57 protein-coding genes and 4 pseudogenes are annotated in these 55,310 nt (G+C 69.7%); 17 read left to right on the top strand and 44 right to left on the bottom strand.

The window, feature by feature from the left end:
- Positions 1–73 precede the first annotated feature (73 nt).
- A pseudogene (locus tag AB0395_RS29125) lies at positions 74–1,096 on the top strand (MFS transporter); the annotation flags it as partial.
- Between the two features lie 124 nt (positions 1,097–1,220).
- Here the strand turns inward: AB0395_RS29125 and AB0395_RS29120 are convergent.
- The 6 genes and pseudogenes from AB0395_RS29120 to AB0395_RS29095 all read right to left on the bottom strand — a co-directional run.
- Positions 1,221–1,319 (bottom strand): annotated as a pseudogene (locus tag AB0395_RS29120) (DNA-formamidopyrimidine glycosylase); the annotation flags it as partial.
- Between the two features lie 84 nt (positions 1,320–1,403).
- Positions 1,404–2,336 (bottom strand): hypothetical protein, encoded by a 933-nt coding sequence (locus tag AB0395_RS29115; protein WP_366286394.1) that lies wholly within the window; start codon positions 2,334–2,336, stop codon positions 1,404–1,406.
- Between the two features lie 330 nt (positions 2,337–2,666).
- Positions 2,667–3,761 carry a thiopeptide maturation pyridine synthase gene (locus AB0395_RS29110; protein ID WP_366286392.1) on the bottom strand — a complete coding sequence of 365 codons (1,095 nt, stop codon included), beginning with the start codon at positions 3,759–3,761 and terminating at the stop codon, positions 2,667–2,669.
- Positions 3,698–4,711 carry a lantibiotic dehydratase C-terminal domain-containing protein gene (locus AB0395_RS29105; protein WP_366286389.1) on the bottom strand — a complete coding sequence of 338 codons (1,014 nt, stop codon included), beginning with the start codon at positions 4,709–4,711 and terminating at the stop codon, positions 3,698–3,700. Before AB0395_RS29105 ends, AB0395_RS29110 begins: the two co-directional genes overlap by 64 nt.
- Complete coding sequence (locus AB0395_RS29100) at positions 4,704–7,247, bottom strand: lantibiotic dehydratase (RefSeq protein WP_366286386.1); 2,544 nt, start codon at positions 7,245–7,247, stop codon at positions 4,704–4,706. Before AB0395_RS29100 ends, AB0395_RS29105 begins: the two co-directional genes overlap by 8 nt.
- A gap of 115 nt (positions 7,248–7,362) precedes the next feature.
- Entirely contained in the window at positions 7,363–7,527 is a 165-nt protein-coding gene (locus tag AB0395_RS29095; protein WP_366286383.1) for a hypothetical protein, read from the bottom strand.
- Positions 7,528–7,635: 108 nt separating this feature from the next.
- On the opposite strand from AB0395_RS29095, the pseudogene AB0395_RS29090 reads away from it, so the two are divergent.
- The 8 genes and pseudogenes from AB0395_RS29090 to AB0395_RS29055 form a co-directional block, all read left to right on the top strand.
- Positions 7,636–7,770 (top strand): annotated as a pseudogene (locus AB0395_RS29090) (LuxR C-terminal-related transcriptional regulator); the annotation flags it as partial.
- Positions 7,771–7,855: 85 nt separating this feature from the next.
- Entirely contained in the window at positions 7,856–8,266 is a 411-nt protein-coding gene (locus tag AB0395_RS29085; protein ID WP_366286381.1) for a VOC family protein, read from the top strand.
- A gap of 57 nt (positions 8,267–8,323) precedes the next feature.
- A complete protein-coding gene (locus AB0395_RS29080) occupies positions 8,324–8,788 on the top strand; it encodes a helix-turn-helix transcriptional regulator (protein WP_366286378.1) in 465 nt (154 codons plus the stop codon).
- A 125-nt stretch (positions 8,789–8,913) separates the two neighbouring features.
- Complete coding sequence (locus AB0395_RS29075; protein WP_366286375.1) at positions 8,914–9,366, top strand: pyridoxamine 5'-phosphate oxidase family protein; 453 nt, start codon at positions 8,914–8,916, stop codon at positions 9,364–9,366.
- A 133-nt stretch (positions 9,367–9,499) separates the two neighbouring features.
- Positions 9,500–9,967 (top strand): DUF1801 domain-containing protein, encoded by a 468-nt coding sequence (locus AB0395_RS29070; RefSeq protein ID WP_366286372.1) that lies wholly within the window; start codon positions 9,500–9,502, stop codon positions 9,965–9,967.
- 69 nt (positions 9,968–10,036) lie between these two features.
- Complete coding sequence (locus tag AB0395_RS29065) at positions 10,037–10,315, top strand: hypothetical protein (RefSeq protein ID WP_366286369.1); 279 nt, start codon at positions 10,037–10,039, stop codon at positions 10,313–10,315.
- Positions 10,316–10,571: 256 nt separating this feature from the next.
- Positions 10,572–10,931 carry a hypothetical protein gene (locus tag AB0395_RS29060; RefSeq protein ID WP_366286367.1) on the top strand — a complete coding sequence of 120 codons (360 nt, stop codon included), beginning with the start codon at positions 10,572–10,574 and terminating at the stop codon, positions 10,929–10,931.
- Positions 10,932–11,429: 498 nt separating this feature from the next.
- Entirely contained in the window at positions 11,430–11,888 is a 459-nt protein-coding gene (locus tag AB0395_RS29055; RefSeq protein ID WP_366286364.1) for a nuclear transport factor 2 family protein, read from the top strand.
- Between the two features lie 92 nt (positions 11,889–11,980).
- Here the strand turns inward: AB0395_RS29055 and AB0395_RS29050 are convergent, their stop codons facing one another.
- Positions 11,981–13,600 (bottom strand): ADP-ribosyltransferase domain-containing protein, encoded by a 1,620-nt coding sequence (locus AB0395_RS29050; protein WP_366286361.1) that lies wholly within the window; start codon positions 13,598–13,600, stop codon positions 11,981–11,983.
- A 317-nt stretch (positions 13,601–13,917) separates the two neighbouring features.
- On the opposite strand from AB0395_RS29050, the gene AB0395_RS29045 reads away from it, so the two are divergent.
- Positions 13,918–14,586 (top strand): macro domain-containing protein, encoded by a 669-nt coding sequence (locus AB0395_RS29045; RefSeq protein ID WP_366286358.1) that lies wholly within the window; start codon positions 13,918–13,920, stop codon positions 14,584–14,586.
- Between the two features lie 179 nt (positions 14,587–14,765).
- On the opposite strand, the gene AB0395_RS29040 is transcribed toward AB0395_RS29045, so the two are convergent.
- The 6 genes from AB0395_RS29040 to AB0395_RS29015 form a co-directional block, all read right to left on the bottom strand.
- Complete coding sequence (locus AB0395_RS29040) at positions 14,766–15,116, bottom strand: cupin domain-containing protein (RefSeq protein ID WP_366286355.1); 351 nt, start codon at positions 15,114–15,116, stop codon at positions 14,766–14,768.
- Between the two features lie 75 nt (positions 15,117–15,191).
- Positions 15,192–15,644, bottom strand: a complete 453-nt coding sequence (locus AB0395_RS29035) for a hypothetical protein (RefSeq protein ID WP_366286352.1) — start codon at positions 15,642–15,644, stop codon at positions 15,192–15,194.
- A 215-nt stretch (positions 15,645–15,859) separates the two neighbouring features.
- Positions 15,860–17,299: an aldehyde dehydrogenase (NADP(+)) gene (locus AB0395_RS29030; RefSeq protein WP_366286350.1), complete on the bottom strand. Its 1,440-nt coding sequence runs from the start codon at positions 17,297–17,299 to the stop codon at positions 15,860–15,862.
- 14 nt (positions 17,300–17,313) lie between these two features.
- Entirely contained in the window at positions 17,314–18,117 is an 804-nt protein-coding gene (locus AB0395_RS29025; protein ID WP_366286347.1) for an NAD(P)-dependent oxidoreductase, read from the bottom strand.
- Between the two features lie 234 nt (positions 18,118–18,351).
- Entirely contained in the window at positions 18,352–19,020 is a 669-nt protein-coding gene (locus AB0395_RS29020) for a cation transporter (RefSeq protein WP_366286344.1), read from the bottom strand.
- The gene (locus AB0395_RS29015) at positions 19,017–19,355 is read right to left on the bottom strand and encodes a metalloregulator ArsR/SmtB family transcription factor (RefSeq protein WP_366286342.1); all 339 of its coding nucleotides are present in this window, start codon (positions 19,353–19,355) and stop codon (positions 19,017–19,019) included. The genes AB0395_RS29020 and AB0395_RS29015 overlap by 4 nt, the downstream gene beginning before the upstream one ends.
- A 293-nt stretch (positions 19,356–19,648) precedes the next feature.
- Here AB0395_RS29015 and AB0395_RS29010 point away from each other — a divergent pair.
- The 6 genes and pseudogenes from AB0395_RS29010 to AB0395_RS28985 all read left to right on the top strand — a co-directional run.
- Positions 19,649–19,807 (top strand): annotated as a pseudogene (locus AB0395_RS29010) (DNA-binding response regulator); the annotation flags it as partial.
- A gap of 165 nt (positions 19,808–19,972) precedes the next feature.
- Entirely contained in the window at positions 19,973–20,818 is an 846-nt protein-coding gene (locus AB0395_RS29005; RefSeq protein WP_366286339.1) for a class I SAM-dependent methyltransferase, read from the top strand.
- A 186-nt stretch (positions 20,819–21,004) separates the two neighbouring features.
- Positions 21,005–21,133 carry a hypothetical protein gene (locus AB0395_RS29000; RefSeq protein WP_366286336.1) on the top strand — a complete coding sequence of 43 codons (129 nt, stop codon included), beginning with the start codon at positions 21,005–21,007 and terminating at the stop codon, positions 21,131–21,133.
- An 80-nt stretch (positions 21,134–21,213) separates the two neighbouring features.
- The gene (locus tag AB0395_RS28995; RefSeq protein WP_366286334.1) at positions 21,214–22,116 is read left to right on the top strand and encodes a SagB/ThcOx family dehydrogenase; all 903 of its coding nucleotides are present in this window, start codon (positions 21,214–21,216) and stop codon (positions 22,114–22,116) included.
- A 41-nt stretch (positions 22,117–22,157) separates the two neighbouring features.
- Positions 22,158–23,189 carry a TOMM precursor leader peptide-binding protein gene (locus AB0395_RS28990; RefSeq protein ID WP_366286331.1) on the top strand — a complete coding sequence of 344 codons (1,032 nt, stop codon included), beginning with the start codon at positions 22,158–22,160 and terminating at the stop codon, positions 23,187–23,189.
- Complete coding sequence (locus tag AB0395_RS28985; protein WP_366286329.1) at positions 23,182–24,543, top strand: YcaO-like family protein; 1,362 nt, start codon at positions 23,182–23,184, stop codon at positions 24,541–24,543. The genes AB0395_RS28990 and AB0395_RS28985 overlap by 8 nt, the downstream gene beginning before the upstream one ends.
- A 341-nt stretch (positions 24,544–24,884) precedes the next feature.
- Here AB0395_RS28985 and AB0395_RS28980 read toward each other — a convergent pair whose 3' ends face one another.
- The 20 genes from AB0395_RS28980 to AB0395_RS28885 all read right to left on the bottom strand — a co-directional run bounded on the left by AB0395_RS28980 (position 24,885) and on the right by AB0395_RS28885 (position 44,946).
- Positions 24,885–25,565 carry a DUF4097 family beta strand repeat-containing protein gene (locus tag AB0395_RS28980; RefSeq protein WP_366286426.1) on the bottom strand — a complete coding sequence of 227 codons (681 nt, stop codon included), beginning with the start codon at positions 25,563–25,565 and terminating at the stop codon, positions 24,885–24,887.
- Positions 25,566–25,864: 299 nt separating this feature from the next.
- The gene (locus tag AB0395_RS28975; protein ID WP_366286326.1) at positions 25,865–26,722 is read right to left on the bottom strand and encodes an SGNH/GDSL hydrolase family protein; all 858 of its coding nucleotides are present in this window, start codon (positions 26,720–26,722) and stop codon (positions 25,865–25,867) included.
- A 188-nt stretch (positions 26,723–26,910) separates the two neighbouring features.
- Positions 26,911–28,020 (bottom strand): alpha/beta hydrolase-fold protein, encoded by a 1,110-nt coding sequence (locus AB0395_RS28970; protein ID WP_366286423.1) that lies wholly within the window; start codon positions 28,018–28,020, stop codon positions 26,911–26,913.
- A gap of 195 nt (positions 28,021–28,215) precedes the next feature.
- Positions 28,216–28,866: a hypothetical protein gene (locus AB0395_RS28965; protein WP_366286323.1), complete on the bottom strand. Its 651-nt coding sequence runs from the start codon at positions 28,864–28,866 to the stop codon at positions 28,216–28,218.
- Between the two features lie 207 nt (positions 28,867–29,073).
- Positions 29,074–29,826: a helical backbone metal receptor gene (locus AB0395_RS28960; protein ID WP_366286321.1), complete on the bottom strand. Its 753-nt coding sequence runs from the start codon at positions 29,824–29,826 to the stop codon at positions 29,074–29,076.
- Between the two features lie 21 nt (positions 29,827–29,847).
- Positions 29,848–30,525, bottom strand: a complete 678-nt coding sequence (locus AB0395_RS28955; protein WP_366286319.1) for a hypothetical protein — start codon at positions 30,523–30,525, stop codon at positions 29,848–29,850.
- A 226-nt stretch (positions 30,526–30,751) separates the two neighbouring features.
- The gene (locus tag AB0395_RS28950; protein WP_366286316.1) at positions 30,752–32,095 is read right to left on the bottom strand and encodes a UDP-glucose/GDP-mannose dehydrogenase family protein; all 1,344 of its coding nucleotides are present in this window, start codon (positions 32,093–32,095) and stop codon (positions 30,752–30,754) included.
- Positions 32,096–32,127: 32 nt separating this feature from the next.
- Positions 32,128–32,649, bottom strand: coding sequence for a DUF1772 domain-containing protein (locus tag AB0395_RS28945; RefSeq protein ID WP_366286315.1), 522 nt, complete (start codon positions 32,647–32,649; stop codon positions 32,128–32,130).
- Positions 32,650–32,661: 12 nt separating this feature from the next.
- Positions 32,662–33,774 carry a Glu/Leu/Phe/Val dehydrogenase dimerization domain-containing protein gene (locus tag AB0395_RS28940; protein WP_366286312.1) on the bottom strand — a complete coding sequence of 371 codons (1,113 nt, stop codon included), beginning with the start codon at positions 33,772–33,774 and terminating at the stop codon, positions 32,662–32,664.
- Between the two features lie 12 nt (positions 33,775–33,786).
- Positions 33,787–35,055 carry a beta-ketoacyl synthase N-terminal-like domain-containing protein gene (locus AB0395_RS28935; RefSeq protein ID WP_366286309.1) on the bottom strand — a complete coding sequence of 423 codons (1,269 nt, stop codon included), beginning with the start codon at positions 35,053–35,055 and terminating at the stop codon, positions 33,787–33,789.
- Positions 35,056–36,324 carry a beta-ketoacyl-[acyl-carrier-protein] synthase family protein gene (locus AB0395_RS28930; protein WP_366286306.1) on the bottom strand — a complete coding sequence of 423 codons (1,269 nt, stop codon included), beginning with the start codon at positions 36,322–36,324 and terminating at the stop codon, positions 35,056–35,058.
- Positions 36,321–37,166 (bottom strand): cupin domain-containing protein, encoded by an 846-nt coding sequence (locus AB0395_RS28925; RefSeq protein ID WP_366286304.1) that lies wholly within the window; start codon positions 37,164–37,166, stop codon positions 36,321–36,323. Before AB0395_RS28925 ends, AB0395_RS28930 begins: the two co-directional genes overlap by 4 nt.
- Positions 37,167–37,174: 8 nt before the next feature.
- Positions 37,175–37,429 carry an acyl carrier protein gene (locus AB0395_RS28920; RefSeq protein WP_366286301.1) on the bottom strand — a complete coding sequence of 85 codons (255 nt, stop codon included), beginning with the start codon at positions 37,427–37,429 and terminating at the stop codon, positions 37,175–37,177.
- Between the two features lie 95 nt (positions 37,430–37,524).
- On the bottom strand, positions 37,525–39,171 hold the full coding sequence (locus AB0395_RS28915) for a tryptophan 7-halogenase (protein WP_366286299.1): 1,647 nt from the start codon (positions 39,169–39,171) through the stop codon (positions 37,525–37,527).
- Positions 39,172–39,276: 105 nt separating this feature from the next.
- The gene (locus tag AB0395_RS28910) at positions 39,277–39,771 is read right to left on the bottom strand and encodes a hypothetical protein (protein ID WP_366286298.1); all 495 of its coding nucleotides are present in this window, start codon (positions 39,769–39,771) and stop codon (positions 39,277–39,279) included.
- Complete coding sequence (locus AB0395_RS28905; protein WP_366286296.1) at positions 39,768–41,135, bottom strand: acetyl-CoA carboxylase biotin carboxylase subunit; 1,368 nt, start codon at positions 41,133–41,135, stop codon at positions 39,768–39,770. The genes AB0395_RS28910 and AB0395_RS28905 overlap by 4 nt, the downstream gene beginning before the upstream one ends.
- A gap of 18 nt (positions 41,136–41,153) precedes the next feature.
- Entirely contained in the window at positions 41,154–41,684 is a 531-nt protein-coding gene (accB, locus tag AB0395_RS28900) for an acetyl-CoA carboxylase biotin carboxyl carrier protein (RefSeq protein ID WP_366286293.1), read from the bottom strand.
- Positions 41,671–43,371: an acetyl-CoA carboxylase carboxyltransferase subunit alpha gene (locus AB0395_RS28895; protein WP_366286290.1), complete on the bottom strand. Its 1,701-nt coding sequence runs from the start codon at positions 43,369–43,371 to the stop codon at positions 41,671–41,673. The genes accB and AB0395_RS28895 overlap by 14 nt, the downstream gene beginning before the upstream one ends.
- Positions 43,368–43,709, bottom strand: a complete 342-nt coding sequence (locus tag AB0395_RS28890) for a TcmI family type II polyketide cyclase (RefSeq protein ID WP_366286288.1) — start codon at positions 43,707–43,709, stop codon at positions 43,368–43,370. Before AB0395_RS28890 ends, AB0395_RS28895 begins: the two co-directional genes overlap by 4 nt.
- Positions 43,710–43,767: 58 nt before the next feature.
- Complete coding sequence (locus AB0395_RS28885; RefSeq protein WP_366286285.1) at positions 43,768–44,946, bottom strand: glycosyltransferase; 1,179 nt, start codon at positions 44,944–44,946, stop codon at positions 43,768–43,770.
- Between the two features lie 181 nt (positions 44,947–45,127).
- Here AB0395_RS28885 and AB0395_RS28880 point away from each other — a divergent pair, with 181 nt between their 5' ends.
- On the top strand, positions 45,128–45,628 hold the full coding sequence (locus AB0395_RS28880) for a flavin reductase family protein (RefSeq protein WP_366286282.1): 501 nt from the start codon (positions 45,128–45,130) through the stop codon (positions 45,626–45,628).
- A 54-nt stretch (positions 45,629–45,682) separates the two neighbouring features.
- Here AB0395_RS28880 and AB0395_RS28875 read toward each other — a convergent pair whose 3' ends face one another.
- From AB0395_RS28875 to AB0395_RS28825, 11 genes are all read right to left on the bottom strand, one after another.
- Positions 45,683–47,104 (bottom strand): cation:proton antiporter, encoded by a 1,422-nt coding sequence (locus tag AB0395_RS28875; RefSeq protein ID WP_366286280.1) that lies wholly within the window; start codon positions 47,102–47,104, stop codon positions 45,683–45,685.
- A complete protein-coding gene (locus AB0395_RS28870; protein ID WP_366286278.1) occupies positions 47,097–48,383 on the bottom strand; it encodes an FAD-dependent oxidoreductase in 1,287 nt (428 codons plus the stop codon). The genes AB0395_RS28875 and AB0395_RS28870 overlap by 8 nt, the downstream gene beginning before the upstream one ends.
- The gene (locus tag AB0395_RS28865) at positions 48,380–49,636 is read right to left on the bottom strand and encodes an MFS transporter (protein ID WP_366286275.1); all 1,257 of its coding nucleotides are present in this window, start codon (positions 49,634–49,636) and stop codon (positions 48,380–48,382) included. The genes AB0395_RS28870 and AB0395_RS28865 overlap by 4 nt, the downstream gene beginning before the upstream one ends.
- Positions 49,629–50,642 (bottom strand): NAD-dependent epimerase/dehydratase family protein, encoded by a 1,014-nt coding sequence (locus AB0395_RS28860; RefSeq protein WP_366286272.1) that lies wholly within the window; start codon positions 50,640–50,642, stop codon positions 49,629–49,631. Before AB0395_RS28860 ends, AB0395_RS28865 begins: the two co-directional genes overlap by 8 nt.
- On the bottom strand, positions 50,639–50,956 hold the full coding sequence (locus AB0395_RS28855) for an antibiotic biosynthesis monooxygenase (protein ID WP_366286270.1): 318 nt from the start codon (positions 50,954–50,956) through the stop codon (positions 50,639–50,641). The genes AB0395_RS28860 and AB0395_RS28855 overlap by 4 nt, the downstream gene beginning before the upstream one ends.
- Positions 50,953–51,267 carry an antibiotic biosynthesis monooxygenase family protein gene (locus AB0395_RS28850; RefSeq protein WP_366286268.1) on the bottom strand — a complete coding sequence of 105 codons (315 nt, stop codon included), beginning with the start codon at positions 51,265–51,267 and terminating at the stop codon, positions 50,953–50,955. The genes AB0395_RS28855 and AB0395_RS28850 overlap by 4 nt, the downstream gene beginning before the upstream one ends.
- Positions 51,267–52,004 carry a 3-oxoacyl-ACP reductase family protein gene (locus tag AB0395_RS28845; RefSeq protein ID WP_366286266.1) on the bottom strand — a complete coding sequence of 246 codons (738 nt, stop codon included), beginning with the start codon at positions 52,002–52,004 and terminating at the stop codon, positions 51,267–51,269. Before AB0395_RS28845 ends, AB0395_RS28850 begins: the two co-directional genes overlap by 1 nt.
- Positions 52,005–52,119: 115 nt before the next feature.
- Positions 52,120–53,052, bottom strand: coding sequence for an amidohydrolase family protein (locus tag AB0395_RS28840; protein WP_366286264.1), 933 nt, complete (start codon positions 53,050–53,052; stop codon positions 52,120–52,122).
- 6 nt (positions 53,053–53,058) lie between these two features.
- Positions 53,059–53,814, bottom strand: a complete 756-nt coding sequence (locus AB0395_RS28835) for an SDR family oxidoreductase (RefSeq protein WP_366286261.1) — start codon at positions 53,812–53,814, stop codon at positions 53,059–53,061.
- Complete coding sequence (locus AB0395_RS28830; protein ID WP_366286258.1) at positions 53,811–54,185, bottom strand: TcmI family type II polyketide cyclase; 375 nt, start codon at positions 54,183–54,185, stop codon at positions 53,811–53,813. Before AB0395_RS28830 ends, AB0395_RS28835 begins: the two co-directional genes overlap by 4 nt.
- A gap of 149 nt (positions 54,186–54,334) precedes the next feature.
- Positions 54,335–55,198 carry an acyltransferase domain-containing protein gene (locus AB0395_RS28825; RefSeq protein WP_366286420.1) on the bottom strand — a complete coding sequence of 288 codons (864 nt, stop codon included), beginning with the start codon at positions 55,196–55,198 and terminating at the stop codon, positions 54,335–54,337.
- Positions 55,199–55,310: the final 112 nt, after the last annotated feature.

Raw genomic sequence — 55,310 nt, 5'->3', positions numbered from 1 at the left:
GCTTAGTCCACCTAAACCAAGCCTTCGATCTTCGCCATTGTTCCCGCCGGTGGTCGGCAGAAGGCTGGCTGGCATGACCATGACTGATGTTTCCGCTGCCCCCCGGGCGCGCTGGCTCGCCGTGTCCTCGGTCGCGGTGGGCACCTTCACCATCGTGACCAGCGAGATGCTGCCCGTTGGCCTGCTGACCTCGATCGCCGCCACCCTCGGCGTCTCCGACGGAACGGCCGGGCTGATGATGTCGGCGCCCGGATTGGTCGCCGCCGTCTCCGCGCCCGTGCTGGCGATCACCACCCGGCGGCTCGACCGGCGCGTCACGCTGCTGGGGCTGATAGCGCTGCTGGCGGTGGCCAACCTGGCGGGCGCGTTCGCGCCGAACTACCCCGTCATGCTGGCCGCCCGGTTACTGACCGGGGTAAGTATCGGCGGGTTCTGGGCCTTCGCCGCCGGACTCGGCCTGCGGCTGGTGCCCGAAAAGTCCGTCGGGCGGGCCACGTCGATCATCTTGGCCGGGGTGTCGGTGGCATCGGTACTGGGGGTGCCCGTGGGGACGTTCATCTCGTCGTTCGCGGGGTGGCGGATCGCGTTCATCGCCATGGGGGTGCTGGCCCTGGCCCTCCTCGTGCTGCTGGCCATCACCCTGCCGCCCCTACCCGGCGAATCCCGAGCTCCCGTGTCCGAGCCGTTGCCCCACGAGGCCCCGGCCCGCACATCGGAAGGGAGGGTCGCGTCGCTCTCCGGCCCGCTCAAGATCGTCCTCGTCCTGACCGCCTTGATCGTGTCCGGCCACTTCGCGGCCTACACCTACGTCCGGCCGTTCCTGGAGCAGGTCTCGCACGCCGGTCCCGCCCTCGTCAGCACCGCCCTGCTCCTGTACGGCGCCGCGGGCGTGGCCGGCAACTTCGTGGCAGGCGCATGGGCGGCCAGGAACCCCAAGCCGGTCCTGGTCACGCTGGCCGTGTTGATGGCACTCTCCACGGCGGCGCTGCCCCTGATCGGCCTGCCCTTGATCGTGCTCGTGGTGTGGGGCCTGGGCTACGGCGGCGTGGGGGTGACGCTGCAACTCTGGATCATGCGGTCGGGCGGCGGCGAAATGGGTACGGCGCTTTTCGTCGGTGCCTTCAACGTTTCCATCGCGCTCGGCTCGTTCGTCGGCGGTCGAGTCGTGGACGGCGTGTCGATCTCCGCGGTGATGTGGGTGGGAGCGGCGCTCGCCGTGGTCAGCGCGGCCGTCGCCGGTATCTCGGGCAGGAGCAGGACGACCGGTTCGCCGGAGGATCGCCCCTGATCGGGGTACCGCAGCGGGAGCAGGGCAGATCGCGAGTCAGCCGCCCCACCAGCCGTGATTCATGCGATTCCCACGCTGACGGCGCGGGTCCGATTCCCGGGCAGCCGGCCTGTCGTCAGGTGGTGCAGTGTCTCTGGGCGTCGGTGCGGACCTTCCTGCCGGTGAACTCCTCCAGGATGGCGAGGTTCTCCGGGGCGTAGTTGGTCGTGGTGATCTTGTCGGCGTTGGGGCCGCCCAGCTTGCCCGTGTAGGGCGCCGACTTCTCCAGCCAGTAGGCCGTGCGCAGGAACTGGGTCAGGACCAGTTCGCGCAACTTCGGCTCGTTCTTGATCTTTGCCCAGTAGTCAGGGTGGCGGTCCTTGGCCACGCGCAGGTAGAGCAGCAGGTAGCGCAGGTTGGTCGCGGCGATGTCGCGTGCGTTACTGGCCCCGATGCCTTTGATGTACTCCTGGACCACCGTCACCGCGGGCAGGCCTGTCAGGCCCGCGTTCAACTCCGCCAGCACGCCTTGGAGGTGATACTCGCCCTGGGTCCGGTCGCGCAGGTAGATGCCGTCCATGGAGTCGCTGAGCCGGTCCTTGATCAGGGGCAGGATCTCCTTGCGGGGGAAGCCGTCATACAACGGCACCGTCGTGTCCTGCCGGGAGGCGTTGATCCAGGCCGCGATATGCACGTTCCACCTGGTCCGCGACGGGTCGAGATCCCACATGTGGGTCTCCTCGTGGATCGCCACCATCATCGACTCGGCGAACGCCTCGAAGCTGTTCCGCTGCACGAACTGGGTCCAGTACTGGTCCCTGGCCTGGGCGATGGCCAGCGCCTCGCCGCTGGGCCACCGCCGCCGGTACATCGCCTGGAGGGTCTGCATCCAGTTCGAGGAACTGAACCTCGCCTTGAGGTCGCTCACGTCCGCGCTGGGCTGCGACGGTTCGTCGTAGCAGTAGGGGGCGGCGGAGTCCGTGACAGGGCTCGCGGCGGCGGTGGTCACCGCCAGTGGCGGCAGCGCGAGGAGCGCGGTCACGAGAGACAGAGCGCGTGTTCGACTCACAGGAACCTCATTCCCGAGCGAACGCGCCACCGGCAAGCAGGGCACGGGCAGCCGCCGCTCTTTCGTCGTCACGCTGGATCGTACTGATCGCCGATTTCCGACGCCCAATCCCATTTCGGCATAACGTCGGGAAACCCCCGAGATGCTGCAGGCAGCCACTCCCCCGCCGTCACGTCCACTCTGACGCGGTACACGGTGCTTTACCGAAGGTCCGCGGAAAGCCTCGGCCTTCAGGACTCTGTTGGCCGAGGGGAAGACGCCCGGCGCCCCAGCCTGGTTGCGGCAGATCCCTGCGCTTCAGGTGCTCAGGACTCCGTGACCGTCCAGCGGTCAGCCGGGGGCGGGAAGCCGGACCCCCCGGGCGAACGCGCGGGCGCTCTCCAGCGGGGACACCTCGAACTCCTCCTCGACCGCGCGGGCCACCAGATGACAGAACAGGTAGCGTTGAAGCGGGGAGACGCCCAGCCTCGCCAGGTGCGCATACAGAACGTTCAGCCCGAGCCGATGGGCGCGGAACCAGTCGCTCTCGAGAATCTCGGCGTTGTGCCGCGGATCCGCCTTGAGGACTTCCAGGAAGTCCACCCTGTGCAGGTGCCTGTAGTCGGTGCGGGGGGCGAAGTCCAGGTCGATGTCGCCCCCCGCGATCAGCGGGCGGGCGACCCGCTTCAGGTGCTCGGCGAAGGCCAGCCAGTCACGCACGTGCGGTTCGGTCCTGCCGTGATCGACCGCGTCGATCTGGGTGAGCATGATCTCCCTGAGCCGGTCGGCCGCCTCCCGGTATTTCGCGTCGAACGACGCTCGGACGGCGTCGCGGTCCACGCAGTAGGCCTGGAAGGAGTCGGCGTGTGAGCGGTAGGACATGTACCCCCTGCTGATCGGCGGGACGCTGACGTGCGCGTAGGCGAACATCAGCTCGAGTGCGACCTGGAAGCGCTCCACCTGGCCGCGCCGTACCCGCTCCAGGGTCACGAAGGCCTGCCGGGTGCTTTCCGCGTGGAAGTGATCGAGCAGGTCGGTGAGCCTGCGGCCACCGAGGATGTGCAATCGGTCCTCGTAGGGCTCGGTCTGGAGGGTGTTGTCGGGATACCAGGGCTGGAGCGGACCGTGGTCGTTCTCCCTCACCGCCAGTTGCCGGTGCGCCTCCAGCAGGGCGTTCTCGTCCAGGATGGTGGTGGAGGGGTGTTCTCCCAGATATCCGGTCAGTGCCTCGATGGCGACGGGCAGCACCTCATCCGCCCACGCCTCCTGGGTGGCACGCAGGTTGAGGCGCAGATGCGGTCCCCTGCGCCAGTGCCGCAGGATGTAGGGTTCCTCGACGACGTCGCCCAGCCTGGCGAGCAGCGGCCTGACGCCGTCGAGGATCAGTCCGTCCTTGTCCTCGTCGTAGTAGCGGATCTGAATACTGTGCCAGGGGGCACGGGGCATGGTTGGTCCGCCCTTTCGGTGAGGATGGCTCCGACGAGATAGCGCAGCTGTACCTCCTCGGCGGTGGTGATGCCGAGGCGGTTGCACATGAGGTGGACGCATCGCAGCAGCACGCCCAGGACGTCATCGGCTCGGGGACCGTGGAAGGAGGTCGCCGTCCGCTTCGGACGGAACAGACCGGCCGTCCGAAGGGCGACGAGCCGCTCGCGCAGCGCGCCGATCGAATGAGACCACGCGGTCAGCGGATCGTCCCACGGTGCCTCCCCGGTGGCGGGACACCAGCAGCGCAGGGCCTGGGCCGTCAGACGCTCGCGCTGCCCGGCCAGCACCGCCGCCAGGCTCTCGCGCTCGCGCGGGGTGTCCCATCGCTCGCGCCGTTCGGCCAGCAGCAGGCCGGCGCGGTTCAGGTCAGGCTCCCACGCCGCGAGCGTGAGCATCAGCAACGCCGTGCCGAACCCCAGCAACCGCCCGCGCGCAGGACGCGGGCCAAGGGTCGCCAGCGCGATCCTGGAGGCGGCGGTGAAGTGCTCCTCGGCGGCCCGCATCGCCTCCTGGCCGCCGAACACGTCGAGCTCGGGCCGGTAGGGCACGGCCTCGACGCAGTCGTGTCCGCGCACCCGGCGATCGTAGGTGTCCTCCATCAGCTCCGCGCTGGCGAACCGCTCGGCCAGCAGGGCGTAGCGCTCCTCGTCCAGCGGCACCGCCGACGGATGCGCCGTCAGATGCGCCTCGAGAGCGGCCCTCGCGCGCCGCTCGACCTGGGCGCCGGAGGAGGCGGGCAACAGCCGCAACCGGATGTGCGGGCCGCCTTCCCAGTACCTCAGGAAGAAGAAGCCCTCGATCTGCCGCTCCTCCTCCAGGGTCCGCACCAGCCCGCCGATGGCGTGGGTGATCAGCAGGTCGTCGTCGCCCCTGTGGAAGGCGTGCAGGGAGACCCAGCGCTCAGACATCGGCGGCTCCACTGAGCTCGATCACGTACTCGGTGACGTGGTGGCCGTGCGGGCCGAGGTCGGTGGCCGCGGCGAAAGCGGGAAGCACCTCCTGAAAGACGGTGACCGCACCCGAGCCGCCGAGCTGCCTGCCGAACAGCGCGACCAGCGCCGGGTCGGCGAGATCCAGGTAGGTGGGCTTGGCCAGCCGCGCCGCACGCCATGGATCACTCAGGAAGGCGCCGGGCTCGTGGGAGAAGACGAAGCATCGCGACGGGATCGCGTGTTCGGCGAACCAGCCGGCCAGCGTGAGCAGATACCCCGCCTCTGTGTCGCCAGGCCCGCGTCGGGGGACGGCGGCGGTCGCGGCGTACCAGGAGGCGCGCGCCACGACCACGTGCCCGACCGAAACCCTCGCCACGGCGGTGACGCCCTCGGGCGGGGCGTCCGGCAGGTCGGCGAAGAACACCCAGGTCGGAAGCGTCGCGCTCGGCAGGTCACCGAACAGGTGCAGCAGCAGTCGCGCGGTCTTCGGCAGCAACGCCGCCGCCATCATCCCGGTGTAGATCGGCCGGACCTCCCGGCCCGTGGCGGCCTCCACCAGGACCAGCCGATCGGTGTCCCGCTCATGCCGGACGGCCAGGCCGCCGAGGGGGATCTGGAAGGCGGAGGACAGGGAACCGATCGAGCCGGGATAGGTGATCTCGTACGGCACGGCGACCGAGCGCAGGTTGAGGTTGCTGCCGAAGTGACCGGCGAGCTCGGCCAGGAGGATCCCGCCGTCCGCCCGATGGCCTCCGGCACCGTCTCCCAGCAGACGCCGGGTACGGCCGAGCATCGCCCCGTAGCCACCCGCCACGCCGTTCAGCACCAGACGGACCGGATCGGCCTCCTGGAGTATCTGAACCAGGCAGGCCAGCGACCGCACGGGCTCGACGAATCCCGGCCATCCGGTGCTCAGCTTGGCCAGCGACGCCGGATCGATGTCGATCGTTCCGTTGGGGCCGGGCGCGTGGCCGCGCAGCGCCGCCCTCGCCCCGTCCCGGACCCGCCGCAGCTCCCGCGTTCGCGGCAGGGCATCGGAGTCGGAGCTCGCCCTGTGGTTGAGCAGCGCGTCGAGCTCGGCCTCTGCGCCGTGTCCCCGCAGGTCTGCGATCAGGCGGTGGAAACGGCCGAAGGGAACCTGCTCGCCCCGGCCGAACCGGTCGGCGAAAACGCTCCCGGCGATCAGCCTGGCCACGGTGTGGTGCTGGAACGGCGCGAGGAAGTCGCGGATCACGTGCAGGTCCGCCAGCGCCGCCCGCCAGCGCTCCGCCCCGAGCCGCACCGCGGGCGTTTCGAACACCGCGTTCTCATAGAACACGTTCTTGTCCGGCAGTGCGATCGGCTGCCCGCCCGCCGAGGTGACCAGCGCGGCCAGGTCACCGAGGGCGGAACGGACCCCCCGCACGAGCGCGTCACGCTCGGCCACGCCTTCGGTCGAGGGGTAACGTGCCAGCGCCCGCCCGGCCTCCCGCAGCGCCAGGGACGCCTCGTGTCCCGCGAACCTATCGGCCAGCTCGTCCAGCGGGCCGGGGGCCTGGTCGGCGACGGGGAGCAGTCTCTCCAGCAGCCCGATCTCGATCAGCCGCTCCAGCACCTCCCGTCGCGCGAACACCCGCCGTATCTCGCCGAAGCCGTGCGGGCCCTCGCGCAGGTCATCGAGCAGCTCCGCCAGCGACTCGGTGACGGCGACGCCGTGATAGGCGCCCTCGTCCTCGCCGAGGACCCACCACCGGCCCTCGTCCTCGAACCGGCTGACGCTCACCCGGACCCCGAACCCGTCGGCCACCCGGTCGTCGACCTCGCCCAGGGCGAGAAGAAGACGTCTCAGCAGCCACACGTTCGGCTCGACCGCCCCGCGCCACGACCACGGGGACGGGCCCCACGCGGCGGCCTCGCCGTACGGGTCCCAGCGGGCCAGGCCCGACATCATGAAGGTCGCGTAGGGGCTGGTCTTGGCCGCCACCCTGGCCAGGTATTTGGTGAGTCGCAGCTCGACCTGGCGCGGTGGCGGAGTACCCGGCGGCGTGTTCAGCCACCGGCGCGCCGCCGCTGACAGCGCCGGGCTGGCCAGCAGAAGTCCCTGGCCGAAAGCGGATTCCGCGGTCCACCGCCTCAGCGCCTCGTGACGTTTTCGCGCTTCCCCGTTCAGCAATCCGGGCAGCTCGGCCGTCAACCGATCGTGATCGTCCAGCATGTCCAGCCACGCCTCGATCGCATGACCCAGATCCCCGTCCAGCGCGGCCACCACCTCGGCTGACCATGCCGGCGGACGGCGCGCGTTGTGGAGCGCTCTGCGCAGTGCCACCAGCCGGGGCTTCGACGCCCCCGCGTCCATCGCCCCGCCGAGCCTCTCGGCCAGGGCACGGCCCCGCAGGCTCAGCCGGGAGCGAATCTCCAGAACGCGCCGGACGACCTCCCAGGAGTCCAGGCAGCGCAGTTCCTCCAGCGTCTCCACCGGCAACGCGGCCACCCTGACGACCACGCCGTCACCGGCGCCCAACGATTCCCCCACACCGCGAGAAGTCATGACCGCCTTTCCCCGGGCCACCACCGAAGGCTCTTGGCATCGAGTTCTCCGGCGCGCGGCGGTAGCGCCCGCGCGCCGGACAACCTGGCACGCCGACCTCTCAGACCAGCCAGCTCTTACCTGAGGAACAGCCGGAAGCCCCGACTTCGGTGTTGCCGAGGCCGAATCCCATCGCCTCGATCAGCGCGTCACCACCGGGAAGGTCCACGGTCGCGATGTCGAGCGTGTCGAGGTCGAACGCGTGAGGAACTCTTTCAGTCGCCATACATCCTCCTAAGTCCCTGTTCCGGACTCATTGAACGTTTCACAGATCACCTGTTTATGGAATGGCTCGTTCGCTTGACGCCAAAGGTGGATTCCCTCTCCGCCATACCTGGGCCGCCGGTCTTTCGACCCTCTGCCCAGCCTCACCCCACGGGAGCGGGAGGTGCTGGGGTTGATGGCCGAGGGGCACTCCAACGCGGGGCTCGCCCAGCGGCTCGTCCTCAGCGACGGCGCGGTGAGGCGGTCGTGGAGATCCTGGGTGAACAGGTGGCCGGACCGGTCAGGATCCGAGAAGCACCGGTCACCGAGCCGCAGGTAACGTGACGGCCATGGACCTCACCATTCACACGAGCTTCCTTCCGCATGACGACCCGGACGCCGCCCTGGCCTTCTACCGCGACACCCTCGGCTTCGAGGTGCGCAGCGACGTCGGACAGGGCAAGATGCGCTGGATCACGGTCGGCCCCGTCGGCCAGCCCGGCACGTCCATCCTCCTGGCGCCGCCCGCCGCCGACCCCGGCATCACCGAGGACGAACGCCGTACCATCACCGAGATGATGGCCAAGGGCACCTACGGCTGGATCCTGCTGGCCACCCGGGACCTCAACGGCACCTTCGAGAAGCTGCAGGCCGGCGACGCCGAGGTCGTCCAGGAGCCGACGGAGCAGCCGTACGGCATCCGTGACTGCGCCTTCCGCGACCCCGCGGGCAACCTGGTCCGCATCCAGGAGCTTCGCTGAGCCGTTCGGCAATCGACAGCCCAGGTGTTCGCGAACATCGATGAAAGGAGTTCTCTCATGTGTCATCCCGCATGGGGGCGCGCGCTTACCACGGCACATCGCCTGAACGACCTCGCGCGACTGCGCCGCGTCCGCGATCGGATCGACCGGGAGTACGCGCAGCCGCTGAACGTCGAGGCGCTCGCCCGCAGCGCGAACATGTCGGCCGGGCACCTCAGCCGCCAGTTCCGGCTTGCCTATGGCGAGTCACCGTACGCCTATCTGATGACACGTCGCATCGAGCGCGCGATGGCGCTGCTGCGCCGTGGCGACCTCAGCGTCACCGAGGTCTGCTTCGCGGTCGGCTGCTCGTCGCTGGGTACCTTCAGCACCCGCTTCACCGAGTTGGTCGGCATGCCGCCCAGCGTCTACCAGCGTCGCGTGGCGGACGCCGCGGCGGGGATGCCGTCGTGCGTGGCGAAACAGGTGACGAGACCGGTCAGGAATCGAGAAGCGCCGGTCACCGAGCCACAACTAGCGTGAACGCCATGACATCCATCGAAAAGTACGTCGAGTTCACCGCCGCGTCGGGTCTTTCACCGACCCGGACAGGTTCGCGTGCGAGGCCGCGTCGCTGACGACCACGCCCTGACGTGACGGGAGGAACCATGGCAGGCGTGCCGCCGCGTGAGCTCGAGGAGAGGCTGCGGGACACTCGCGCGAGACTGGAGAGCGACGTCGATCTCTGGGTCGCGACGCCGGGCTCCCCGGGCGTCCACCTCATCCCGCTCTCCTACCTCTGGGACGGGACCGCGTTCCTCATCTCGACGCCACGCGCCTCGGTCACCGGCCGCAACCTGCTGGCGGACGGACGGGTACGGCTCGCCCTCGGGCCGACGCGCGACGTCGTCGTCGTCGACGGCACCGCCGAGCCGGTGGACCTCGCCGACCTCGCCCCGGAGACGGGCGACGCGTTCGCTGCCAGGACCGGTTTCGATCCGCGCGAGCTCGACGAGCCCTACCAGTACTTCCTGATCAGGCCACGGCGCGTCCAGGCCTGGCGGGAGGCGAACGAGTTGCGGGGACGCGACCTCATGCGCGACGGCCGCTGGCTCGGCTGAGCGTCGCACGGGAACACTCCCGCTCCATCCGGCGAGCGGTGCGGATACCGATCAGTTTTTGAGAAGCCTTCACCAGGGCGAATCTCTAACGTGAAATCACCCCAATCAACCCTTTTAAGAGAGGAAAACTGCCATGAAGGACACGCAGACGTCCACCGATGCGGCCGCGGAGAAGTACGACGGATTCACGGACGAGGAGCGGAGCGCGATGAAGGAGCGCGCCCGGGAGCTGAAGGCGTCCGCGCGACGCGGCCCGCGCGCGGCCAAGGCGGACACGGAGAGCGAGGTGCTCGCGAAGATCGCCGAGATGGAGGAGGCGGACCGCGTCCTCGCCGAGCGGCTCCATGACATCGTCAAAACCAACGCGCCGACCCTCTCGCCGAAGCTCTGGTACGGGATGCCGGCGTATGCCAGGGACGGCAAGATCGTCTGCTTCTTCCAGAGCGCACAGAAGTTCAAGGCGAGGTACGCCACGCTTGGCTTCAATGACCCGGCGAACCTCGACGAAGGCACCATGTGGCCGACCGCCTTCGCTCTGACGGAGTTGACCGCCGATAACGAGGCACGGATCGGCGCGCTCATCAAGAAGGCCGCGGGCTGAGGGCGGCCCCTTCTCACGGGCACGGCTTCTCACGGGCACGGCTTCTCACGGGCACGGCTTCTCACGGGCATGTCACTCACCTACCACTCGCGGGCACGCCACTGCCCCGGCACAGCCTCGGCACCGCAGAGCCCGACCGCGTCCGCCGGCGACACCTTCCCCGTCACCATCGGCAGCGCCCTCGGCGATGCCGTGATCGGCAAGAAGCCAGAACGTGTGGTCACCTGGGGCTGGTCCAACGACCTCGCCGCACAGTTCGCGGTGCTGGACGTGCTGCTGCCCGCCGACGTCGTCGGCGCGCCGTATCTGCTCTGGCTGCTGATCAGGTCCGGCATGCGGCGCGGTTGAGCGGAACGGCACCGGGCTCTTCGACTCTCCGGCGACGTTGCGGCCACGGGGAAGAGCTGGCCGAAGCGGACGGAACGTGAGCTTGCAGAGCGATGGGCACTCGGTCCGCCGAGCACCCTGTGGACACGGCGCCCCAACGTGACAGGCGCCCAGGGGAACCCGTACGGCAGGCGATAAACAAAAGGTATGCCCATCACGCTGGATTAAGCATTTCGCCCCCTATTTACATGGCCCACGCTCACAGATAATCCGGACCATGGAATCAGAAGCCGAAAAACCAAGGATCCGGAGTGGCCTCGTCCTGGTCTTCCTGGGCCTGTCCTGGCTGCTTGGAACCCCATACCTGTTTCTGCAGACGGCCTCAGAAGGGTTACGAACCTCAGAATCCGCCGACAGCGGCTACACCGTGCAATTCCTCATCGCCACAGCCGCGGTCGGTGTCATCACGCCCATGCTCGCGGCCATCGTGGCCGGGATCACCCGGAGGAAGGTGACCGCCCTGCTGTTCGGGATCGGGGCGGTCCTCTGCCTGCTCGTCGCCGCGGCGAGCTTCACCGTCGGAACCGAAACAGCCGTCCCCCTCCCGCCTTCGGAGCCGCCGCTTTCCGGCCGTTGAGTCAGGCGCGGCGCCGGAGGCGACGAGCGGATCTCCCCGCGACCATCCTGTCAGGCTCACGCTCCGAAACGAGAGCGGGCCGGCACGATCCGCCGTATGTCATGGGGGGCGACCACCGAGCCACGCCGGGGCGTCGAGGATCTCCGGGGCGGATCTCGGCACACCGGGGTCGATCGGAGCTATCCGTCCAGTACGCGCATGAGGTAGAAATGTCCGGCGGAGAAGGGCAGCTGTCATACCGCCCCCCGGCCAGCGAGCCTTCCCGCCGTATTCACCCGATTCACCGTAGATCCAACGGTCATGAAAATGACCACGACTCCCGTCCAGCGGTCGGTAGAGTGCAGAAATGTCCATTCCCGGGGGTCGAGAGCGATCAGTGATCAGCGCTCTGACCAGCCCGTTTTCCCTTCGGACCTTATCCGGTCCACCCCGGAGAGAGCCCAGCGCACGATCCGGTTCCGATGTTCGTCCCCATGCGCCCGGCGCGGAGGAGTATAGATGAGCGAGCAGAGCACCCTGGTGGACCGCACCGCGATCATCGAGGTCGTCGATGCGATCTTCGACACGGTGGACGCCAAGGAATGGGACGCCGTCGAGCGGCTCTTCCAGGCGAAGGTCCAGGTCGACTTCACCAGCCTGGCCGGTGGCGAGCCCGCCCAGGTCACCCGCGCCCAGCTCGTCGACGGATGGCGGAACGGTCTGCATCCGCAGAAGCAGAGCTTTCACCTGGTGGGCCACTACCGTGTCGAGATCAGCGGCGACATCGCCACTGCGCATGTGAAGGGGTACGCCTACAACCTCCTGGCGCCCGAACTCGGCGGTGCCATGTGGGAGGTCTGGGGCAACTACGTCATCCCCTTCGAGCGCACCGCTGAGGGATGGAAGGCCGGCGGCATGACCTTCAACGCCCTGCACACTCGTGGAGACGGCTCCGTCCGTACGCACGTGCTGAGCTGACGAACGCGGACACGAGGCGAAGATCGCCTTCTGCCGGAGAACACGGCAGAAGGCTTTCGCCGTATCTCAGGCTCTGACCATGTCGCGGGTGCTCACGCCACCTGGCGCTGCTCGGCCAGTTCGGTCAGCTTCACGGTGTACAGGCCACCCCGCTCGACCTTCACATCGGTCACTTCGAGCTGCGTGCCGGGGGCGAGGATGAACTCCTCCTCGCCGGTGAACGCGGAGAAACTACGGATGCCGACGGCCCGTGCGGGGAGCACCTCGAAGAGCGTCCGCTTGCCGCGGCGCCCGAGGAAGGCCTGGGCCACGCTGAGTTTCGACGTACACGAGGACACGCCCCACCACGTCACGGTCCGGCCGAGCGGGTACTGCGCCCGCAGATCCAGCGAAACCCCGCGCCAGAGCGGCTCCTTGCGGGCCGGCAGACGCGACACGGCCGCGAACAGGAGTCGCAGATACGGGAGGTACGGGACGATCTGGCTGCGGTCCGGGTTGCGCAGGGTGGCGTTGATCTGCCGGTAGAACGCCGACTCGCAGGTGTAGAGGTAGAGGGCCGCGACCTCGTCGGCGGACAGGGCACCGACCGCGGCGCCCACCTGCTGCTCGCCGAACCGGTGCGACTGCTCCACATGCCGGTCGAGACCCGACAACAGCGCGGCCACCGGGGCGACGGCCTCGCGGAAGTCCATGAGCGGGGTGTCGAAAACGCCGGTGATCGCGGGAAGTACCAGTCCCTCGTCCTTGACGCTGGCGAGCCGTTCAAGGTAGAGCTTGTGCAACTCCATCGTGGAGGCGATGAACGCCCCCATACGATCGGCCGTGCCGGCGTCCGCCCCGGTGGCCTGCGCCGCCGTGAGGTCGTTCCATCCCTTGCTGGGCAGCCAGTCGATCTCTTCGGCTCCAAGCGCCCTGAGGGCCGTGTTCACCGCGGCGAAGTGCTCCCCGTCGCAGAAGATGTCACCCTGTGCCGCGGGGTTGGGGTGGTCGATGTGCCAGACCGTCACCTCGGGGTACTTCTCCTGGATCCGGAGCACGACCTCTTTCAGGCTGCGGGCGTGCGCCCCCCACCACGCGAACACCACACCCCGATCGTTCTCTTCGGCGTTCTGCTTGGCCTTCAGGATCTCCTCGACGAGCCTCTCGACGACCGGTCGCCAGAACGCGGTGTGCCGGTCGGTGGCCATCGCCCCGTCGCCGCTGGCGGTGAGTGCCGCGTTCAGAAGCAACACGCCCTGCGTGAGCATCGCCTGGAACCACTCCGGCGGCTGCACGGTGTCGTGCTTCTTCAGGAGGGCGCGGATGTCGGCGATCGGCGTCTTCTTGGGGATGCCGTGCTTCCACATCGCCGCCGCCTTGATGATGCAGCGGATGGTGATGACCTTGCCGAACTGGCTGTCGCTCCAGTCGTGGAAGGTGTTGTCGAACATGGCGATGCCGGTGGCGCTCTCGGCCCGCGGGTACGGGTTCTGGCCGAAGACGACGACCTTCCACTTGTGCGGCGGGTTGGGCTTGAGCGCCTGGAAGGTCAGTTCCCTGACGGGCACGATCTGCGGGCTACGGCCCGGGCCGATGAACGTGTCCGCGGCGGGCTGCGCCTCGATGACCGGCTGCAGGAGCGGCAGCCACGCCTCTCCGCCGCCTTTGAAGAGTTCCGCGAGGGCCAGCGGGTCGTTCGGGCCGGGCGGGGTTGAGGCGCGGGTTTCGCTCATCGTGGGCTCCCGGATTGGCGGGCCGTGCCGGTGACGGCACGGGTGATCGGGCGGGGGAATCGTGTCGCGCGAAGGCCCCGGATACGGTGTCGGAGAACCAGAAAGCCCACCCGGTGGAGCGGATGGGCTTTCCTGCCGCGGACGTCAGGGTGCTTCGAGGCCTGATCCACGGAAGGTTCACGGCAGGCTAACCCCGGGTCCGTACGTTGGCAAACGACGAGATCACTCCCAGATCTCAGGCCAAGATCTCTTTTGTCGGTACGGCCCGCTATCTTCGTGGACGTCGGAAACACCCCTTCCCGCGACCGGAGTGAACCATGACCGTCGAGCGTGTGAAGCCGCTGCTCAAGGTAGTGCTGGCGGACATCAACGCGGAGGTGGTGCACGCATGGAGGGCGGCGTTCGCCGACACTCCTGAGATCGAGATCCGCAAGGGGTCGATCCTCGACCAGGATGTCGACGCCTGGGTCAACCCGACCAACTCCCGCGGGCGGATGGACGGCGGGGTCGATGCGGTCATCAAACGCCATCTCGGGGCCGGGATCCAGTTGCGCGTCCAGCGGGCGATCCGCGACCGGTTCGGGGGATCGCTGCCGGTGGGAAGTGCCGTGTGCGTGTCCTCCGGGGCGACCAACCCGAAGTTCCTGATCTCGACGCCGACGATGGTGCAGTCGGTGCAGAACGTGAGCGAGACGCTCAACGTGGCTCTGGCGTGTGCCGCCGCGTTCCAGGCCATCCACATGCAGAACGAGAAGGAGCCGGGCAGCATCGCGTCGGTGGCGCTGGTCGGCATGGGTGCGGCGACGGGCCGGGTGCACCCGCGGGTGTGCGCCAACCTGATGTGGACCGGCTACACCCTGTTCAACGACTACTCCTTCCGGGACTACGACGACCTGCGGCAGACGATCCGCGAGCAGCTCGACGACATCGACAGCTGCCCCGAGGAGGAGCGGGTGCGGATCAAGCCGCCGGTCTCCCGCGGTTGACGACGTGAACACGCCCCGTCAGGACACCCCGGTCGGACCGAGCCGGCCGGGCCGCGTGTTTCCGGCTCCCGTGTTTCCGCGGCTCCCCTGACAGCGCCGGAACCCGGACTCCGCGGAGCGGATTCACCGGTCATGCCGGTTGTTCTCTCCCTCACCGGCGATCGTCGCGGCGAGACCCGCTACCGGTCGTGCCGGGGCGAACGATCGAGGGCGACGGTGAGAAGCACGACGGCCGCCTCGACCGCCTCCAGGTCGTGCCGGGCCTCGGGCACGATCAGCAGGTCACCGGCCGAGCCGTCCCACGAGTCGTCACCCGCGCTCAGCCGGACCCGCCCGTGCAGGACGTGCACGGTGGCCTCACCGGGATTCTCATGCTCACCGAGCCGCTGTCCGGCGTCGAGTGCGATCAACGTCTGACGGAGTGAATGTTCGTGCCCGCCGTACACGGTGTGTGCGCTGCGCCCGCTCGACGCGGTGCGTGCATGTTCGAGCTGCTGGGAGACCAGCGCTGTCAACGACAACTTGTTCATTGTGTTCCCTTTGAACGGTGAGGCTGGGACGAGGGGCGTCCGGTCGGAATGCCCCGGCGACCGGCCGGGCTTTTGTCAGATGCTGCCCCGGTCGTTCAGTTTCATGGCCATCTCCCGGGCAAACTGGCCAAGTCGCTCCTTGGGATAGGCGCCGCACAGCTCGTCCAGCAGCGCGGTCACGACGGACAGCTCCGCCCTGTCCAGCAGGGCGAGCCGTTCTCCGGTGCCGTTCTTCTCGATCCAGGTGCGAAGGACGGCCTCGTACTCGTCGCGGGCGATCGGCTTGCCGTTGGTGTCGCGCACCCTGGTGGTGACCGGCTGAGCCCTGTCCACGTCGTACAGCCCGGCCCTGCGCCCGGCCCGCAGGTACCGGGCCGCCTCCACCATGGCCTTCTCGCGCTCCTCGTCGGCCAGTTCCTCCCACGTCGGCAGGAGCATCTCCTCATGGGCGAGTTGCTGGCGTGCCGCGGCGAGCTTCTCCGCGTGCTCACGCTCGGCGTCATCGGCGTACTGGAAGACGATGGGCATGCTGGTCCTCTCCGCAAGGGGAAGCCGGGCGCCGGTCCTGGCGTGGGCAGGGTGGCGCGGTTTCCCGTTCAGCATTTCAGAGGATGAGAGCGGCGGGCACCGAAGCACGGTGCCAGCCGGCGGCCGACCCTGGAGAAAGAGGCGCGGGTAGCGGTGGGACACCCGGGCGGCGAGATGGACAACGTCGACGTGGCCGGCCCGCGCCAGACGACCGCTCAGCCGTGTAGGTGTCCGTCAACCCGCCGGGGCACGCCGAGGGGGTTGTCGTCCCGCAGTTCCTGAGGGAGCAGTACGGCGGGCCAGTCCTGGTAGGCCACCGGGGCCAGCCATCGCCTGATGGAGGCCGCACCGACCGAGGTGTGGGCGGGGGCGGTCGACGAGGGCCACGGGCCGCCGTGGTGCATGGCCCAGCAGACCGCGACCCCGGTCGGCCAGCCGTTCCAGATCAATCTGCCGGCGAGCCGGTCGAGGACTTCGAGGAGGTCGCGAGCCTCCTCGGGGTCTGTGGCGTGGATGGTCGCGGTCAACGATCCCGGCAACCGCCGCAGTACCGCGGGAAGGTCCGACGGATCTTGATATTTCACGACTATCGCGGCAGGGCCGAAACACTCCTCCGCCAGCTCCGGCAGCCCCTCGGTGAACGCCTCCAGGTCGGCGGCGAAGACACGCGGCGCCACCGCGTCCTGACCGGTCCCGGAAGCGCCGTTCGCGAGCACGGTCACCCCCTCGCCCGTCCCTGCCCGTTCCACCAGCCGCTCGATGCCGCGCAGGTAGCCGTCGCGGATCCTCGTGGTGAGCATCACACCGCCGGTGGTCGCGGCGACCGCAGCGCCGATGGCCCGCTCGTATCTCCCGCCGCCGAGCGGCTCCCCGGGCTCACCCGGCACGAAGAGCAGGCCGGGGTTGGTGCAGAACTGGCCGACGCCGAGTGTCAGCGAGGCCGCGAACCCGGCGGCCACCGTGGAGGGGTCGGCCGAGGGCAGCACGACGACCGGATTGACACTGCCCAGTTCGCCGTAGAACGGAATCGGATCCGGCCGCTCGTCGATCAGCTTCTGGATGGCCCTGCCACCCGCCTCCGAGCCGGTGAAGCCGACCGCCCTCACCAGCGGGTGCTGGACGAGCGGGGCACCGGTGTCGAAGCCGTGCACGAGGCCGAGCAGATCGGGGTCAGGCAGGGCCCGCCGGACGACCGCGGCGGTCAGGTCCGAGGTGCGCGGATGGCCCTCGTGGGCCTTGACCACCACCGGGCAGCCCGCCGCGAGCGCCGAGACGGTGTCGCCGCCCGCCACGGAGAACGCGAACGGGAAGTTACTGGCGGAGAACACCGCGACGACCCCGACGGGGTGGTTCATCCGGCGCACGTCCGGCCGGGGAGGAGTCGCCCGGGGGTCGGCGTGGTCGATCACCGCCTCGACGTGGCCGCCGTCCCTGAGCACGTCGGCGAAGAGCCGGAACTGCGACGCCGTACGGGCGATCTCGCCACGCAGGCGCACCTCACCGAGATGGGTCTCGGCGTCGGCGACAGGCCAGAGCTCGTCGGCATGCGCCAACAACGCGTCGGCGACGTCCGCCAGCACCCGCGCCCGTTCCTGGGCCGGGGTCGCGCGCCATGCCGCCCCCGCGGTCGCCGCCCGTTCCACCACTGGGTTCACGGTCTGGGCCATGGTCACCGCTTCCGCGTCGTGAGGTTGTCGACATCGAGTTCGGGACGGCAGAACGAACCGCCCAGCAGTGCATGGGCCATGGCGTCGGGGTCGGGCTCGCCGTGCTGGGCGATGAGCTCCCGCGCGTAGACCTCGGCGTCGTCCTTCGGCTCGAAGCCGATGGCGCGGCCCTCCTCAAGGGACCACCAGCGTCGCGTGTTGGCGGAGACGCCCCAGACCACGTGGAACCCCTCGGCGACCAGGGACGCCTCGGCCAGGCGGGCGCAGTCGTCGGGAGACAGCCAGGTGGAGAGCATGCGCGGCTCCTTCGGCCGTGGGAAGCACGAGCCGATGCGCAGGCACGTCACGGCCAGGCCGTACCGGTCGTGGTAGAGCGAGCCGAGCGCCTCCATCGCGACCTTGCCGACGCCGTAGAAGGTGTCGGGCCGCGGGAACAGGTAGTCGGGGGCCTCGGCCGTCCGTGGATGGAACCCGGCGGCGTGGTTGCTGCTCGCCAGGACGACGTGCTGGACCCCGGCCTGGCGGGCGGCCTCCAGCACCACGTAGGTGCCGTTGATGTTGACATCCAGGATGTCCGCCCATGGCTGTTCCGTGCTGTGGCCTCCCAGGTGGAGCACGGCGTCGACGCCGTGCATGGCCCCGGCCATCGCCTCCGGGTCGGTGATGTCGGCCGTGATCGCCTCCTCACCCGGCCCGGGTTCGACGGGGACGACGTCGAGCAGCCGCAGTACCCGTCCGTCCCTGGCCATTCGCGGCCTGAGCTGGGTGCCGATGCCGCCCGCGGCACCCGTCACCAGAATTCGCATGTGTGTCTCCTGTCAGGCATGTGCTTTTCGGGCTCGGTCGGACGTCTTTTCTGCGGCTCGACGGCCCGGCCGGCCTCACCGGCGCAGCCCCGGTCCAGTCCGGCTCGGCTGACGTCATGCACGCGTCGCACGCCTTTCCGATGTCCCCGTGTTGTGTCCGCCGCACCTTATCCGGCACGTCGCGCAGTCCTTGACACCCCTGGGCCGATGTTCTCCGGCACGGGCGGCGCACTGTCATCGATCACAGCCACAGTCGCCGTCACCGGCCAAGGATGGAGAAGGAGCGCAGCAGGCGTCCCCGCGCCAGGCTGCACGGCCCTCCTTGACCGCCACGACGGCGATGACCAGAGCGGCGACGGGATCCGCCCACGACCAGCCGAGCAGGCTGTCAAGCAGGAGCCCGGCCAGGAGTACGCCCGATAGGTAGGTGCACAGCAGGGTCTGTTTCGAGTCGGCGACCGCGCTCGCCGAACCGAGTTCGCGACCGGCACGGCGCTGCGCGGCCGACAGGAACGGCATGACCATCAGGCTGAGCACGGCGAGCACGATCCCCGCGGTCGAGTGCTCCGCCTCGCCGGCACCGGTCAGGGTCAGAGCCGAATCGGCCGTGACATAGGCGGCCAGGGCGAAGAACGACAGCGCGATGATCCGCAACGTGATCCGCTCGCGGGCTTCCGGATCACGGCTGGAGAACTGCCAGGCAACCGCGGCGGCCGAGGCGACCTCGATCACAGAGTCGAGACCGAACGCGACGAGCGCCCCCGATGACGCGACCGTACCCGCGGTGATCGCGACGATCGCCTCAACCACGTTGTAGGCGATGGTCGCGGCCACGAGAAGCCGGATTCGCCGACGCAGGGCGACCCGGCGAGCGGGACCCGGCCCGAGGTGAAGGCCGGTCACGGGCAGTCCGTCCCGGGCCCGTCGTTCAGGCACCGTTCGCCGGTCTCCACCGCCAGCACCACACCGAGCAGGTCGTCTATCGCGTGCGCGAGACGCCGGTCGGCGATCTCGTACCGGGTCTGGCGCCCTTCCCCGACCCCGACCACCAGGCCACAGCCTCGCAGGCAGGCCAGATGGTTGGAGACGTTGGATCTGGTGAGATCCAGACGTTCGGCCAGGCGAGCGGGGTATTCCGGCCCCTCCAGCAGAGCGATCAAGATACGGCATCGGGTCGGGTCGGCCAGGGCTTTCCCCAGCCGCGCCATGGCCTCCAGGCGTGTGGCGACGGTCAGCATGTCCACGACGATACAGCGAGCGCTGTACTACAGTAAATGCTGAATTCAGCGAAAGCTGACCAATTGCTGCCACCGGAGCGCCTCTCGCCGGAGCCGAACGGGAGGCCGAACGGGAAGTCGTCGGCGAACTCCACGACGGGCGGTCACCCGGCGGTAGTGCCAGGTCTACCGTCCGCCCTCCACCGGGGGCCCGTTCCCGAGGCGGGCGCCACTCGTAGTGTTGTCTGGGTGACGAACGGCGTTTCGGCGTGGCGGGCGGTCACGGGCAACCCGCTCGGCTTCCTGCCGTCCAGATGGCCGAGGGCCGCGCCAACCCGTCGATCGCCCGCCTCCTTGGCATCAGCGACGCCGCGGTTGCCAAGCACATCGGCAACATCTTCATGAAGCCGGACCTGCCCGCCGAGGACGGCCACCGCCGCGTGCTGGCCGTCCTGACCTACCTGCGCGGCTGAACCGCGGAGGTGGTGCCGAGGGTGCCCGCGTCCCACTTGACGTCTCTCAAAGTAATCGCTTGACAACTCTTTGTAATCGAACGATGGTTGACCGGTAGCCACCTGCCGGTGGCGCTGGTCATCGGTGATGGCCACAGCTGTGGGTCTCGTTCGGGGGGCAGTGAGTTGGCCGATGAGCGTGCGTCAGACGGGTTCGGCACGGGCCCGCTTTCCCATGAACTGTGGCTCGACAAGAGCCTCGCACTGAGCTGCGGGCTGTGGGCCGACGCCACCGACCTCGAAACGGCCCAGCTGAACAAGTACCGGCTCATGGCGCGCTGGGCGGGAGTCACAGCGGATTCACGCGTCCTCGACGTGGGGTCGGGGTTCGGCGGCATGTTGCGCCACCTGAGTGAGGAACACGGCGTGGCCGCGGCCTGCGGACTCGACCTGTCCGGCGAGGCGTGCCAGGCGGCCAGGGAACCGGGGTTGCGCGGGGTCACCGTCCGGCAGGGGGACTACCGCGCCTTCACACCCGCCGAGCCGTACGACGCGGTCGTCTCCATCGGCTTCCTGGAGAACCTCGCGGGCGCGGAGGAGTCGGATCGCCAGCCCGAGCTGTGCCGCGAGTTCTTCGAGCGCACGCACACGTGGACCCGGCCGGGAGCTCGCCTCGGGATAGAGACCACGATCCTGGGGCACAGCCGCGACTGGGGCCAGGAGGGGGCCCGCTACGCCGAGGCGATGCGGCGGCTGCGCCTGACCGGCGCCCTCCTCCGGCTCGACCAGTTCCTCAGGACCTGCGATCCGTGGTGGGAGCCGGTTCACGTCACGACCCACCGGGATGACTACGCGCGCACGTTCTCCGAATGGGCGGACCGGCTGCGCGCCTGCCGGCAGACAGCGGAAAGCACCGGTCACGGCCAGGAGATCGCGAACTATCTCGATTTCACGACCAACGGCGTCGCGTTGTTCGACAGAGGCACGCTGTCCGTCGCCCACCTCGGACTGCGGCGGGTCGACAGGCCATGACGATGAGCGGCCGGCACCCGAACCTGTCAGGACCGTGACCGTGAGGCCCCATCACACGTATCGGCGCGCATTCCGAGCCTGCGCCAAACAGGCTCGGCCCAAGGCTCCCGCGATCGGGAATCGCGGGAATCCGGTGAGGCCGAAGTCCTCACCGGCGGTAACCCACCCCCTCGAAAGGAGAAAGTCATGTCGTTTTCGACGGCGACCTCGACCGAGAACCTGAGCGCCTGCCCGACAGTGGACGACGGCAAGGTACTCGTCGCCCCGATCTCGTCCTCCTCTTCCGCTGCGGTGACTAGCGCAGAGCAGGAGTAACACCGCGATACCACCGTGTCCCGGCCGCCATGGCCGGGACACGGCCCTTCTCACGCGTTCGGCTGTTCCTGGAGACGAGATTGGATTCGGACAACTCGGCGGTCGCGCGGGCTGCGATCAGCGCCAACTTCTTCCGCGCGGCCAGCCCATGGCTGGACAGCACGGCCTTTCGCACCAACCAGCTCCGCCACGCCCACCTCGGGCTCGCCCGATCGGTCTCACCGGCCGAGGAGTTCCTCTGCGCCACCCGGCTGAGACGCCACGACCGGGAGACGCAACGCTCGGCGGCCGACTACCTCACCCCCGAGGCCACCGAGATGCTGAGCCACACCGACGAGGAGACCGTGCCCGCCTCGCACCGCGTCGACCTGCCGGACTCGGCGCCCGCGCGGATGCCGATCGACCAGGCGATCGCGCTCCGGCGCAGCGTCCGGCTCTTCGACGGCCGATCCGCGACGCTGCCCGAGGTGGCCGCGCTGCTGCGGGCCGCCGGCGCCCACCTCGGCCACCCTCCCGGCAGGCCGCATCGCGCCGTGCCCAGCGGCGGCGGGCTGTACCCCGTCGAGTTGCACATCGCCGCGCGCGACGTGACGGGCATCGGGCCCGGCCTGTATCGGTACGCGCCACGGCTCGACGTCCTCCACCACTACGGCGACGCCGAGGACCTGGCCGCGTTCCTGCGCTGCGGAGTTGAGGAGTTCCCCGAGTTGCTCCGCGTCGACCGGGCGGCGCTGGTGATCCTCCTCGTGGGCCGGCCGTGGCGGTCGATGCGCAAGTACGGTCCCCGGGGACTGCGGTTCGTGCTGCACGAGGTGGGGGCGATGTCGGAGCACATCCACCTCACCGCGACCGCGCTCGGGCTGGGAAGCACGGACTGGTCGACCTACTTCGACGACGAGGCCAACGAGGTCCTCGGCGCCGACGGGCTGCGGACCGCGTTGCTGCACCTGATCATCCTCGGCCGGCCGGAAACCAGTGATTGATCCCGTCGAGTACCCGCCAGCCCGAACTGGAGAAAACAGGCGTGACAGAGGAAGCATCACCGCGAATCAAGCGTTCGTTCTCCATCATCGGGCACTCCCCCGATGTCGTCGAGCTCAGGAACGGCGTGTGGAATTCGACCTCGCACACCATCACCGACGACGCCCGGCGCGGCTGGCTGTTCTCGGTGGTCAGCGCTCTCGACGGGGGGCAGGACCTCGCCGACGTCGCCAAGCGGGAGGGCGTCGGCCCCGAGGAGCTCTCCGCGCTTCTTGAGCGGCTGCGCGCGCTGAACGCGCTGGAGGAGTCCGCCTCCTGCGCCCTCGATCACTACCTCGACCGTTACACCGGCCCGCTGCGCGGCATCCCCACGCCGGTCAGGCCGGTGCGGGTGATCGGTGACCCCGAACTCGCCGCGCGCGTCGCCGAGCTGATCGCGGCCAGCGACCCCGACCTGGTGGTGACGGACGCCAGCGCCGATCCGGCGTTGCGGATGCTGGAGTCCGCCGACTCCGGATGGACCACGCACGGCCTGCGCCTTCAGGAGGTCGTCCAGGAATTCGCCCTCTGGCGGGACGGCATCGTCGTGTGGGCGGGCCCGCAGGCCGACCCGGTGGCCGGCGCCCTGTTCAACCGGGTGGCGCTCGAGGTCGGCATGCCCTGGCTGCACGGCGTGATCGACGGGCCGTTCCTGCTCGTCGGGCCGACCTTCCATCCGGGAGGCGGCCCGTGTTACGCCTGCCTGGAGACGCGCCTCATGATGAACCTCGCCGACAGCAGCGGATACCTCCACTACAAGAACGCGCTCACCCGCGCCGAGGTCTCCGGCGGGCGCTCACCGATCCTGCCCGCGCTGTCCTCGCTGCTGTGCTCCTACCTGGCACTCGAAGCGATCAACCTCGCACGTACCGGCGCCTCCTTCACCAGCGGGAAGATGCTCGGGTTCTACCTGCCGACCTGGGAGACCACGATAAACGAGGTGCTCCAGGTGCCCGGCTGCGCGGCCTGCTCCCCCGTCGCCCAGCGCGACGAGACCGAGCTGTACTTCGAGGCGAAGGAGTGGCTCAATGGCTGACGCCCCGGCGCGCCTCACCCTGCGCACCACGCCGTTCGACACGGCGACCCGCGTGCTGTCGCGCCGGATGGTCAATCCCCTGTGCGGGCTGACGCCGCGGCTGAAGTTCAGCGTCCGCGGCAGAGGCGAGCCGCGGATCGCCATCGCGGGTGCCGAGCTGACCGGCGTGCACATCTTCCACAACGGGCGCCCGCTGCCACCGGAGAGCCATCACCTCGGCGGCGCCGGCGTCCTCCTCGACGAGCCGCTCATCAAGTCCCTCGGCGAATCGGCCGAACGTTACTGCCACTACTCCTTCCCGGCGCAGCACCGCGACCGGATCCGGTTCGCCGGCTACCGCGAGATGGCCGAGCGGGGAAACAGCATCCCGGCTCAGGACAACTGCGTCTTCTTCACGGACACGCAGCTCGAACGGCCCGGCTTCCTGTTCGAGAGGTTCGACCCCGATGCCCCGATGGGCTGGTTGCCCATGCGCTCACTCACCGGCGAGAGCACGTACTGGGCACCGGCCCAGCTCACGATGGTCGGCTACCAGCCACGGCGCAAGGAAGGCGAACCCTGGCTGAACGCCGCCGTCACCACCGGAACCGCAACCCACAGCGACCCCGGCAAGGCACTGCTCAGCGCCATCGAGGAGCTCATCCAGCTCGACTCCGTCATGGGACACTGGCACAGCGACCGGCCCTCCGTCCTGATCCGGCACGACGCGCGGTTGCGTGCCCTCGACAAGCTGATCGAGCGTTACTGGCACAGGGGCGCTCCACCACCGGAGTTCCACCTGCTGCCCAATCCCGACCTCCCCGGCTTCACCATCGCCTGCCTCTACCGCAGCGGCCACACCGCCTCCGTCCCGGTCGCCGCCGGTCTGGGCAGTGACCTGCGACTCCCCTACGCCATGTACAAGGCGTTGCTCGAAGCCATCGCCGTGTTCCGCTACGCGACCTGGATGGCGGCCAAACGGACCACCGACGGCGCCGTCCACACATCCGGCAAGGACGACTTCTTCGACCTGGCCGACAATGTCGCCTACTACACCGAGCCGGCCAACGCGGCGATCGTGGAGCGCCGATTCGCCGTGCACACCCAGGCCTCGGCCGGTGACCTGCCCCCAGACGTCACCGCCGACACCCGTGCCTGTGCCGCCCACCTGGTCGACGCGTTCGCCACGACCGGCAAACATCTCGGCTACCTCGACATCACCACACCGGACGTCCGCCGGCTCGGCCTCACCGTCTGCCGCGTGTGGTCACCGGACACCCTCAGTCTGTGCCTGCCCAGCGCACCCCAGCCTCTTCACCCCCGTTTCGCCGCCTACGGCGGTGCCGTCAACCCCGAACCTCACCCCTATCCCTGACACACCACGGGCCATCCGAACCACGACCGGCCCCTGCTCGGCCGCCTGTTCGCTCCCACTCGGGCGTCCGGGCAGGGGTTCCGCTCCCTGGCGCGGGCGTACGCGTCGCGACGCGCCAGGGAGCTCGTGTGCCGGATCCCGGATGGACGCGCGCCCGTCAGGCGGAGAACCCTAGACTTGATCATTTCCAGCGCACGCCAAAGCTTCCGTGGCCGCCGCCCGGAGCGCGGCGCACGCTCATGCGGGACGGACAAGGACGACGTTCCTGGGTACGGCGCGGTGCCCACGGCGTGTGCTCACGGCGTGTTCACCCGGTCGGTGCCCACGGCATGTTCACGCGGTCATCCGGGCAGCACATTGATGTCGCCGGAACCCGCGTTCATCACGACCTTGTGCGGAGAACTCGCGTCGTTCCGCACGGAAACCTTTTTGTCGCCCGAGTTCACCTGGGTCTTCACGTCGTACGGCCCGTCAGGAAGATAGACGGTGGCAATGCCCGAGCCGGTCCTCATTTCGACGCTGTCAGGGACGACGGTGTACTTCAGCTCGGCGTCGCCCGATCCGGTCTTGGTGAAGACCTTCTTTCCCGCCAGGCCAGCGCCGTTCACGTCGCCGGATCCGGTGGAGGCGTTGATCGGCCCCGTCAGGGAGTTGAGCGTGATGTCGCCAGAACCGGCCTTCAGCTCCACCTGCATCCCTTTGGGGACCTCGATCTTGTAGTCGACTCTGCAACTGCCCCAGCTCCCCGGGCAGTCGTAGGACGCGGACAGCGTGTCGCCATCGACCTTGTGGTCGGTCTTGGGCCTCTCGTCGCTCCATCGGAGCATCTCGACGACCTGGATGGCGCTGCCGCCGGTCTCGGTGATCACGATGTCGCCGGACCGGGTCGTGACGTTCACCGTGGCCACCTTGTCCGTGATCTGGTAGGTCGCGGTGTCCCGCTGGACGGAGGCGTTGATGTTCCCCAGCCCGCATCCCGTCAGGAGCGCCGCAAGGGCCAGCATGCCTCCCGCCATCACCATTTTCTTCACATCATGATCCTCGCAAAGGCACGGCAGGCATACATCGGGGATCGCCCCTGATGGAACCTCGGGGGAACCCCGAAGGCATCGTCCAGGACGAACGACTACGGCTCATGGAAGCTCTGCCCGGACATCGGTCCTGGCCAGGCCCGGAGGGGAGGCCAAGGATCAGGGTTGTCCCTCCGCGCTCACTTGCCCGCTTGGCTCAGGGGGAGGACCGGTGCTCCCGCAGGGGATGAACCGGCGTCGCGTCAGGCCGGGGAAAAGGCCGAGCTCACCCGGGTGAACCGGCATTGGCGTCAGTCCTGGGAAAGGGCCGAGAGCACCTCGCGGGCGATGAGCCGGTGCCCGGTGGCTCCGGGATGGTCGCCGTCGTCGGCGAGGAGGGCGGTGTCGTCCCCGGCTCCGCTCTCGCCCTTGAACGGCGTGTACAGGTCGACGTACCGCACCCCCGCGGCCTCGGCCGACGCGGCGAGCGTGTCGTTCACCGCGCGCGTGAGACTGTCGCTGTTGGTGACGTACCTGTCCCCCTCGGCCCGTGCCATGGCGCCGTCCATGAAGACGTTCCAGTAGCCGGTCACGAGGATCCGGCTTCCCCGCCGTGTCTGCAGCACGCGCAGCTTGGCCAGGATGGCGTCCATGTTGGCGCGTAGCCGTACCAGATCGTCCTTGTAACAGGCCATGCTGATGCTCGGCCCGCAGTCGTCATCCTTGATGGTGCTGCTGTCGAAGTCGTTGGCGCCGATCGTGATGATCGTCAGATTGGCGGAGACCAGGGTCTTCCGCGCGGAGTCGTCCTCGAGCTGGTCGAGCAGCCCCTGGGTGGTGAGCCCGGAGGCGGCGAGGTTCTCGGTGACGACGTCCGTACCCTGCCGCGCGGCCAGGGCCTCGCCGATCAGCGAGACGTAGGTGCTGCAGTCACACGCAGACCCGGCCGGCACCGAGTCGCCCAGCCCGACCACCGTCCTCACCGTTGCGGGAGCGTGCGACGGGGCTCTCCCCGGACTGACGGCGAGCGGAGCGGACGGGCTCGCGGCGAAGGCCCTGGCGTGCGCGACGGTCACATGGGCCACCATTCCGGTCTCCATCACCGCGGTGCCCGGGAGGTCGAGGGTGAGACCCAGGACCATGATCACGAGCAGGAGGGCCGCCCGCATGCGGAACCGTGCTCGGCGCGCGATTCTCGCAGCCCGCCGAGGATGTCGATCATCTATGGTCATGTCACTCTTGTGAAGAGGAGACATCCGGCTATAGTGCACCATTTCCGTTGGCGAGCGGTAAAACCGCCATGGCTAACGGGAGCCGACACCTCGACCGCCGGACGAGAGCGCACCCCTGCCACAGGTCACGAGTGGAGCAGGCGAGGGGCGCCCAGCTCTTTGGAGATCCACTTTATGGCCACGGGAAGCATCGAACTCCATATGCCGTAGTTGTGGCCGCCGGTGGGAAGGATGGATGAGAAGACCCGGGTCGGGGCACGAACGACGTCACGCAGCCGGGTGACGTCCAGTGCCGTGTCCGAGTCCTGACGGGTGCCCATCACCAGCAGCGACACCTTCGGACGGTGTTTGCCCAGCACCTGTAACAGATCGTTGGCCTTCAGAAGCGCGGGCGACCGCGTGACGGCCGGTGCGGTCGGCGTGAAGTATCCGGACAGGCTGACGGCGGCGGCGTACTGCCCGGAGTGCTGGACGGCGAGTTTGACGGCGCAGAAACCGCCCTCCGAGTACCCCATCGCCGCCCAGCCCGCCCCGTCCTTGCGCGCGTGGAAATTGGCGGTCACCATGTCGCGGACGTCTTCCGCCGCCCAGGTCTCCGCTGCGGGACCGCCGGGGATGTCGGTGCAGTCGGTGTCGAGACCCGGCGCCAGTTGCATGGTGGGGGCCACGAGGATGGCGGGCTCCACCTCGCCCCTCGCCATCTCCTGTCTGAGGAGCCCGGTGATGTTGAGCAGGGTGAACCAGTTGTGGACGGGGCCGGGATAACCGGGCAGCAGCTCGATCGTCGGGAACAGCCTGTGCTTGTAGGCGGGCTGGCCGTACTGCGGCGGCAACCACACGTACACATCGGCCTTGATGCGCGTCCGCGGCCCGCTGTAGTGGACGACCCGCACTCCGTCCTGACCGAACGGGACGGATCGCAGACCTCTCGGGCCTCGGAGCCCGTACACGGGCTCCGGACCCGCCGGAGTGAGTGGCGCGAGGGCTCCCACGCCACTGCTGGGACTGGAACCGACCAGATCGTCCCAGGTCGCGTAGAACTCGAACTGGTCGTTGACGACGACCGCGACGGTAAGCACCGCGCATGCCTGGCAGGTGAGGACCAGTGCGGCCCGCCGTACCGCCTGCCAGAGGACCGGCCCGCGCAACCTCCCGCCCAACCACACGGAGGCGACCGTCACCGCGACCGTCAGCACGACCGCCCCGACGAGAAGCGGCATCCCGAGAAGGCCCATCACAGCCTCACAGTGTCTTGGCCCGTCCCAGCAGAGCATTGCCGAGATGCCGCGCACGCTACTCCAGCCCCTGTCAAATTCTCCTAAGCAGCCGCGTCCCAGGGAAAGGGGATCCGTGTCTCCCACGGGCCCGCCCAGCCGTCCGCCGATGCCGTGAACTCGACTATCGGTCTGTCCCGGACACGGCCCTCGCGATCATGACTCCTGGTGCGCCACCGGGCATCCGCCGGTCAGCTTGCCAAGGAGGTCATTAGGGTTGTAGTAGTGCTCGACCTCAAGAAGCCTGAGGTCGTCGGTCACCTTGGCGACGCTGACACCGTACATTTCAATCGTCTGGCCACTGGGCGCGAAGCCGTGGTATTCCCCCTCGGACACGCCCCAGTGACGCCATTTGAAAGTAACGGTCGGTGGCGGACTGAGCACTTCGAGTACTTCCCAGAAGAAGCCGCCGGGAAGCGCTTTGTGGAACACGTGATGCGAGGATTCAAAGGTCTCCTGCTCACTCCGGTAGAAGACGCTCTCGCCGATCAGGATGTTGTAGCTGCCGATCTCGGCGATATCCGCCGCGGTCGCCCACGGGCCACCGTTGACGTTGGTCCTGAAGTGTTCGGTGACCATCGAGACCCAGGTCGCCGGATCCTTCTTGTGTGAGACCTCCATCTCGAAGACCTGCACGATCCGCTCGACCACGGCCTCCAACGAGTCCGGCTCGAAATGGTGTGTCCGCTGCTGCGGCATGACCACGTGCGAGAGGTGATAGTCGGGTGCGCCTTCGCGCCATTCCTGCGGATCCGCGGCGGTGACGACGGCTGAACGGCCCTGAAGCCACAGCGGGGTTTCGGACAAGACGATTCCACTCTTTCGAAGAAGTGGTGACAGAAAAAATCAAGCTGACAAATCGTTGTCGAAACGGCGTGATCCGTCAAGCGTTCCCCGAAAATCCCATGTCACCTCGCGGAACTCCGGCCGGCGAAACGATGCCGGGCGGGCTCGATTCCGAGAATGCTGTCAAACGATTCGGACGCGACCTTTCCTGTGCGCGGCCGATCCGTTTCATCCCAGGGCGGTCCCGAGCACTTCCCGCGCCTCGGTCAGGGAAGGGCCGTACCAGGTCAGGTGCCTGCCGCTGACCAGTGCGGCCGGTGTCCCGGGGAAGAATCCTGGCCCGTCCTCGGCGGTGAAACGGTAGGGCTCGTCGGGAAGGACCACGAGGTCGGCACCCGCCGCCAGCAGGTCGGGCAGGGAGACCTTCGGGTAGCGCTCCGGGTGACCGGCGTAGAGGTTGTGGACGCCGAGTCTGCGCAGCAGGTCACCCGCGAAGGTGTCGCGCCCCAGGACCATCCAGGGTTTGCGCCAGATGGGGATCACCGCCCGTCGCGCAGCGGTGACCGGCGGAGTCCGCCAGGCCCGTTCCGCGGCGGCGAGCCAGTCCGGCTCGGGCAGGCCGCAGGCCACCGTGAGCATCCGGCGTAGGGAGGCGAAGGCCTCGTCCAATGTGCGGATCCTCGTCACCCAGACCGGCACCCCGGCGGACCGCAGCGCCTCCAGGTCGGCCGGGCGGTTCTCCTCCTCGTTGGCCAGCACCAGGTCAGGGCGCAGATCGGCGATCGCGGCCAGGGCGGGGTTCTTGGTGCCGCCGAGCCGCCGCACCGGCAGCCCCGCCGGGTGGGTGCACCAGTCGGTCGCGCCGACCAACAGCTCCGGAGCGCACTCGGCGAGCGACTCGGTGAGCGACGGCACGAGGGACACCACTCGGCGTACGGCACCGCGCGTCCCGAGGGGAACGCCGAGATCGTCGAGTGTCATGGGAATCCTCCGGTCCCGCGCTCACTGATCGGCGACGAACCTCGCCCGCAGCAGCGTCATGGTACGGCGGTAGGCGGCTTCCTCTGCCGGGCTCAGGACGATGTCCTCGGCCGATCCGGCGGTGACAAGGCGCGCACGCAGCACCTCGGCGTCGGGGGTTCCGGCCAGTTCCACAAGTCCGGCGAGCTGGGTGGCGAGCCTCGCGACGCGGATCACCAGTTCCTCGGGGGACATGCTGATGTGGCCCTGGCGCAGGCCCCTGCCGACGACCTCGGGCGCATACGGGTCACCGAGCAGGCGTGCCACCGCCGAGAGAGTGGCGATGTCGGCCTGGTCGACACTCACCAGATGCAGCGGCGGATACCGATAGCCGTCGTCGGCCAACAGGTGGCCGGTACGCCCGATCTCGGCGATGCCTCCCCGGGAGTACGGCAGGACATCCCAGATTCGATGCAGCGCGTCATCGGCGACACGGTCCGCCAAGGGCGCGGGCAACTCCCCCGGCGCGATCTCACCGTCCTGCTCCCAGATGACATAGGTGACCAGGAGCTCCTCAAGCGAGAACAAGACGCTGAGAAAATCACGGTCCAGGTCGGGCATCAGCGTGGTGCACGGGCTCATGACACCATCCAGTCCGTACTCGACGTGCCGGACGGACATGTCCGGCACGCTGATCGGTTCCCACCGGGGGGCCGTCATGGGTACTCCCGAGACACCCCTTCCGGTGACCTGGCCAGCGTAGTCATCCCTTGCCCATGTCATCAGCCGAACCGCGCAACCGCTCCTTCCGCGGCCTCGTCCGGCCAGGCGCCCTTGCGCCTCTTCCCCGCGCTCACTCGGCCGGACGCACATCGCCGGGTACTCGGCCGCCGGTGGCCCATGACCCGCCGTCGGCCGAACCCGTGAGTTGCTCGCCATGGTGTTCCTACACATCACCCCCCGGCCTCACCGGCCTGCCCCAGCCGAGCACGTCACAGGTCCAGCCCGCGCTGCGCCAGCGGTCCAGGTCGAGACCGGAGCGGCCGTCGACCAGCCTCGGCGCCCGTACCCGCCCGATGAGGTCGCCCGGATCCACGTGGGCGAACTCCTCCCATTCGGTCAGGTGCAGCAGCACGTCCACGCTGTCGGCCGCCGCGGCCGCCGAGTCCGCGTACTCCAGCTCGGGGAACGCCTTCCTGGCGTTGTCCATGGCGCGCGGGTCGTAGACGACGACGTCGGCGCCCTTCCTGTGCAGCGCCACCGCGACGGCCAGTGCCGGGGAGTCACGGATGTCGTCGGTGCCCGGCTTGAACGCCGCGCCCCACACCCCGATCCTGCGCCCGACCGCCGTCACGCCGCAGGCCCGTTCGGCCAGCTCGACCGTGCGCGCGCGGCGGCGGTCGTTGATACCGTCGACCTCGCGCAGGAAGGCCAGCGCCCGCCCGGCGCCGAGCTCGTTCGCGCGGGCCACGAAGGCCCTGATGTCCTTCGGCAGGCAGCCGCCGCCGAAGCCGAGGCCGGGCCGCAGGAACTGCCCGCCGATGCGCGAGTCGTACGCGAGCGCGTCCGCCAGTTGCCAGACGTCGGCGCCCGCCGCCTCACAGACCTCCGCCATGGCGTTGATGAAGGAGATCTTGGTGGCCAGGAAGGAGTTCGCCGCGGTCTTGATGAGCTCCGCGGTGGCCAGGTCGGTCTCCACGACGGGGATGCCGTCCGCGATGAGCCGCACGTACACCTCGCGCAGCGCGGCCACCGACCGCTCGTCGCCGTCGGCCCGCCCGAAGACCAGCCGGTCGGGGCGCAGGGTGTCCTCGACCGCGTGGCCCTCCCTGAGGAACTCCGGGCTCCACGCGAGCACGGCCTCCTCACCCGCCGGGGCCAGGTCGCGTATCAGGCCGGTCAGCAGCGCCGAGGTGCCGACCGGCACCGTCGACTTGCCGACCAGCACGCACGGCCGCCGCAGATGGGGGGCGAGGCTGGACACGGCCGATTCGAGTTGCCGCAGATCGGCCCGGCCGTCGGGGTGCTGCGGGGTGCCGACGGCCAGGAAGTGCAGTTCCCCGAACTCGGCCGCCTCGGCGTAGGAGTCGGTGAACCGCAGCCGCCCGGCGCGGATGTTGCGGTCCAGCATCGGCGCGAGGCCGGGCTCGAAGAAGGGCAGCCTGCCCTCCGCCAGCGCCGCGACCTTCTCGGAATCGGTGTCCAGGCCGAGCACCTCGTGCCCGAGGTCGGCCATGCACGTGGCGTGGGTTGCGCCGAGATAGCCGCACCCGATGACGGTGATCCTCACCAACGTCTCCTCATTGTGAAGTCCACGCGAACTCAGTTGGCGGCGAGCAGCACGGCGACTATGGACAGCACGAAGCCGAGCACGATGTCGAGCGTCCGCCACTGGTGCCAGCGGATCCAGCGCTCACGCGCCGCGATCAGCTGGTCGGTGTCCTCGCCGTCCACGACGGTCATCACGGAGCCGGAGTCACCTGACGGCGGCACGTCGCCCGCGAGGACGGCGACCCGACGCGCGATCGCCTTGTTGATGCGCACATTGACCAGTTCGGACATCAGTGCCAGTGCGATGTTGTGCATCAGCGCGAGCACGCGCAGCATGCGCACCACGCCGTCCTGTGGCATGAACAGCAGGATGAGCGTCGCCCCGCCGGTGATGATGTTGATCGCGGGCATGTACCGCTCGATGCTGCGATCGAGCGAGACGTGCAGCCGCATCCATTCAGGAACGGGCAGTTGCCGGAAGGTCGGGCAGACCCCGTAGAGCACCATGAGCAGCGCGCCGGCCTGGATACCACTGCCCAGCAGGCCGAGGAAGGTGAGCAGCGAGCTCCACATCGTCGGTTCCCCTCATGAGGTGAGATGGATCAACCGCAGGGCACCGATCTCGGACATGCGCCGCTCGGCGAGCCGGTCGGCCGCGGCGGCCGGGGTGCCACCCTCAGCCGCGGCGCCGCTCAGGATCGCCCGTGTGGTGTCGAAGATCCCGGCCACCCTGGCCTTCGCCCTGTCGAACTGGAAACCGCCGATCTCGTCGGCGACCTGGATCAGCCCGCCCGCGTTGGCCACGTAGTCGGGGACGTACAGGATCCCGCGGTCCGACAGGAGCTTCTGCACCCGGTCGGCGGCGAGCTGGTTGTTCGCGCCGCCACAGACGATCCCGGCGCGCAGCTCGGGGACGGTCGTCTCGTCGAGGCACCCGCCCAGCGCGCACGGGGCGTAGACGTCCATGTCCTCGCGGCGCAACACGTGCTCGTCGGCCACGACCTCCACCTGCGGGTACCTCGCCAGTACGGCGTTCACCGCGACGGGGTTCGGGTCGGAGAGCACCACCGAGGCCCCGGCCTCGACGAGATGGCCGACCAGCCGGCCGCCCACCTTGCCGACGCCCTCGACGCCGACCCGCCTGCCCGCCAGGTTCGGCTCGCCCCAGGCGTGTTCGGCCGCGGCCAGCATCGCCTGGAGCACGCCGTACGACGTGAGCTCGGAGGAGTCTCCGGCCCCGCCCGTGGCACGGCTGCGCCCGGTGACGTGCCGCGACTCACGGGCCACCAGGTCCATGTCCTCCGCGGTCGTGCCGATGTCGCACGCGGTCACGTACCGGCCGCCCAGCGACTCGACGAACCTGCCGTACGCGCGCAGCAGTGACTCCGACTTCAGCCGCGCCGGGTCGCCGATGATGACCGCCTTGCCACCGCCCAGGTCCAGGCCCGCGGCGGCGCTCTTGTACGCCATCGCCCTGGACAGCCGGAGCACGTCGGTGAGCGCGGCGTCCTCGTTCGGATAGGGATAGAACCGGGTCCCGCCGAGCGCGGGGCCGAGAGCCGTCGAGTAGATCGCGATGATCGCCCGCAGCCCGCTGCTCTCGTCCTGGCAGAACACCACCTGCTCGTGGCCGCTCCGCCGGTCGAACACCCTCTCGGCGCCGAGGTCCGGCAATGGCACCGTCATCACTTCAGCCATGGATGTCTCTCCTCACAACTCCTTGGGGCCGCCAGGGCCGGCGAGAACCAGCGCGCTGTTGAAGCCGCCGACGCCGCGTGCGACGACCAGCGCCGTGCGCAGGCGGGCCGGCCGTACCGGTTCGACCACGAAGTTCAGGCCGTGCCCGGCCGACGCAGGATCGAGATTCACGGTCGGGGGCACGATGCCGTTGGCCAGCGCCAGCGCGGCCCACGCCACGTCCAGGGGCGGGCCGCCGGAGTAGAGCCTGCCGACCATGGTCTTGGGCGCGGTGACCGGCACCTCGCCCGCGCGGTCGCCGAACACCTCTTGCAGGGCGCGCACCTCGGCGGCGTCGGCCGACGGGTCGGCCGCGGCGTCCGCGAAGACCACGTCGATGTCATCGGGGGTCAGCCCCGACCGCCGGATCGCCTCGGACATCGCCCTGGCCAGCTGGCGGCCGTCCGGGGCGGGGTCGTGGTAGTGGTGCGCGTCGTGGGTGGCCGCGTGCCCGAGCACCTCCGCGTAGACGGAGGCGGAGCGGGCCCTCGCGGCCGCGATCTCCTCGACCACCAGCACCGCGCCGCCCTCGCCGGGAACGTAACCGGCGCTGGCCGGGTCGAACGGGCGGTAGCCACGAGTCGGGTCGTCCGTCGTGCTGAACTTGCCCAGGTCGTTCTGGCACACCAGCGCGTACGGCGTCAGCGGCGCCTCGGTGCCGCCGACCACGACCGCGGTACCGCCGCGCTCGATGTTCCTGCGCGCCTGGGCGACGACGTCGAGGCCACCCGCGGCGTCGGCGACGACGACGCCGCAGCTGCCCTTCAGCCCGTGCCGGATGGAGATCTGCCCGGTGCTGGCCGCGTAGAACCACGCGATGGACTGGTAGGCGCTGACCGCGGACGGGTGCCGCGACCACAACGCCTCGATCTCCCGCTGGCCGAACTCGTTGCCGCCGGAGGCGCTCGCGGTCACCACGGACACCGAGTAGGGGTCCATGGCGGCCAGGTCCAGCTCCGAGTCCGTGAGCGCGAGGCCCGCCGCCGCGAGCGCGAACCAGCTCCAGCGGTCGGTCTGCACGAGGAACTTGTTGCTGATGTGCTCGGCCGCGTCGAAGCCCTCGACCTGGCCGGCAAGCCGGATCGGTGAGGTGTCCGGATAACGGGTGAACGGGGAGATCCGGCACTGTCCGGCCAGGCTCGTCTTCCAGTGCTCGCCCACGCCGATCCCGGTCGGCGCGACCACCCCGATTCCGGTGATCACCGCACGACGCGATTCGTCACCGATGGCACTGATCGGCATTCACAGCTCCTTCAGCCGGGAGAAGACCATCGCGGACTGGAACCCGCCGAACCCGCTGCCCACGGACAGCACGTGGTCGACGTGCGCCTCGCGGGCGACCAGCGGCGTGTAGTCGAGGTCGCACTCGGGGTCGCGGATGGTGAGGTTGGCCGTCGGCGGGATCGCGTCGCGGTCGATGACCAGCGCGCAGGCGGCCATCTCCAGCGCGCCGATCGCGCCGAGTGAGTGCCCGATCATCGACTTGATCGAGCTGATCGGGATCCGGCGGGCCGCCCCGTTCAGGCTCCGCTTGAACGCGCCCGTCTCGTGCCGGTCGTTCTGCTTGGTGCCCGAGCCGTGCGCGTTGATGTACCCGATGTCGTCCGGGTTGACCCGGGCCTGCGCCATCGCCTCGTCGATGGCCCGGCTCAGCTCGACGCCGTCGGGGTGCAGGCCGGTCATGTGGTAGGCGTTGGCGTGGTTGGCGTATCCGGTGACCTCGCAGTAGACGCGGGCGCCCCTGCGGCGGGCGTGCTCGAGTTCCTCGAGCACGAGCACCGCGCAGCCCTCGCCCATCACGAAGCCCTGCCGCTCCGCGTCGAAGGGGCGGGAGGCGCCCTCGGGGTCGTCGTTACGGGGGCTCGTCGCACGGATCGCGTCGAAGCAGGCGTAGGAGATCGGGGAGATCGGCGACTCGGAGCCGCCGCAGATCATCACATCGGCGTCCCCCTGCTCGATCTGCTGGGCGGCGAGCCCGATGGCGTCGATCCCCGAGGTGCAGCCGGTCGAGACGACCGCCGCGGGACCGTGCGCCCCGTGCTTGATCGCGACCTCGGTGGCGATGGCCGACGGCACGAAGACCGAGTACATGAAGGGCATCGCGTACCGTCCGTCCACCTCCCACCGGCGCCCGTGGTCGCTCAGCACGACGTACTCCTCCTCCAGCCGCATGGTGGCGCCGACCGCGCTGCCGAGGGAGACCCCGACGCGGTCGCCGTCCCTCGCGGTGGCGTCCAGGCCCGCGTCCGCGAGCGCCTCCGTGCTCGCCACGAGCGCGAACTGCCCGTACCTGTCGTTGCGGCGGATCTCCTGTGGCGTCAGTCCGGCTACGACGGGGTCGAAGTCGGCCTCGGCGGCGACCTGTGAGCGGTACTCGGAGGCGTCGAAGAACGTCACCCTCCGGGTGGCGGGCCTCCCGCTGATGATCCTGGCCCAGAAGTCCTCGCGGGTGTTGCCACCGGGAGCGACAGCGCCGATCCCGGTGACGACGACCCTTCTCGCAGGGCTCATACCGTGGCTCCCGCCTGCCACTCGGCCAGCGTCTCGGTGTCCACGTGACCGAGGTCGGGCCGCGGCGCGAGCGGGCTGAGGAAGAAGACCACCCGCACCGGGGCGTCCGACTCGTTGACGATGCGGTGCCGGGCGTTCTTGGGCACGAACACCGCCTGGTCGGCGCGCACCGTCTGGCGCTGCTCGCCGAGGTCGACCCGCAGCTCGCCCTGGACCACGTGGATGAACTCCTCGGAGTACGGGTGGTAGTGCTCGGTGATCACCTCACCGGGCTCAAGCAGGACGGTCCCCGAGAACCCGCATCCGGTGCCGACGGTCGCCGGGGACAGCAGCGTGCGCAGGTCCGCGCCGCGCCTGCGGTTGGCCGGCACGTCGTTGACGCCGACCACCCGGGAACGCCGGGCCTCGACCGCCTCCTTGACGGCCTTCATCTGGATGACCGTGTTGCGGTCGAGCCGCTCGCGCATGCCCTCGTCGTCGATCGGCGCCTGCGGCTTCATGGTGAAGTCCTGCTCCCAGCGCATCCTGGTGCGCTCCTCCTCGACCTGCTCGTACTCCCAGCGCAGGTTCATGTACTCGAAGAACCCGGTCTCGACCCGCCGGGCCCGTACGGTCCAGTTGGCGCGGTCGAGCTCGCGCAGCGAGACCCAGGACCAGACGTTGCCCTTCTCGTCGGGGTGCATCGTCAGCCGGAAGGTGACCGACTCCGGAGACTCCTCCAGCACCTCGGTCGCGGCGTACTCGGTGAACAGGTTGGGCCAGGAGCGGACATCGTTGGTGACGGCCCAGACGAAGTCGATCGGGGCGTCGACGACGATCTCGTTCGAGGTGTGTGCGGGCATCGGCGCGCTCACCGCCCAGCCGTGGCGGAGGTCTCAGCCAGGACGATTTGCCGAATGGCGTTGGGGGTGACATCCGCGGTGGTCTGCTCCTCGGCGTCAACCCCGGTGCGCTCCTGCAGCTTGGCGGCGAACTCGGCGCGCGCGAGCGAGTCCAGTCCCAGGTCCTCGAAGGTCTGGTCGAAGTCCGCGGCGGTGATGTCGCGTTCGGCGCCGACCGCCAGGAGCAGGTTGATCAGGTCGTGGTCGGAAACAGGGGAGGTCATTAGTGTTTCTCCTTTTGCCGGAATCATGAGATCGGTCGGAGTGGTGGAAACGGTGAGGTTCATGGGCTGCGGGGACGCCGTCCCGGCCGCCTGGCTCAGCGGCCCCCGGGCGGGCCGAAGGTCATGCCTTCCGCGAGGTAGCGCATGTCCTGCGGGGCCTCGGTGGCGATCCACCCCATCATGTCTTTGAGCATCTGCTTGGTCGGGGTGATGAACCGCGTGTCCCGCTCCCGGAAGCCGAAGCTGGGCGCGACGAACTCGGCGCCGGCGATGCGCCCCATGAGCTCGCGGCCCGCCGTCGCGGCGTCGAGCGTGCCCGCGTCCACCTGGTCGCACAACCGGACCATGTGGTCGAACAGCTCGCGGTAATCGGCCTGGTCCGGCCACCACAGGCCGACGTTCGGCACGTCCTCCATCGCGGAGAACACGCTGTCGTCGCGGGTCTGCTCGAACGTGTCGATGAGCCGCTCAAGGCGCAGGTTGCCCGGCACACCGCCGTACGCCCACACCCGGTACACGGCGTTCCACAGCTCATAGTTGTCGAAGGAGACGAACGAGCTGTTCACCATGTTGTCGTTGAAGTCGAGGAGACCCTGCTCCAACTTCTCGACGAAGCCGAACCGCTCCTCGGAGAAGTCGTCGTCCTTGAGCGCCGCGAGCAGCCGCCAGGAAAGCGAGTTGATGACCTCCGCGGTGTTGGAGATTCCGCGGGAGAAGAGCGGGTCGAGGAAACCGGCGGCGTGCGACATGAGACACCAGCGGTGCCCGACCGTCCGCGACGACGAGTACTGCAGCCGGTCGGTCGAAACCCATTCCCGTACGGCCCTGGCATCGGTGAAGATCCGCTCGACGGCCGGGAACCTGGCGGCGTGGCGCGCGAACTCCTCGCCCGGAGTGAGGTCGGGGTCCTTCGGGTAGAGCCGCTCGTCGAAGGTGAGCCCGACGCTGACGAGCTGGTTGCGGGAACGCGGCTCGTTGTTGAAGGGGATGACCCAGAACCATCCCCTGGTGAACATGTGGTGCATGGTCCCCTGGAACCACGGCACCGGGGGCATCTCCTCCAGCGGAATGCGCAGGCACTCGTCGGTGGTCTTCACCCCGACCATGTGGGTGAACAGCGACCGGGAGTGGTGCTTGAACCGGGCGGGCTGCTCCCGCAGCGCGAGCTTCTGGGCCAGCGGCGAGCGGAAGCCGCTGGCGTCGACCAGGTAGCGCCCGGTGTAGCGCCTGCCGTCCTGCCCGACGACGGTGACCTGGTCCTCGCCCAGCTCGACGTCGGTCACCCGGTAGCCCTGACGGGCCGCGCAGCCGTACCGCACCGCCGCGTAGAACAGGTAGGCGTCGCTGTCCTGCCGGAACAGGTGGCTCGACTGGTTGAGCTTGGCCGGCGCGTTGAACTGGTTCACCTCAAGCGGGTTGGGCTCCTGGCCCTCGTGATGGACCATGAACCCGAAGTGCCGCTTGATGCCGTTGGACGTGCCGATCTCCTCCAGGCAGCTCTCGTAGGAGGTGAGCATCTCCAGCTCGGGCACCCCGTACCGGCGGGCCAGGAGCTTGAAGAGGACCAGGGTGTGCGGGGTGGTCGACTCGCCGACCGCGAAGCGCGGATGGGTCGCGGCGTCGATCAGCAACACCGACGCCCCGTTTCTGGCGAGAATCGCACCGAGCGTCGACCCGGCGATTCCCGACCCCAGAATGATCACATCGAATTCGGTGCCGTACTTTCCAGATTGACCGGACATCGGCCCTCCCTGTTCACGAGAAAGAAACTACGGTCAGGCGGCGGTGACTTTCTTCCACCGCCGGCCTGAAATGCGGGGTGGTCTTCAGGACCAGAACCACCGGTCCTACGGGACGAGAGGCTCATTCCAAGGGGCGCAGACCAGGTGCACCACGGCGTCGGTGTTATCGGCCAGCAGGGCGGCCATCCGCCTGGTCCTCCACCGCTCCAGCGACAGACGGCCGGTCCTGCCGCAGTCGTGGACCAGCACGACGTCCGCGTCCACGGCCCGGACCAGCGACAGCATGTCCCTCGGCGGGTGGTACACCGGGACCATGGACCATCGGACGTCCATCTCGAACAGCAGCTCCGACAGCTCGGTGGTCATCTCCAGCTCGTAGTCGAACCACAGCTCCGTGTACGGCAGGGCCATCAGGGACGCGCTCGCCAGGTCCGGCTGCGGCATGATCAGGGCGAACGTCAGGCGGCTCTCCGCCGCCATGGCGTACGCCGCCGCGGCCCGTACCGTACCGTCGCACCGGCCACGCAGGGGCAGGACGACCACGACGACGCCGCCGCCGCGGTGAACCGGAACCGGCCAGGTCCGTTCTGGACTGCTCACGCCGGCGGCTCCGCCCTGGCCGCGAGGAACTCGTCCACGAACACGGTCGAGTGCCTGCCGGCCAGGAACGCGGGCTGGGCCAGCAGCTCACGGACGAGCGGGATGGTGGTGGCCACCTGCTCGCTGCCCACCTGGAACTCCTCCAGCGCGCGGGTGAGCCTGGCGATCGCCTCCTTGCGCGTCGGCGCCCACACGATCACCTTGGCCAGCAGGGAGTCGTAGTGGGCGGCGACGGTGTCGCCCTCGGCGAACCCGGAGTCCACCCGGGTGAACGGCCCTGCGGGCGGACGGAACACCGTCAGCGGCCCCGGGGTCGGTCGGAAGCCCCGCACCGGGTCCTCCGCGTTCACCCGGCACTCGATCGCGACGCCGCGCACCGTGACATCCTGCTGGGTCCAGGAGAGCCGTTCCCCGGCGGCGACCCGGATCTGCTCGGTCACGATGTCCACACCGGTGGCCATCTCGGTCGCCGGGTGCTCGACCTGGATGCGGCCGTTGATCTCCATGAAGGTCAGCCGGCCCTCCTCGTCGGCCAGGAACTCCACCGTCCCCGCGCCGAGGTAGTCCACGGCGCGGGCGGCGGTCACGGCGTACTCGCCGAGCCAGGCCCGCTGGTGTTCGGACAGTCTCGGCGACGGCGTCTCCTCGACCAGCTTCTGCTTGCGCCGCTGCAGGGAGCAGTCGCGCTCGCCCAGGTGCAGCGCGGTGCCGTACCCGTCGCACAGGATCTGCGCCTCGACGTGGGCCGCCGAGGGGAGGTAGCGCTCCAGGTAGACGCTCGGATCCCCGAACAGGGCCTGCGCCGTCGCCCTGGTCTCGCGGAAGACCGCGGACAGGTCCGCCGCCTCTCGCACCACCGCGATGCCCCGGCCGCCGCCGCCGGCCGCGGCCTTGACCACCAGCGGGAAGCCGATCTCCGCGGCGATCTCCCTGGCCTCCGCGGCGGTGCCGACCGAGCCGTCGGACCCCGGCAGCACGGGGAGTCCCGCGTCGGCCATCAGCCCGCGGACCGTCGCCTTGTCGGCGATCCGGTGCATCACCTCAGGCGTCGGGCCGATGAAGGTGATGCCGTTGTCCCGGCAGATCTCGGCGAAGTCGGCGTCCTCGGACAGGAACCCGTAGCCCGGGTGGATCGCGTCGGCCCCGCACTTCAGCGCCGCCTCGATGATGTTGGGGATGTTGAGGTAGCTCTGCTTGACCGGCGGCGGCCCGATGTGAACGGTCTCGTCCGCGTACCGGACCGCGGCGGACCGCGAGTCGGCGGTCGAGTAGACGGCGACGCTGGGCACGCCCAGCTCCCGGCAGGCGCGGGCAACGCGCAGCGCGATCTCGCCCCGGTTGGCGATCAGGATCTTACGGAACATGTCACCCCCAGCTCCGGTTCAGGACTCGTCCGGTTCGACCCGGATCAGTGGCTGGCCGAACTCGACCGCGGTGGCGTCGTCGGCCAGGATCTCGGTCACCACGCCGGCCCAGTCGGAGACGACGTGGTTCATCAGCTTCATCGCCTCGACGATCCCGATCGTCTGCCCGGCCCCGATCCGGTCGCCGACCTCGACGAACGGGCGCGAGCCCGGCTCCGGGGCCCGGTAGAAGGTGCCGACGAGCGGCGCCGTGACCGCCTTGGCCGTCTCCTCGACCGGTGGCGCGGCCGGAGCGGCCGGGGCGGCCGCCTCGGTCCAGACGATCTCCCGGGACGCCGCGGCCTGCGGCGGCGCCCAGACGATCTCCAGCTGAGAGTCCCCGATCTTGGCGGTCACCGCGGTGAGCGGGCCGGGCAGGTCGCGGACGAGCCTGCTGATCTCCTCGCGGATCAGCCGGAGCCGCTGCTCCTCAGCCGCGGGAGTCGTCTCCTGCGGCGTGTTCGTCGTCAGTGTGCCGCCGTTGGCGGTGATCCGCTCAGTCATCCTCATCGCCCGCACCTGTCCATGGCATCCCGATCTGCCGGAATCGTTCGAACCGCTGCTCGCGCAGCTCGGCCGGGGACATGAGCCGCTGCTCGTCCAGCACCTCGGTGATCGCGCGGTACAGCGTCGCGGCCATCTCGGCCGGCGCCGCCTGCGCACCGCCGGACGGCTCGGGCAGTACGGCGTCCACGACGCCCAGCCACAGCAGCGCGGGCGCGGTCAGCCGCAGCGACTCGGCGACCGGCGCCGCGTGTGAGGGGTCGCCGAACAGGATCGTCGAGCAGCTCTCCGGACTGATCACGGAATAGCAGGAGTTCTCCAGCATGAACACCCGCTCGGCGGTGGCCAGCGCGAGCGCGCCGCCGCTTCCTCCCTCTCCGATGATCACGGAGACCACCGGCACGCCGAGCTCGGCCATGCCGAGGATCGAGTCGGCGATCGCCCACGCCTGGCCGCGTTCCTCCGCGCCGAGTCCCGGGTAGGCGCCCTGGGTGTCGACCAGGGTGACCACCGGGATGCCGAGCCGGTCGGCCAGCCGCATCAGGCGCAGAGACTTGCGGTAGCCCTCGGGCTGCGGCATGCCGAAGTTGCGACGGACCAGTTCCTGGGTGTCGTGGCCCTTCTGGTGGCCGATCACCATCACGGTCCTGCCGCCGATGCTGGCCAGGCCGCCGACCACGGACGGGTCGTCGGCGTACAGCCGGTCGCCGTGCAGCTCGACGAAGTCACCGCAGATCATGCCGATGTAGTCCACGGTGGTCGGCCGGCTCAGGTCACGGGCGGTACGGACGGCGTCCCAGGCGGGCTTGGCCGGGACGGCGTCCGGGTCGGTCACCACGCCGGTCCCCTCCGCCACGTCGCCCGGCGCACCGTCGCCCGCCAGCAGGGCCAGCAGCCTGCCGAGCAGGGCCCGCACCCCGGCGCGCGGTTCGACGCGGTCGAGCATGCCGTGTTCCAGCAGGTACTCGGCGCGCTGGAACCCGTCGGGAAGCCGCTTGCCGGTCGCCTTCGCGATCACCTCGGGGCCCGCGAAGCCGATCGCCGCCCCGGACTCGGCGATGAGGATGTCCCCGAGCGTGGCGAACGACGCGGTGACGCCGCCGTACGTGGGGTCGGTCAGCAGGCAGATGCTCGGCACGCCCTGGCTGCGCAGCCGGGCGAACGCCTGGCTGGTTTTGGCCATCTGCATCAGGGAGATCGCGCCCTCCTGCATGCGGGCCCCGCCGGAGGCGGTGACGACCAGCAGCGGGACGCCCTTGCCGAGCGCGGTCTCGGCGGCGGCGGTCACGGCCTCGCCAACGGCGGCCCCCATGCTGCCGCCCATGAACCCGAAGTCCATGACGGCGACCACGACGGGACGGCCCGCGATCTCTCCGGTGCCGTGGATCACGGCGTCGTCGAGACCGGTCCGCTCACGGGAGGTGCGCAGCCGCTCGTCGTAGGGCCGGGAGTCGCGGAAGCCGAGCACGTCCAGGCTGCGGTAGCGGGTCGGGGCCTGGGTGAACGAGCCCTTGTCCAGCAGGAGATCCAGGCGCTCGCGGGCGGTGAGGCGGCCGTGGTGCCCGCACTCACGGCAGACACCGTGGTCACGACGGAGCCGCGGCAGGTAGTTCGGTTTTCCGCAACCGCGACACTTGGCCCATTTCGGCTCGTCGGCAGGGATCACGACGGCCGGTTCGACCACCGTGGTCATCGGCTCACCCCGCCGTCCGGAGTCCAGGAGTAGAACTCGACGGCCAGCGCGTCGGCGGGGCTCTTCCAGATGGCCGGGTCGTACGGGTCGACGAGCGGGCGCAACTGGCGGCTCAGCTCGATGAAGTCGTCCCGTCCCGCGGCGGCGCGCAGGGCCGACCGGTGATCGCCCTCGAACTCCACGTAGTGGAAGTACAGGTCCCGGTAGCCGAACAGGTGCCTGCGCCGCACGCCGAGCAGGCCGGGAAGCTCACCGGAGTCCGACTCGGCGAACAGGCGCGCGATGTCAGCTGTGTTCTCCGGCTTTGTCCGGGCGACGATGAGAGCGCGATCTGACATGGGTTCTCCCCAGAGAATGGTTGCGTTTTCGTGGTGTCGGAGCGGAGAAGAGACCCGCTCAGCCGGCGAGCCGCTCCAACCGGTCGATGACAGCGGGCAGTCCGGGCAGCCTGCGAAAGTCGTCGCGCACGGAGGAGACCGCCCCGGCGTACCCGGGCTCGTCGATCACCCTGCGGACGGCCCGCCGTACGGCCTCCGGTTCCAGCGCGAGCGCGTCCAGCGACGGCGCGGGCGGGTGGTGCACATTTGCGAGGTTGACGCCGAGCCCGAGGTTGGCCAGGTGCATGCTCACCACCGGCTGGTCGGCGCCCATCGGCAGGAAGCACAGCGGCACCCCACCGGCGATGGCGACGAGGATCGAGCTGAAGCTGCCGTGGCTGATGAAGGCCGCGCAGTGCGGCAGCAGCGTGCTGTGGTCGACGTAGGGGACGAGCAGCGCGTTCGGCGGCGGGGTGCCGTACTCCGCCGGGTCGGCGGAGCGGCCGATGGAGACCACGAGCCGCACCGGCTCGTCCGCGAGCGCGGTGAGCACGGCCCGGTGCACCGCGCGGGCGGCGGGCGTACCGACGAAGGTCGTGCCCAGCGACAGGTGCACCAGCGGATGGTCCGCCGGTCCCGGCACCCAGTCCGGCGCCGGGGGCGTCGGACCGTCGAACATCGCGGGCCGGTAGCGGAACTCCTCCGCCAGCTTCTCACCGTAGGGCAGGTCCAGCGTGCGGGGCTTGCGGTGGAGGTAGAGGTGGCTGAACATCCGGCGCAGCTCCGGGTCGTCCGGCAGGCCGTACTTGCTCGTCAGCGCGGCGAGCGCGTCACCCGCCATGGCCCGCATGATCGGCCTGGGGGTGCCCATCGCCGACGCGGCGGCGGCCTGCGGTATCCCGAGCAGCTCGGCCGCGATCCATCCGCCGAACTCCATGGCATCCCACACGATCACGTCGGGCTCGAACCGGCGGGCGTGCTCGAGCAGGTCGTCGACCATGCCCATGCCGGCGACCTCCGCGAAGGCGACGATCTGCGGGCCCTTGCGCTCGTGGAAACTGGGCAGCGACGCCGGGTCGGACTGGGACCAGTCCTTCCCCGAGGGCAGCAGCCGGATGCCCTCGCGGGTGAAGGCGGCTCCGAACGTCTCGGCCGTCGCCACCGCCACCTCGTGCCCCGCCGCACGCGCGGCCTGGACCAGCGGCACCATCGCATGGAAATGCGCGGTCCCGGGTACGCAGGTGAAGAGAATTCGCATCTCACCCCCATGATTTTTCGGATTCATCGATGAGCCTAGGCAGCCCGCGAGCCATTCACATCCGCCTGCGGCATCCGCCCTGTCCGGCACCCGGGGACGAACTCCTCCACTAATAGGATGAGAAATCAAAATCCAATTCCGGGAGGAGGACCGGCGGATACATTCCAGTTAGCCTCGGCTTATGACAACTGACGTTTTCGACCTCGATTCGGCGGTGGACGCAGGTCATCTCCGCGAGGTGCTCGGCAAGTTCGCCACGGGCGTCGCGGTCGTCGCCACGACCACCGCGCGAGGACCGGTCGGGATGACGGTCAACTCGTTCTGCTCGGTCTCCCTGAACCCGCCGGTCGTGCTGTTCTGCGTCCGGCACCAGTCGCAGTTGTACGAGGTCTTCTCCGCCGCCACGACCTTCTCGGTGAACGTGCTGGCGGAGGGCCAGGAGGCGCTGTCCAAGCAGTTCGCGAGCCCGGGATACGACCGCTTCGGCTCGGTGCGCTGGCGGCCCGGCGTCACCCGCTCGCCGGTGCTCGGCGGGGCGCACGCGGTCCTGGAGTGTCTGACGCACCAGCTGCTGCCAACCGGGGACCACGACATCGTGCTCGGCCGCGTCGTCGCCGCGCATCCGCTCTCCCCCGGCCGGCCGCTGCTGTTCCACGCGGGCGGTTACCGGGAACTGGCCTGACGCCCTCCCCCGCGGACGTCGAGGGGCCTGGGGTCTCCCCCAGGCCCTTCGACGTCACCTGGCGGCCACCGGCGTCCGCCTCTCGATGTCCACGCCGCCGGAGGCCGGCGGCACCCATCTCTCGATCAGGCTGAGCGCGGGCGCCGTCATCACGGTCGACACCAGCGTCATCACCACCAGGATCGCGAAGACCGTCGGGCTGATCACCCCGAGGTCGAGGCCGACGTTGAGGACGACCAGTTCGGTGAGCCCCCGGCAGTTCATCAGTGCGCCGAGCGACAGCGACTCCCGCCAGTCGATCCCGGCCACGCGCGCCGCGACGGTGCTGCCGACGCCCTTGCCGATCACCGCGACCACGATGACGAGCAGGCACCAGCCCCACAGCCGCATGTCCGTCCCCAGCAGGGTGAACTTGGTGCGCAGCCCGGTGTAGACGAAGAACAGCGGCAACAGCATGGTCATGGTGAAGGTGCGGACCGGCGCCATCGCACGCGTCACGTTCTCGGTGTCACGCGGGGTCACCACACCGAGGAGGAACGCGCCGAAGATCGCGTGAACCCCGATCTCCTGGGTGGCCAGCGCCGACAGCAGCACCGCGGAGAGCAGGACCGGCAGCAGGACGCCCTGCTGGACGCCCGCCCTCGCCAGTCTCGCCAGCAACGGCCGTACGACGAAGAACATCAGCGCCACGAACGCGAGGAGCAGCACCAGGGTGACGGCGACCCCGCCGAGTGAGGAGCTCGTGGCGGTGGCCACCACGACGGCCAGCAGGCACCACGCGGCGATGTCGTCCATCGCGGCACACGCCAGCGACAGGGAGCCGAGCGGCGTACGGTCCAGCCCCCGGTCGACCAGTATGCGTGCCAGCACCGGGAACGCGGTGACGCTCATGGACACCGCCAGGAAGAGCGCGAAGGTCGGCAGCGAGACCCCGGGAACCGACAGCGACCGGAACATCGCGATCGCCAGGAGGACACCACTGGCGAACGGCAGCGCGATACTCACCTGGCTGACCGTGAGCGCCACCGTGCGCCGGCCGCGCAACAGCCCGGCGTCGAGCTCGTAGCCGACGAGGAACATGAAGAGCACGAGCCCGACCTGCGCCAGGATGTTCAGCGTCGGCGCCAGGTAGGGCGGGAACAACCAGCCGTAGCCGGCCGGCCAGACGAGCCCGAGCAGCGAGGGCCCCAGCAGGACCCCCGCGAAGATCTCGCCGATCACGCGCGGCTGCGCGACCCTGGCCGACAGCTCCGCGCACACCTTGGAGACCAGCAGGATCACCGGCAGCGCGACCAGCAGCTTGGGGAACGGGTCCGGCCCCGCCGCCGTGTGCGGGACCGCGGCGAAGGCCGGTCCCGCGGGCTGGGATCGCAGCAGCAGTACGGCACCCGCGACCGGCAGGATCACCAGTCCCAGGTACACGAGGATGGGACGGCCCGGCCTGGACCGGGCCCCCGCGACCCGCGCGTCAGCCACCGTCCCCCTCCCCTCCAGCTCCTCCGGCCCCTCCGGTCCCCCTGGCCCCTCCGGCCACGATCAGCCCGGTCGCGCGTTCCGGCCGGAAACCGACCGCGACGATCCGCGCCTTGGCCCGCTGGAGCGGGCCGAAGCTGAACAGTGCCCGCAGGAACGCCGGTGGCCTGCCTGCCGTCTCGCCCGCCAGCAACGAGGTCAGGAACCGGTCCTGGATGGTTCGCTGAAGCCGCTGGGTCAGCGTGGTCGGCAGCGACCTGCGTTTCTGTACCTTGGCGAGCAGCCGCTCGCTCACCCGGCCGCGCAGCAGGGCCGGGGCGAGGATCCGCGCCGCGGCCACGGCGTCCTGCACCGCGAGGTTGATGCCGACCCCGCCCACGACGGACATCGCGTGCGCCGCGTCGCCGATCGCGAGAAAGCCGTCCCGGTGCCACCGTTCGGCCCGGTCGAGCCGCACGTCAAGCTCGTGCACATCGTCCCAGGACACGATCTCGCCGGTACGGCCGTCGAGCCACGGGATGAGCTCCTCGAGCCGCTGCCGGAACTGGCCGAGCCCGGCGGCGTCGGACCACTCCCGCGCGGTTCCCTTGGGGATGACGTACGCGGCCTGCCAGTAGTCGCCCCGGTGGATCATCGCGACCATGCTGCCCCGGCTGAGCCGCGCGAACGTACGGGCCGGATCGCTGTCCTTCCTGGTCAGCCGGAACCACAGCAGGTCCATCGGAGTGCCGAAGGCGCGCACGGGAAGGTCGGCGTCCCGCCGCAGCACGGAATGCCGCCCGTCCGCCGCGACCGTGAGCGAGGCGCGCAGCTCCCGCTCGCGGCCGTCCTTGACGTACCGCACCCCGGCGATCCGGCCGTTCTCCTCGATCAGCCCGGTCGCCCGCGCGTTCAGCTCCATCCGGAAGCCGGGGTACCGGCGCGCCTGCGACGCGACGAAGTCGAGGAGGTCCCATTGGGGCATGTACGCGATGAACGGATACTTGATGCGTAGTGAGGAGAAGTCGGCCAGGCTCATCTCCCCGTCGTCGGTCACCGCGAGCACCGACGACTCGCGCTGATGCGGAATGGCGAGGAACTCCTCGCCGACGCCCAGATCGTCCATGATCTGCATGGTCGACGAGTGCACGGTGTCCCCCCGGAAGTCACGGCGGAAGTCCCCGTGCTTCTCCAGGACCACCACGCGCACGCCTGCGCGGGCCAGCAGCCAGCCGAGCATCGCCCCGGCGGGCCCGCCACCGGCGATCACGCACTGGGTCTCCTCGGTGTCGTCGCCGCTCATTTCGCCTCCACCCTGGTCTCCAGGTTGTCTGCTTCCGAAGCCGGTGGGGGCGGCGCGGTGATCCTGTGCAGCGCCAGCACGACGCCGATGCCGAGCAGCGCGACGAGGTTGCTCAGGACGAGCGCGGTCCGCGCCCCCCAGACTTGCGCGATCCAGCCGATCAGCGGGGCGCCGATCGGAGTCGTGCCCATGGTGAGCACCATGAACAGCGCCATCACCCGCCCGCGCATCTCGGGCGCGGCGCCGAGTTGCAGGCTGGCGTTGGACGCGGTGATGAAGGTGAGCTGAGTGAGTCCGACCGGTACGAGGGCCACCGCGAAGGCCACGTAACCGGGCATGAAGCCGGACAGCATGTTCACCACGCCGAACGCGACGGCGCTCGCCGCGACGAACTTCCACGAAACCGACTTCCTGCGGGCCGCCAGCGCGGCGCCGGCCAGCGAGCCGACGGCGAGCACGGAGCCCAGCAGGCCGAACTCCCGCGCGCCCCGGCCGAACTCCTGGGTGGCCATGAGCGCGTTGGTGACCGGTGAGTTCGCGGCGAACGTCCCGACGAAGGCGGTGACACCGAGGACCACCCGGATCTGCGGCTCCCGCCACGCGTAGCGGAGCCCGCCGACGAGCATCGACAGGCCTCCGCCACGTTCGGTCGGAACCTCGTGGAGCTGTTCCCGGTCCATCCGCAGCAGCGCCACGATGGGGAAGATCACCGTGGTGGCGGCGATCAGGAACACCGGCCCGGTGCCGGCGACGGCGATCAGCGCCCCGGCGACCCCGGGGCCGATTAGCCGGGCGGCATGGAAAGAGCCGCCCGACAGGCCGACGACGCTGGGCACCTCCTCCCGGGTGACCAGTTCCAGGACGAACGACTGCACGGTCGGCTGGAACACCGCGTTCGCCACGCCGAGCAGCAGCGCGAGCGCGTACACGTGCCAGGTCTGGACGCCTCCGCCGAGGACCAGCGCGCCCAGCGTCAATCCGCACAGGCCGACCACGATCTGGGTCACCAGCAGCAGGTGACGCCGGGGGAACCGGTCGGCGAGAACCCCGCCGACCGGTCCGACCAGCAGGATCGGTAGGAACTGCACACCGGTGACGGACCCCAGTGCGACGCCCGACCCGTCGGTGAGCTGAAGCACCAGCCAGTCCTGGGCGATCCGCTGCATCCAGGTGCCGACGTTCGCCACGGACAGGCCGATCAGCCACTTCCGGTAGTTGCCGTTGCGCAGTACGGGAAGCACGGCCTCACCCACCGACCGGCTGTGGTTCCCGGATGTCTGCGGCGAGCGAACGCCTCCAGGCGACCTGGCGCTCGATACCGGTGCGCAGATCGACCAGTGGCTGGTAACCGAGCAGCTTCACCGCGGCGGTCAGGTCCGCGTGTGTCGACCGGGCGTCCCCGTCGCGCGCCGCCGAGTGCTCGTACACGACGGGCCGTCCCACGATCTCCCCGACGAGGTCGATGAGCTCCAGCACGGTGACCGTCCTGCCGGTGCCGACGTTGACCGCGGCGGCCTGCGTTTCCGCCTGGGCGGCGAGCAGGTTCGCCCGCACCGCGTCGGAGACGAAGGTGAAGTCGCGGCGCTGCAGGCCATCGCCGTACACGGTGATCGGGCTGCCCGTCAGCGCGGAGTCGATCATGCGGGCGATGGCCATGTCCGTGCGCTGCCTGGGGCCGTACACGGTGAAGTACCGAAGGGCCACCACGCTGGTTCGCGCTCCGGGGCGGCTGGCATGCGCCAGTCCCAGGTGCTCGGTCAGCAGCTTCGTCGCGCCGTACGGCGACAGCGGCGTCGGCAGCCTGGTCTCCGGGGTCGCGCCGTCCTCCGCGCCGCCGTACACGCTGGACGAGGAGGAGACCACGACGCGCCTGACCCCGGCCCGGCCGGCCGCGTCCAGCAGCCGGTGGGCGCCCAGCACGTTGCTGTCGACGTACTCGCTGAACTCCTCACCCCACGAGGACCGCACCCCCGGCCTCGCGGCCAGGTGGAACACCGTGTCCGCCCCGTCGAGGAGCGAGTCCAGCTCGGCGGTGGCGAGGTCGGCGCGGACGAGCAGGAAGCGGGGATCGGGGCGCAACGTCTCCAGGTTGTGGGCGGCCACGTCGGCGGGGTGCCCCCTGAGGTGGTCGATTCCGGTGACCAGCCAGCCCTCCTGCAGCAGCGCCTCACACAGGTGTGAGCCGATGAACCCGGCGGCGCCCGTGACGACGGCCCGGCGCTCGGCCGGGACCGTCGTCCGTCTCGGAACCGAGGTCACGGCCGCGCCTCAACCGTCGCGCGGTCGACGGCGATCTCGTGGATCACGCGCTCGACCGGCCCCGCCCAGAAAGGACGCAGCGGGACGGTGGTCTCCCGGTGGATCGGCGCGTCCTCCCAGCTGAGGAACTTCTCCGCGCTCTCCCAGTGACCGAGCAGGGTGTACTTCTCGCCGTCCTCGCTGTGGCGCAGCAGCTGCTCGCCGAGGTGGCCGGGCGTTCCGCTGACCTTGGCGCGGACCTCCTCGAAGGCGCGCTCGAACTCGGCGGACGTGCCGGGCTTGATGCGTGCTGAAACCGTGACGTAGACGCTCACGACTCTCCCCTGTGATCGATGATGTCAAGCACTTCCATGCGGACGCTGGTACGCAGCCCGCGCAGCCCGGCGGTGATGCCGTCCTGCCGCTCGCTCGTCTCGAAGCGTTTGTAGGTGTCGCGGTCGGCCCAGTCCGAGGTGATCACGTAGGTGACCTCCTCGGAACCGGTGTCCCGGCACAGGGCCTGGCGCAGGCAGCCCTCCTGCCGCTGCGCCCAGGTGGCGACGACGGCCCATTCCTTCTCGAACGCGTCGGCCGACTCCGGCCGCACGGTCATGGTCAGCACGGCGCGTACCGTGCTCCCTGCCATCAGATGCCGCCGTCGACGACGATCGTCTGGCCGGAGACGAACCGGGCGGCGTCGCCTGCCAGGAACACGACCACGTCGGCGACGTCCTCCGGCGTGCCCAGCCTGCCCAGGGCCGCCAGCGCCTCGTACCGCTTGCGCACGTCGCCGGTCAGGCCGGCCGCCTGGTCGGTCTCGATGATGCCCGGCGCGACCACGTTCGCCCGGATTCCACGCGGTCCGGCCTCCTTGCAGAGCGACCGGGTGAAGCCGTAGATGGCCGCCTTCGAGGCGGTGTAGTGGGTGCGCGCCACCATGCCGATCATCGCGACCGCCGAGGCGATGTTGATGATCGAACCGCCCTCGCCCATCGACGGCAGGGCCGCCTTGGTCACCTCGAAGGTGCCGCGCAGGTTGGTGTCGATGACCCGGCTCCACTCGTCGCCGTCGAGGTCGTCCAGGGTGTGGTGGCTGACCACGCCCGCGTTGTTGACGAGGACGTCGATGCCGCCGAGCGCCTCGGTCGCGGCCGCGACCAGCAACCGGCACTGGGCGGGGACGGCGACGTCGGCGGCGTGCACCGCGTGGTCGCCGCCGTACCCGGCGAGGTCGGCCCGCAGCGCCGCGGCCGCCTCGCCCTCGGTACGGCCACAGGTGTGCACCGTCGCGCCACCGGCCGCGAAGGCCAGCACGATGGCGCGGCCGATTCCGCGCGTGCCGCCCGTGACGAGCACGCGCTTACCCTTCAGATCACTGCTCATGCCAAAGACTCCGATCTCAGGTCACGACGCCGGTGCGGACGCCGGCTCAGGGCGGTACGGCTCGCCGGTGACGCACCGGCTGTTCGTCGCTGCTGTCGAGGACTCCGGTCCCGGCTCACGAGGCCGGCGCGAGCGTCGGCTCGAGGCCGTACAGCTCGACGGCGTTGCGCCGGGTGACGCGATCCAGGTCGGCCGGGTCGAGCCCGGCCTTGGCCACCAGGTCCACGATCGGTTCCAGCGCCTCCATCAACGGCGGCGCGTCGGTGCCGAAGAGGACATGGTCGGCGCCCAGCACGGCGAGGTTCGCCGCGAGGTTCTGCGCGCTCGGGCAGGAGGTGTCGACGTAGACGCGGCGCAGGCCCTCACTCGGCCGGTACGGCGGCTCGCCCCCCTCCCGCGGCGTGGCCGCCAGGTCGAGCTTCTCCGCGAGCTGGGCGATCGCTCCCCCGCCCGCGGCGGCGACCAGCACCAGGTTCGGGTAGCGCTCGAGCACCCCGGCCCGCAGGATGGCGGCCAGCCCTGCGGTGACGTCGTTGAACCGCCCGACGTGCTCGACCATGCCGAAGTCGCCGAGACTGGCGGCCCCGACCGGGCGGGCCGGCGGGTGCACGAGCACCGGGACCGCCAGCTCGTCGGCCATGGCGAAGAACTGCTCGGCCCGCGGCGAGCTCAGGTACTCGTCGTTGATGCTGGAGTTGACCACCAGACCGACGAACCGCCAGTCGCCGAGCAGGTCCCGCGCCTGCGACAGCATCCGCTCGTCGCCGAACGGGTCGAGGTAGGCGTAGGTGCGCAACGCGTCCGGATACAGGTCGACGAGACCGGCCATCTCCTCGTTGTGCGCCCGCACCTGATCCGCGGTCTGCCGGTAGTTGTCGACGTCCGGCAGCGGAAGCATGACGCCGGCCCCGACCGGGCTGCCGATCACGGTGAGCTCGATGCCCAGCTTCCGCTTGCGCTCGATCACGGCCCGCGGGTCACGCAGGCTCGGCGGCCCGCCGCCCTTCTCACCGGGCGGGCTGAGATGCCCGTGGATGTCGATGGTCATCGGGGCTCACAGCCGGTTGAGCTGCGGCGCGCCGGGCGGGCCCGCCATCAGGGCGGTGCTGAACTCGAACTTGCCGAGAACCGGAACCGACGCACCGTACATGCCGTCGGCGGCCGGGCTGACCAGGAAGTCGATGACGTCGGCGACGGCCTTGGGCTTGGTCGCGTGCTCGAAGTTCACGTGCGGCCGCTGTGCACGGGCCTCCTCGGTGTCGGCCATCGTCATCACCACGGTGTGCGCGTGCACGCCGCGGCCCTTCACCTCGTGGGCCAGGGACTTCGCCCATGCCTGGAGCGCCGCCTTGCTCGCCGCGTACGCGCCGAACCCGGGGAAGGGCTCGCTCGCCAGCACCGAGCTCAGGTAGATCAGGTGGCCGCCGTTGTCGAGCTGCGGCAGCACCGCCTGCGTGGCCGAGACCGCAGACAGCATGTTGGCCTGGAACATGCGGAGGTAGGCGTCGAGATCGGTCAGCACGACCGGCCCGACGTGGAATCCGCCGACGAGGTGGATCAGGCCGTCGATGCGGCCGAACCGGTCGAGGGTCTCGGACACCGCGCGCCGGGCCTGCAGCGGCTCGGAGGTGTCGGCGACGACGGTGGCGACCTGGTCGGCCGGCGACACCAGGTCGGCGATCTCCTTGAGTTTGGTCTCGTTCCTGGCGGCCAGCACCAGGCGGTGCCCGGACGCGGCGAGCGTGGTGGCCACGGTGCCGCCCATGGCGCCGGTCGGGCCGGTGACGAGGAATACCCTGGAGTCGCTCATGACTGCTTCACCGCGCCGTAGCCCTCGGGAACGCGGGTGGTCACGGTCCGCATGAGCGCCCGCGCGAAGAACTCCCGTGCGCCCTGCGGATTCGACATGTCCCGCCGGTCCTCCTCGATCAGGTACTTGTCCAGCTCGCGCTCGACGTACTGGATGCTCGGGTCCTGGGAAAGGTGCGCCATGATCTTTCGGAAATCCCCCTCGAACTCGATCATCCGCACGATCTGCTGGTCCTTCATGAACACCGAGGTGCTGAGCAGGCGGGTTTCCGCGTCGATCTCCGGGTTCGGCGGGTCGTAGCTCGCCAGAAGCTGGGCGACGGCGTCCTCGGTTCCGGGGCGCACCCGGAACGTCACGGCATAGCGCTGCATGACTCTTCCTCCTCTTAAAAGGGACGGAAATTCACGGAGCCGGATGGCCGGTGGTTACACGGAATAGCCGGCGGAATCATTTCTTGGAATTCCGGCTCCCGATGGCGGCCGGATTTCGCGAAATTGCGTCCTGGCTCCTGTTCGAAACACTATTTGCGGGCGATCAGGCTGTCGCCCACCGGCGGAACCGCTCTCGTCCTCCCCCGCTCGGGGGAAGCCTCCCCCCGAACGGACACCGCGGCCCAGTCCAGCGGGTGCCCCTCAAGCCAGATCGCCGCCGCGGTTTCCAGCACCGCGCGGCGGTCCGCGCCCTCGGCGCCCAGCTTGGGCGGCAGCATGGCGGTCACCGCGCTGCGGCCCTCGACGACGGCCGGATGGCGCCGCGCCAGGTTCGTCAGCGCCCTGCTCGGGCCCGCCTCGACGAGCAGGACGTCCTGGTCGGCCAGCAACGCGTCGAGCGCCGGGCCGAACAGCACGGGCTTGCACACCTGCGAGGCCCAGAAGGCCGGATCGACGGCCTCCTCTGGTCGCAGCCGCCGGGCGGTGATCGTGGAGTACAGCTCGATGCGGGGCGGTCGCAGCGGGATCCGCGCCAGGGCCGTCTCGGAGACCTCGGCCAGCGGGGCGAGCACGGGAGAGTGGAACGGCAGCGGGATGCGGGCGCGAATGGCGGTGTACCCGGCCTTCTTCAGAGTGCGGGTCACCTCCGTCAGCGCGTGCTCGGGCCCGGCCAGCATGGTCTGGACGGGACTGTTGACGACTCCGACGCACACCTCGTCGCCGAGGAACTCCGCCAGCCGCTCCGCGGGCGCGGCGACGGCGAGCAGCCCGCCCGGCGCGGCGTCACGGTAGGCGGCGGCGCGGGCCGCCAGCAGCGAGGCCGCGCTCGCCACCCCGATCACCGAGGACAGCGCGGCGGCGGCGAGCTCTCCGACGCTGTGTCCGATCAGCGCGGACGGCTGGACTCCCCAACTCATGACGGTACGGCCCAGCGCGTGACCCAGCGCGAACAGCAGCGGCTGGCCACGCTCCGGGTGCTGATCGGCGCGCTGCTCGCGGTCGCCGTCGGGTTCCTCGCGCTACGGCAGATGGACGACCGCAGGGGCCTGTCGATCGTCGCCGACC

This window comes from Streptosporangium sp. NPDC051023, assembly GCF_040689595.1.
Taxonomy (GTDB): domain Bacteria; phylum Actinomycetota; class Actinomycetes; order Streptosporangiales; family Streptosporangiaceae; genus Streptosporangium.
This window is presented reverse-complemented; position numbering and strand designations above follow the sequence as displayed.

Excerpts from the sequence above, each read along its gene's own strand:
- AB0395_RS29110 (WP_366286392.1), bottom strand. The coding sequence starts at position 3,761 with ATGCCCCGTGCCCCCTGGCACAGTATTCAGATCCGCTACTACGACGAG.
- AB0395_RS29105 (WP_366286389.1), bottom strand. The coding sequence starts at position 4,711 with ATGTCTGAGCGCTGGGTCTCCCTGCACGCCTTCCACAGGGGCGACGAC.
- AB0395_RS29095 (WP_366286383.1), bottom strand. The coding sequence starts at position 7,527 with ATGGCGACTGAAAGAGTTCCTCACGCGTTCGACCTCGACACGCTCGAC.
- AB0395_RS29085 (WP_366286381.1), top strand. The coding sequence starts at position 7,856 with ATGGACCTCACCATTCACACGAGCTTCCTTCCGCATGACGACCCGGAC.
- AB0395_RS29080 (WP_366286378.1), top strand. The coding sequence starts at position 8,324 with ATGTGTCATCCCGCATGGGGGCGCGCGCTTACCACGGCACATCGCCTG.
- AB0395_RS29075 (WP_366286375.1), top strand. The coding sequence starts at position 8,914 with ATGGCAGGCGTGCCGCCGCGTGAGCTCGAGGAGAGGCTGCGGGACACT.
- AB0395_RS29070 (WP_366286372.1), top strand. The coding sequence starts at position 9,500 with ATGAAGGACACGCAGACGTCCACCGATGCGGCCGCGGAGAAGTACGAC.
- AB0395_RS29065 (WP_366286369.1), top strand. The coding sequence starts at position 10,037 with ATGTCACTCACCTACCACTCGCGGGCACGCCACTGCCCCGGCACAGCC.
- AB0395_RS29060 (WP_366286367.1), top strand. The coding sequence starts at position 10,572 with ATGGAATCAGAAGCCGAAAAACCAAGGATCCGGAGTGGCCTCGTCCTG.
- AB0395_RS29055 (WP_366286364.1), top strand. The coding sequence starts at position 11,430 with ATGAGCGAGCAGAGCACCCTGGTGGACCGCACCGCGATCATCGAGGTC.
- AB0395_RS29050 (WP_366286361.1), bottom strand. The coding sequence starts at position 13,600 with ATGAGCGAAACCCGCGCCTCAACCCCGCCCGGCCCGAACGACCCGCTG.
- AB0395_RS29045 (WP_366286358.1), top strand. The coding sequence starts at position 13,918 with ATGACCGTCGAGCGTGTGAAGCCGCTGCTCAAGGTAGTGCTGGCGGAC.
- AB0395_RS29040 (WP_366286355.1), bottom strand. The coding sequence starts at position 15,116 with ATGAACAAGTTGTCGTTGACAGCGCTGGTCTCCCAGCAGCTCGAACAT.
- AB0395_RS29035 (WP_366286352.1), bottom strand. The coding sequence starts at position 15,644 with ATGCCCATCGTCTTCCAGTACGCCGATGACGCCGAGCGTGAGCACGCG.
- AB0395_RS29025 (WP_366286347.1), bottom strand. The coding sequence starts at position 18,117 with ATGCGAATTCTGGTGACGGGTGCCGCGGGCGGCATCGGCACCCAGCTC.
- AB0395_RS29015 (WP_366286342.1), bottom strand. The coding sequence starts at position 19,355 with ATGCTGACCGTCGCCACACGCCTGGAGGCCATGGCGCGGCTGGGGAAA.
- AB0395_RS29000 (WP_366286336.1), top strand. The coding sequence starts at position 21,005 with ATGTCGTTTTCGACGGCGACCTCGACCGAGAACCTGAGCGCCTGCCCG.
- AB0395_RS28985 (WP_366286329.1), top strand. The coding sequence starts at position 23,182 with ATGGCTGACGCCCCGGCGCGCCTCACCCTGCGCACCACGCCGTTCGAC.
- AB0395_RS28980 (WP_366286426.1), bottom strand. The coding sequence starts at position 25,565 with ATGGTGATGGCGGGAGGCATGCTGGCCCTTGCGGCGCTCCTGACGGGA.
- AB0395_RS28975 (WP_366286326.1), bottom strand. The coding sequence starts at position 26,722 with ATGCGGGCGGCCCTCCTGCTCGTGATCATGGTCCTGGGTCTCACCCTC.
- AB0395_RS28970 (WP_366286423.1), bottom strand. The coding sequence starts at position 28,020 with ATGGGCCTTCTCGGGATGCCGCTTCTCGTCGGGGCGGTCGTGCTGACG.
- AB0395_RS28960 (WP_366286321.1), bottom strand. The coding sequence starts at position 29,826 with ATGACACTCGACGATCTCGGCGTTCCCCTCGGGACGCGCGGTGCCGTA.
- AB0395_RS28955 (WP_366286319.1), bottom strand. The coding sequence starts at position 30,525 with ATGACGGCCCCCCGGTGGGAACCGATCAGCGTGCCGGACATGTCCGTC.
- AB0395_RS28945 (WP_366286315.1), bottom strand. The coding sequence starts at position 32,649 with ATGTGGAGCTCGCTGCTCACCTTCCTCGGCCTGCTGGGCAGTGGTATC.
- AB0395_RS28940 (WP_366286312.1), bottom strand. The coding sequence starts at position 33,774 with ATGGCTGAAGTGATGACGGTGCCATTGCCGGACCTCGGCGCCGAGAGG.
- AB0395_RS28935 (WP_366286309.1), bottom strand. The coding sequence starts at position 35,055 with ATGCCGATCAGTGCCATCGGTGACGAATCGCGTCGTGCGGTGATCACC.
- AB0395_RS28930 (WP_366286306.1), bottom strand. The coding sequence starts at position 36,324 with ATGAGCCCTGCGAGAAGGGTCGTCGTCACCGGGATCGGCGCTGTCGCT.
- AB0395_RS28925 (WP_366286304.1), bottom strand. The coding sequence starts at position 37,166 with ATGCCCGCACACACCTCGAACGAGATCGTCGTCGACGCCCCGATCGAC.
- AB0395_RS28920 (WP_366286301.1), bottom strand. The coding sequence starts at position 37,429 with ATGACCTCCCCTGTTTCCGACCACGACCTGATCAACCTGCTCCTGGCG.
- AB0395_RS28915 (WP_366286299.1), bottom strand. The coding sequence starts at position 39,171 with ATGTCCGGTCAATCTGGAAAGTACGGCACCGAATTCGATGTGATCATT.
- AB0395_RS28905 (WP_366286296.1), bottom strand. The coding sequence starts at position 41,135 with ATGTTCCGTAAGATCCTGATCGCCAACCGGGGCGAGATCGCGCTGCGC.
- accB (WP_366286293.1), bottom strand. The coding sequence starts at position 41,684 with ATGAGGATGACTGAGCGGATCACCGCCAACGGCGGCACACTGACGACG.
- AB0395_RS28895 (WP_366286290.1), bottom strand. The coding sequence starts at position 43,371 with ATGACCACGGTGGTCGAACCGGCCGTCGTGATCCCTGCCGACGAGCCG.
- AB0395_RS28890 (WP_366286288.1), bottom strand. The coding sequence starts at position 43,709 with ATGTCAGATCGCGCTCTCATCGTCGCCCGGACAAAGCCGGAGAACACA.
- AB0395_RS28885 (WP_366286285.1), bottom strand. The coding sequence starts at position 44,946 with ATGCGAATTCTCTTCACCTGCGTACCCGGGACCGCGCATTTCCATGCG.
- AB0395_RS28880 (WP_366286282.1), top strand. The coding sequence starts at position 45,128 with ATGACAACTGACGTTTTCGACCTCGATTCGGCGGTGGACGCAGGTCAT.
- AB0395_RS28870 (WP_366286278.1), bottom strand. The coding sequence starts at position 48,383 with ATGAGCGGCGACGACACCGAGGAGACCCAGTGCGTGATCGCCGGTGGC.
- AB0395_RS28850 (WP_366286268.1), bottom strand. The coding sequence starts at position 51,267 with ATGGCAGGGAGCACGGTACGCGCCGTGCTGACCATGACCGTGCGGCCG.
- AB0395_RS28845 (WP_366286266.1), bottom strand. The coding sequence starts at position 52,004 with ATGAGCAGTGATCTGAAGGGTAAGCGCGTGCTCGTCACGGGCGGCACG.
- AB0395_RS28840 (WP_366286264.1), bottom strand. The coding sequence starts at position 53,052 with ATGACCATCGACATCCACGGGCATCTCAGCCCGCCCGGTGAGAAGGGC.
- AB0395_RS28835 (WP_366286261.1), bottom strand. The coding sequence starts at position 53,814 with ATGAGCGACTCCAGGGTATTCCTCGTCACCGGCCCGACCGGCGCCATG.
- AB0395_RS28830 (WP_366286258.1), bottom strand. The coding sequence starts at position 54,185 with ATGCAGCGCTATGCCGTGACGTTCCGGGTGCGCCCCGGAACCGAGGAC.